Source organism: Amycolatopsis thermophila, from assembly GCF_030814215.1.
In the GTDB taxonomy this organism is placed as follows: domain Bacteria; phylum Actinomycetota; class Actinomycetes; order Mycobacteriales; family Pseudonocardiaceae; genus Amycolatopsis_E; species Amycolatopsis_E thermophila.
The window spans coordinates 1,125,944-1,183,614 of the sequence record NZ_JAUSUT010000001.1; the positions used below are offsets into that span (position 1 = coordinate 1,125,944).

45 protein-coding genes and 3 rRNA genes (2 of these 48 running past the window's edge) are annotated in these 57,671 nt (G+C 69.9%); 15 read left to right on the top strand and 33 right to left on the bottom strand.

Features of this window, described 5'->3' with window-relative positions; genetic code table 11:
- On the top strand, nucleotides 1-664 hold the end of the coding sequence (locus FB470_RS05595) for an ABC1 kinase family protein (RefSeq protein WP_306989283.1). The gene continues 683 nt to the left of window position 1, outside the view; 664 of the gene's 1,347 nt are visible here — the last part of the coding sequence; the start codon falls outside the window, past its left edge; its stop codon occupies nucleotides 662-664.
- 659 nt (nucleotides 665-1,323) lie between these two features.
- Complete coding sequence (locus FB470_RS05600; protein ID WP_306989285.1) at nucleotides 1,324-2,265, top strand: hypothetical protein; 942 nt, start codon at nucleotides 1,324-1,326, stop codon at nucleotides 2,263-2,265.
- A gap of 182 nt (nucleotides 2,266-2,447) precedes the next feature.
- On the opposite strand, the gene FB470_RS05610 is transcribed toward FB470_RS05600, so the two are convergent.
- The 4 genes from FB470_RS05610 to FB470_RS05625 form a co-directional block, all read right to left on the bottom strand.
- On the bottom strand, nucleotides 2,448-3,509 hold the full coding sequence (locus tag FB470_RS05610) for a class I SAM-dependent methyltransferase (RefSeq protein WP_306989287.1): 1,062 nt from the start codon (nucleotides 3,507-3,509) through the stop codon (nucleotides 2,448-2,450).
- A gap of 576 nt (nucleotides 3,510-4,085) precedes the next feature.
- Nucleotides 4,086-4,487 carry a WhiB family transcriptional regulator gene (locus FB470_RS05615; protein WP_306989288.1) on the bottom strand — a complete coding sequence of 134 codons (402 nt, stop codon included), beginning with the start codon at nucleotides 4,485-4,487 and terminating at the stop codon, nucleotides 4,086-4,088.
- Nucleotides 4,488-4,606: 119 nt separating this feature from the next.
- Nucleotides 4,607-4,843 (bottom strand): hypothetical protein, encoded by a 237-nt coding sequence (locus FB470_RS05620; protein WP_306989289.1) that lies wholly within the window; start codon nucleotides 4,841-4,843, stop codon nucleotides 4,607-4,609.
- Nucleotides 4,844-5,890: 1,047 nt separating this feature from the next.
- Nucleotides 5,891-7,960: an ATP-dependent DNA helicase UvrD2 gene (locus FB470_RS05625; RefSeq protein ID WP_306999067.1), complete on the bottom strand. Its 2,070-nt coding sequence runs from the start codon at nucleotides 7,958-7,960 to the stop codon at nucleotides 5,891-5,893.
- 80 nt (nucleotides 7,961-8,040) lie between these two features.
- Here FB470_RS05625 and FB470_RS05630 point away from each other — a divergent pair, with 80 nt between their 5' ends.
- Complete coding sequence (locus tag FB470_RS05630) at nucleotides 8,041-8,772, top strand: DUF4191 domain-containing protein (protein ID WP_306989291.1); 732 nt, start codon at nucleotides 8,041-8,043, stop codon at nucleotides 8,770-8,772.
- 50 nt (nucleotides 8,773-8,822) lie between these two features.
- Here the strand turns inward: FB470_RS05630 and FB470_RS05635 are convergent, their stop codons facing one another.
- Nucleotides 8,823-9,299 (bottom strand): RDD family protein, encoded by a 477-nt coding sequence (locus FB470_RS05635; protein ID WP_306989292.1) that lies wholly within the window; start codon nucleotides 9,297-9,299, stop codon nucleotides 8,823-8,825.
- A 173-nt stretch (nucleotides 9,300-9,472) separates the two neighbouring features.
- On the opposite strand from FB470_RS05635, the gene glnA (FB470_RS05640) reads away from it, so the two are divergent.
- Nucleotides 9,473-10,897, top strand: a complete 1,425-nt coding sequence (glnA, locus tag FB470_RS05640) for a type I glutamate--ammonia ligase (RefSeq protein WP_306989293.1) — start codon at nucleotides 9,473-9,475, stop codon at nucleotides 10,895-10,897.
- A gap of 259 nt (nucleotides 10,898-11,156) precedes the next feature.
- On the opposite strand, the gene FB470_RS05645 is transcribed toward glnA (FB470_RS05640), so the two are convergent.
- From FB470_RS05645 to FB470_RS05680, 8 genes are all read right to left on the bottom strand, one after another.
- Nucleotides 11,157-11,582 (bottom strand): acyl-CoA thioesterase, encoded by a 426-nt coding sequence (locus FB470_RS05645; protein ID WP_306989295.1) that lies wholly within the window; start codon nucleotides 11,580-11,582, stop codon nucleotides 11,157-11,159.
- Between the two features lie 65 nt (nucleotides 11,583-11,647).
- On the bottom strand, nucleotides 11,648-14,626 hold the full coding sequence (locus tag FB470_RS05650) for a bifunctional [glutamine synthetase] adenylyltransferase/[glutamine synthetase]-adenylyl-L-tyrosine phosphorylase (RefSeq protein ID WP_306989297.1): 2,979 nt from the start codon (nucleotides 14,624-14,626) through the stop codon (nucleotides 11,648-11,650).
- Between the two features lie 39 nt (nucleotides 14,627-14,665).
- Nucleotides 14,666-15,412 (bottom strand): type 1 glutamine amidotransferase, encoded by a 747-nt coding sequence (locus FB470_RS05655; protein WP_306989298.1) that lies wholly within the window; start codon nucleotides 15,410-15,412, stop codon nucleotides 14,666-14,668.
- Nucleotides 15,413-15,499: 87 nt separating this feature from the next.
- Nucleotides 15,500-15,616: ribosomal RNA gene (gene rrf, locus FB470_RS05660) — 5S ribosomal RNA — on the bottom strand.
- 76 nt (nucleotides 15,617-15,692) lie between these two features.
- Nucleotides 15,693-18,813: ribosomal RNA gene (locus FB470_RS05665) — 23S ribosomal RNA — on the bottom strand.
- A 288-nt stretch (nucleotides 18,814-19,101) separates the two neighbouring features.
- Nucleotides 19,102-20,624 (bottom strand): 16S ribosomal RNA (locus tag FB470_RS05670).
- Together the 16S, 23S and 5S rRNA genes form the textbook arrangement of a ribosomal RNA operon.
- Before the next feature lie 376 nt (nucleotides 20,625-21,000).
- Nucleotides 21,001-22,344, bottom strand: coding sequence for a type I glutamate--ammonia ligase (glnA, locus tag FB470_RS05675; RefSeq protein ID WP_306989299.1), 1,344 nt, complete (start codon nucleotides 22,342-22,344; stop codon nucleotides 21,001-21,003).
- 9 nt (nucleotides 22,345-22,353) lie between these two features.
- Entirely contained in the window at nucleotides 22,354-23,706 is a 1,353-nt protein-coding gene (locus tag FB470_RS05680; protein WP_306989300.1) for an MFS transporter, read from the bottom strand.
- Here FB470_RS05680 and FB470_RS05685 point away from each other — a divergent pair.
- Nucleotides 23,705-24,655, top strand: a complete 951-nt coding sequence (locus FB470_RS05685) for a GlxA family transcriptional regulator (RefSeq protein ID WP_306989301.1) — start codon at nucleotides 23,705-23,707, stop codon at nucleotides 24,653-24,655. The genes FB470_RS05680 and FB470_RS05685 overlap by 2 nt on opposite strands.
- Nucleotides 24,656-24,672: 17 nt before the next feature.
- Nucleotides 24,673-25,365, top strand: a complete 693-nt coding sequence (locus FB470_RS05690; protein ID WP_306989302.1) for an LppX_LprAFG lipoprotein — start codon at nucleotides 24,673-24,675, stop codon at nucleotides 25,363-25,365.
- Between the two features lie 122 nt (nucleotides 25,366-25,487).
- On the opposite strand, the gene FB470_RS05695 is transcribed toward FB470_RS05690, so the two are convergent.
- Together FB470_RS05695 and FB470_RS05700 are read right to left on the bottom strand one after the other, a co-directional pair.
- The gene (locus FB470_RS05695) at nucleotides 25,488-27,044 is read right to left on the bottom strand and encodes an alpha/beta hydrolase (RefSeq protein ID WP_306989304.1); all 1,557 of its coding nucleotides are present in this window, start codon (nucleotides 27,042-27,044) and stop codon (nucleotides 25,488-25,490) included.
- A 22-nt stretch (nucleotides 27,045-27,066) separates the two neighbouring features.
- Complete coding sequence (locus tag FB470_RS05700; RefSeq protein ID WP_306999069.1) at nucleotides 27,067-28,617, bottom strand: alpha/beta hydrolase; 1,551 nt, start codon at nucleotides 28,615-28,617, stop codon at nucleotides 27,067-27,069.
- Nucleotides 28,618-28,773: 156 nt separating this feature from the next.
- Here FB470_RS05700 and secA2 point away from each other — a divergent pair, with 156 nt between their 5' ends.
- From secA2 to FB470_RS05715, 3 genes are all read left to right on the top strand, one after another.
- The gene (gene secA2 / locus FB470_RS05705; RefSeq protein WP_306989306.1) at nucleotides 28,774-31,095 is read left to right on the top strand and encodes an accessory Sec system translocase SecA2; all 2,322 of its coding nucleotides are present in this window, start codon (nucleotides 28,774-28,776) and stop codon (nucleotides 31,093-31,095) included.
- A gap of 33 nt (nucleotides 31,096-31,128) precedes the next feature.
- Nucleotides 31,129-32,853 carry an NAD+ synthase gene (locus tag FB470_RS05710; RefSeq protein ID WP_306989307.1) on the top strand — a complete coding sequence of 575 codons (1,725 nt, stop codon included), beginning with the start codon at nucleotides 31,129-31,131 and terminating at the stop codon, nucleotides 32,851-32,853.
- Nucleotides 32,854-32,937: 84 nt separating this feature from the next.
- On the top strand, nucleotides 32,938-33,513 hold the full coding sequence (locus tag FB470_RS05715) for a DinB family protein (RefSeq protein ID WP_306989309.1): 576 nt from the start codon (nucleotides 32,938-32,940) through the stop codon (nucleotides 33,511-33,513).
- 14 nt (nucleotides 33,514-33,527) lie between these two features.
- Here FB470_RS05715 and FB470_RS05720 read toward each other — a convergent pair whose 3' ends face one another.
- Both FB470_RS05720 and FB470_RS05725 read right to left on the bottom strand, forming a co-directional pair.
- The gene (locus tag FB470_RS05720) at nucleotides 33,528-34,061 is read right to left on the bottom strand and encodes a methylated-DNA--[protein]-cysteine S-methyltransferase (RefSeq protein WP_306989310.1); all 534 of its coding nucleotides are present in this window, start codon (nucleotides 34,059-34,061) and stop codon (nucleotides 33,528-33,530) included.
- 9 nt (nucleotides 34,062-34,070) lie between these two features.
- The gene (locus tag FB470_RS05725) at nucleotides 34,071-34,478 is read right to left on the bottom strand and encodes an SRPBCC family protein (protein WP_306989312.1); all 408 of its coding nucleotides are present in this window, start codon (nucleotides 34,476-34,478) and stop codon (nucleotides 34,071-34,073) included.
- Between the two features lie 1,160 nt (nucleotides 34,479-35,638).
- On the opposite strand from FB470_RS05725, the gene FB470_RS05730 reads away from it, so the two are divergent.
- Together FB470_RS05730 and panB are read left to right on the top strand one after the other, a co-directional pair.
- Nucleotides 35,639-36,790: a helix-turn-helix domain-containing protein gene (locus FB470_RS05730; RefSeq protein ID WP_306989314.1), complete on the top strand. Its 1,152-nt coding sequence runs from the start codon at nucleotides 35,639-35,641 to the stop codon at nucleotides 36,788-36,790.
- Between the two features lie 237 nt (nucleotides 36,791-37,027).
- Nucleotides 37,028-37,933, top strand: a complete 906-nt coding sequence (panB, locus tag FB470_RS05735; RefSeq protein WP_306989316.1) for a 3-methyl-2-oxobutanoate hydroxymethyltransferase — start codon at nucleotides 37,028-37,030, stop codon at nucleotides 37,931-37,933.
- Between the two features lie 47 nt (nucleotides 37,934-37,980).
- Here panB and FB470_RS05740 read toward each other — a convergent pair whose 3' ends face one another.
- The 7 genes from FB470_RS05740 to FB470_RS05770 are packed head-to-tail and all read right to left on the bottom strand — an operon-like array spanning nucleotide 37,981 to nucleotide 45,246.
- Nucleotides 37,981-38,847 (bottom strand): cytochrome c oxidase assembly protein, encoded by an 867-nt coding sequence (locus tag FB470_RS05740; protein ID WP_442320531.1) that lies wholly within the window; start codon nucleotides 38,845-38,847, stop codon nucleotides 37,981-37,983.
- A 5-nt stretch (nucleotides 38,848-38,852) separates the two neighbouring features.
- Nucleotides 38,853-39,806, bottom strand: a complete 954-nt coding sequence (locus FB470_RS05745; RefSeq protein WP_306989320.1) for an undecaprenyl-diphosphate phosphatase — start codon at nucleotides 39,804-39,806, stop codon at nucleotides 38,853-38,855.
- A gap of 51 nt (nucleotides 39,807-39,857) precedes the next feature.
- The gene (locus FB470_RS05750) at nucleotides 39,858-40,664 is read right to left on the bottom strand and encodes an ABC transporter permease (protein WP_306989321.1); all 807 of its coding nucleotides are present in this window, start codon (nucleotides 40,662-40,664) and stop codon (nucleotides 39,858-39,860) included.
- Nucleotides 40,665-40,675: 11 nt separating this feature from the next.
- Nucleotides 40,676-41,533, bottom strand: a complete 858-nt coding sequence (locus tag FB470_RS05755) for an ABC transporter permease (protein WP_306989323.1) — start codon at nucleotides 41,531-41,533, stop codon at nucleotides 40,676-40,678.
- 1 nt (nucleotide 41,534) lies between these two features.
- Nucleotides 41,535-42,740 carry an ABC transporter substrate-binding protein gene (locus tag FB470_RS05760; RefSeq protein ID WP_306989324.1) on the bottom strand — a complete coding sequence of 402 codons (1,206 nt, stop codon included), beginning with the start codon at nucleotides 42,738-42,740 and terminating at the stop codon, nucleotides 41,535-41,537.
- Between the two features lie 11 nt (nucleotides 42,741-42,751).
- A complete protein-coding gene (locus FB470_RS05765) occupies nucleotides 42,752-43,819 on the bottom strand; it encodes an ABC transporter ATP-binding protein (RefSeq protein WP_306999071.1) in 1,068 nt (355 codons plus the stop codon).
- Nucleotides 43,820-43,824: 5 nt separating this feature from the next.
- A complete protein-coding gene (locus FB470_RS05770) occupies nucleotides 43,825-45,246 on the bottom strand; it encodes a gamma-aminobutyraldehyde dehydrogenase (RefSeq protein WP_306989325.1) in 1,422 nt (473 codons plus the stop codon).
- 135 nt (nucleotides 45,247-45,381) lie between these two features.
- On the opposite strand from FB470_RS05770, the gene FB470_RS05775 reads away from it, so the two are divergent.
- A complete protein-coding gene (locus FB470_RS05775) occupies nucleotides 45,382-46,125 on the top strand; it encodes a FadR/GntR family transcriptional regulator (protein ID WP_306989326.1) in 744 nt (247 codons plus the stop codon).
- A gap of 31 nt (nucleotides 46,126-46,156) precedes the next feature.
- The gene (locus FB470_RS05780) at nucleotides 46,157-46,888 is read left to right on the top strand and encodes a cache domain-containing protein (RefSeq protein ID WP_306989328.1); all 732 of its coding nucleotides are present in this window, start codon (nucleotides 46,157-46,159) and stop codon (nucleotides 46,886-46,888) included.
- Here FB470_RS05780 and FB470_RS05785 read toward each other — a convergent pair.
- Genes FB470_RS05785 through FB470_RS05795 form a run of 3 tightly spaced genes read right to left on the bottom strand, consistent with a single transcriptional unit; the run spans nucleotide 46,875 to nucleotide 49,422 of the window.
- Entirely contained in the window at nucleotides 46,875-47,648 is a 774-nt protein-coding gene (locus FB470_RS05785; protein ID WP_306989329.1) for a helical backbone metal receptor, read from the bottom strand. The genes FB470_RS05780 and FB470_RS05785 overlap by 14 nt on opposite strands.
- Nucleotides 47,645-48,022, bottom strand: a complete 378-nt coding sequence (locus FB470_RS05790) for a DUF4326 domain-containing protein (RefSeq protein ID WP_306989331.1) — start codon at nucleotides 48,020-48,022, stop codon at nucleotides 47,645-47,647. The genes FB470_RS05785 and FB470_RS05790 overlap by 4 nt, the downstream gene beginning before the upstream one ends.
- Nucleotides 48,019-49,422 (bottom strand): RNB domain-containing ribonuclease, encoded by a 1,404-nt coding sequence (locus FB470_RS05795; protein WP_306989332.1) that lies wholly within the window; start codon nucleotides 49,420-49,422, stop codon nucleotides 48,019-48,021. Before FB470_RS05795 ends, FB470_RS05790 begins: the two co-directional genes overlap by 4 nt.
- Before the next feature lie 123 nt (nucleotides 49,423-49,545).
- On the opposite strand from FB470_RS05795, the gene FB470_RS05800 reads away from it, so the two are divergent.
- Together FB470_RS05800 and FB470_RS05805 are read left to right on the top strand one after the other, a co-directional pair.
- Nucleotides 49,546-50,508, top strand: a complete 963-nt coding sequence (locus FB470_RS05800) for an ATP-binding protein (RefSeq protein ID WP_306989334.1) — start codon at nucleotides 49,546-49,548, stop codon at nucleotides 50,506-50,508.
- Nucleotides 50,509-50,530: 22 nt separating this feature from the next.
- Nucleotides 50,531-50,923, top strand: coding sequence for an SCO5389 family protein (locus FB470_RS05805; protein ID WP_306989335.1), 393 nt, complete (start codon nucleotides 50,531-50,533; stop codon nucleotides 50,921-50,923).
- A 45-nt stretch (nucleotides 50,924-50,968) separates the two neighbouring features.
- Here the strand turns inward: FB470_RS05805 and FB470_RS05810 are convergent, their stop codons facing one another.
- From FB470_RS05810 to FB470_RS05835, 6 genes are all read right to left on the bottom strand, one after another.
- Nucleotides 50,969-51,166: a hypothetical protein gene (locus tag FB470_RS05810; RefSeq protein ID WP_306989336.1), complete on the bottom strand. Its 198-nt coding sequence runs from the start codon at nucleotides 51,164-51,166 to the stop codon at nucleotides 50,969-50,971.
- A 111-nt stretch (nucleotides 51,167-51,277) separates the two neighbouring features.
- Nucleotides 51,278-52,405, bottom strand: coding sequence for a hypothetical protein (locus FB470_RS05815; RefSeq protein WP_306989337.1), 1,128 nt, complete (start codon nucleotides 52,403-52,405; stop codon nucleotides 51,278-51,280).
- Nucleotides 52,406-52,418: 13 nt separating this feature from the next.
- On the bottom strand, nucleotides 52,419-53,417 hold the full coding sequence (locus FB470_RS05820) for a C40 family peptidase (protein ID WP_306989338.1): 999 nt from the start codon (nucleotides 53,415-53,417) through the stop codon (nucleotides 52,419-52,421).
- 3 nt (nucleotides 53,418-53,420) lie between these two features.
- Nucleotides 53,421-54,020, bottom strand: a complete 600-nt coding sequence (locus tag FB470_RS05825; protein WP_306989340.1) for a hypothetical protein — start codon at nucleotides 54,018-54,020, stop codon at nucleotides 53,421-53,423.
- A 5-nt stretch (nucleotides 54,021-54,025) separates the two neighbouring features.
- Nucleotides 54,026-56,086 (bottom strand): magnesium transporter, encoded by a 2,061-nt coding sequence (locus FB470_RS05830; RefSeq protein ID WP_306989341.1) that lies wholly within the window; start codon nucleotides 56,084-56,086, stop codon nucleotides 54,026-54,028.
- A protein-coding gene (locus FB470_RS05835) for an ATP-binding protein (protein WP_306989342.1) crosses the window boundary here: on the bottom strand, nucleotides 56,083-57,671 show its 3' portion. It continues 1,324 nt past the right edge of the window; the window shows 1,589 of its 2,913 coding nt (coding positions 1,325-2,913); its start codon lies off the right edge, out of view; it ends in the stop codon at nucleotides 56,083-56,085. Before FB470_RS05835 ends, FB470_RS05830 begins: the two co-directional genes overlap by 4 nt.

Here is a 57,671-nt window from a genome sequence, read left to right on the forward strand (position 1 = left end):
CGACGGCGACGAACAGGTCCTGGTGCCGAAGGTGGTGGCGAGCGCGCCCAAGGTGCTCGTCACGGAGTGGGTGACCGGCACGCCCCTGGCGAAGATCATCGCCGGTGCGGACGCGGAGACCCGCAACCACGTCGGGACGCGCCTCGCCGAGTTCCACTTCTCGTCGCCCGCCCGCGTGAAGTTGCTCCACTCCGACCCGCACCCGGGCAACTTCATGCTCCTCGACGACGGCCGCCTGGCCGTGATCGACTTCGGCGCCGTGGCCCGTCTGCCGCACGGCATCCCGCGGCAGCTGGGCGAAATGACCCGCCTCGCACTCGACCGCCGCTCCGACGACCTCATGCGACTCCTGCGTTCGTCGGGCTTCATCCGTCCCGGAACCGAACTCAGCGCCGACGACGTCCTCGCCTACCTGGCGCCGTTCACGGAGCCGCTGGCCACTGACCACTTCCACTTCACGCGCCGCTGGATGCAACGCCAGGCGATGCGGGTCGGCGACACGCGCGGCCGGGACTTCCGCACGGGCCGATCGCTGAACCTGCCGCCGGAATACCTGCTGATCCACCGCGTCACCGCGGGGTCAACCGGAATCCTGTGCCAGCTCGACGCGGATATCCCGGTCCGCGCGATCGTGGAACGGTGGCAGCCCGGCTTCGCGGACTGACCCTCACCTCCTCCCAGTCCGGCACGCCTTCCCCCGTGGCGGGTGCGCGGTCCGCCGTTTACCTGGTGGTCGGCCCGCGGCCCGCCGTTTACCCGGTGGTCGGCACGCGGTCCGCCGTTTACCCAGTGGTCGGCCCGCGGCCCGCCGTTCGCCCGGTGGTCGATCCGCGGCCCGCCCGCTCCCGATTGCCGCGTTCGCGGCCTGCCCCATCCCGATAGGTCCATCGCCCTTCTTCCCGGTAGGCCCCTCGCCCATCCCTTGCCGGTGGCGGGTTCGCGGCCCTGCCCGTGGGTTCGCGGCCCGTCGCGAGCCCACCTGCTGCCGTGCGCAATTCTTATGCCCGCTGTTCGCGTAGCGCGCGGCGGCAGCGCTCCACGAGTGCGCCCACCACTCGCGATCGACCTGCCAGCCCGTCCGCGTTCGCCGTCTGATCACCTCCTCTTCCCGGTGCCCGCGCGCATTCCTTGTCTTCCAGCCGACCTCGCCCGACGACCACTCTGCCCCATGTCTGCGACTCCGCCGGCCAACAAGCGCATCGAACGCCCCAGTTATCCACAATTTCGGCTCGATCGGCACCAAATGTCCAATCACACCACCGAGTTGTCCACAGTTTCCGGCTCCGCCTTCCCCGGTCGCCCCTCCGGCCGCACCCTGGACCCATGACCGAAACGATGCATGCCCCCAGGGCAACGGAATCGACCTCGAACGACGGCGTGACCACCAGCATTCACCTGCGGCGGGCCGGGATGAGCCAGCACGCGATCTCATCGCGGTGCCGCCCGGGCGGCCCCTGGCGGAGACTTCTCCCGGGTGTGATCCTCTTGAGCAACCGGGAACCCAGCCGAGACCAGCAACTGCGCGCAGCGGTGTACCACGCCGGCGACGGCGCGGTCGTCACTGGCACGGATGCCCTGCAGGCACAAGGAATTCCGCTGTCGCCCGCGCGCCGCGTGCACGTGCTGATCCCTGTCGAACGTCGCATGGCCTCCCACGAGTTCACCTGGCTCGAACGCACGTCGCGGGTCCCGGATCCGGTCGAGGTGGACGGAATCCCGTTCGCCCCACCGGCTCGCGCCACCATCGACATCGCCCGTCATGAACGAGATCCGGACCGGCTACGCCGGTTGCTCACACTGCCGGTGTACTACGGACTCTGCTCGGCAGAACAGTTGCGCGCCGAGCTCGACGCCGGCAACCAACGGGGTACTTCGGCTGTCCGGCAGACCCTGCGAAGTCTCGGCTCCCTCCGGGAGACCTATCAGCAAGGCGTGGCGCGGGAACTGCTCGGTGGCGTCCCCTTGCCGCCACCGGTGTGGAATGTGACCATCTGCGACTCACAGGGGACACGGCTCGGCGTGGTCGACGCGTGGTGGGACGAGGTCGCCCTCGCGTGGATCCTCGACCCCTGGGCCGGACGTTCGGACCAGCCCGTCGTGAACCACCTGCCCCTCACCGGCGCCGGGGTGACGGTCGTACGGACGATGCCGAACCGCCTGCGGGGTGATGCGCACGCCGTCTCGCGGGAACTGACCAGTGCGTTCGCAACAGCCGCCCGTCGGCGGCGGCCGAAAGTGCAGGCGCTGGCCGAGGTGGCCGCATAGAACGGTTCACCAGTATTCGGCCGGCAACTTGCCCTCGATGTCGCGGACGTGCTCACGAGCGCAGCGTGGACACAACCATCGGAGCAAACCGCCCTCCCGCTCGCTGACCCACGCCAGAGCCGCGACTGGGTCCTCGTCGGGTTTGCGCTGCGTTCCGCACCGAGAGCAAACAACCGGCTCGCTCATGGTTTCGATCCGAAGTGGACGGTCTGCACACCGAGCACGTAGAGGTCGTCCCGACGGGCAAGACAAGCCGGATCCGCCGGATCGAGCAGCCTGTGCAGGACTTCCCGGTCCTCCTGCGTGATGAGTTCCTCCCCGGCCGAGCCCAGCCAGGCGATGTGCTCCATGACGTAGTTGCGGACGGTGTCGTCCGGCGGAGCGGGAAAGTCGACAAGGCGACTGAAGGATCCGACACGCTCCAGACCCGCCTTGGCGAGCGCGACGTTCCAGCCGTACGGCATCCGGACCGAGCCAGGCATCCCCGCACGCATCTGCCCGAACCAGCGTTCCCGAGCCGCGAGCAATCGGCGTTCGAGCCCGGGTTCGCCGATACCCAGGTCCCAGGGCAGGCAGTAGGTGGGAGGGCTTCCCTCGACCAGGGCGAGCGTCCCGCGTGGTTTGAGTCCCGAGACGAGACCGGCGATGCCGGCTTGCTGATCAGGGAGGTGGTGGACCATCGAAGCAGCCCAGACGAGATCTGCCGCCGGCACGATCTGACCGAGTTCCACGGACGCGACGTCGGCGAGCACGGTGTCGATCACGACCTGCGCTCCGGACGCTGCCGCCGAGACAGCTCCTGGCCCGGGGTGCGCACGACCGACGGTCGCTGCGGCAACGCCTCCGTCGATGTCTGCTCGTGCTTGCTCTACCTCGAGCGGATGTCCGCCGCTTGAGATGTGGGACGCGGCCGCTGCCGTGTTCGAGGCCGGCTGATCGGCCACTGCGGCCGCATGCGCTTGGTCGACCGCGGCGCGCGCTACGCCCTGAGCGACTTCGACGAGTTCCGGGACGGCGTCGACCAGAACGAGCGTCCCACCGCCATGGCGGGCGAGGGCGGCGGCGAAGGCAGAGCTCATCCCACCGGCGCCACTGCCGGCGTCGACGACGACAGGCCCGGGACCGAGCTGGTCGACCAGGCGGGCGGCGATCTCTGCGTGAACCGGCGCGTGCAATTCGTCGGCCCTGCGGAGGGCCGGGATCCGCTCGGCCCAGTCGATGTCGTCATGGGTGTGTGGAGCCATGACGGCTATTCAACACCGGCCGGGATGGGCGTGCTGGATGTTGTGCTGGGACCTGAGTCGGATGAGCCAGGAGGGCTGGGCCTCCGCCGAACATGGCCGAGGCCCAGCGAACGGCGGGCGCTGTAGCGCCTCGCCGTCGCTGGGCCTGGCGGTCACGCATGCCCTGGTGCCGGCCACGCGTGCACCGGCCGTGCGGCTCGTGTCCGCGGGCTGGGCGCCGTGCGCGTCGGCGTTGGCGGCTTGGTCATGGCCGCGCGGGCGATGATCAGAGCCCGGTGCCGCTATCAACGCTGTGATGCGGACACCGAATCCCGAAGGCCCGGGCTCATCCGCGGTGACGTCCGGCGCGTTGGGTAGCCCAGCGCGCGATCCAGTCCCACCGGCGGGCGGCGCGTGGGTTGGGGCGCACCTGCCGTGGGCGGACGTCTTCGTGGAGGGATTGTATTCGGGCTCTTGCCAGTTCTTCGTTGAGCAACATGCGGGTGATCTCCTTGGTCATGGGTGCGACCCCGGCTCGGGGGCGCGGTGTGCTCGGATGCTTCGTCCAGCCGAGGGCGGCGAAGGGGGCTTCAGTACTCATGCGGCTGCACTCTGCTGATCGGTGCGGTTGCGGCGCTCGAGGCGCTTCTCCGCGACGGGCGTTTCCACCGGGTTCTTGCGCGGGCGTCCCCGCGGCCGCTTGCGCGCGACCACGACACCGCGTTCGAAGATCTCGCCTCCCCAAACCCCCCAGGGCTCCCGCCGGGCGAGCGCGCCGGACAGGCACGCATTCCGGATCGGGCAGTCGGCGCACCGGCTCTTGGCCAGTTCCAGATCCGCCGGTGACTCCGCGAACCACAGATCCGCATCGCCCGACCTGCAGGGCAGGTCCGCTTCAGGCGAGGCCACGGCATCGAAAAGCTCGCCAATCCCGGATCCCAGGCCGGCGAGTTCGTCGGGTAACGCCTTCTCTGACGCGAAGGCGATTGCCGATGACATTCCCGTTCTCCTTTGTGTAGTAACGGTTTTTCGGTTGTGAGGTGGTACAAAAACACGAGGGCCGCGGATCCGATACTCGGTTCCGCGGCCCTCGTGAGCCTGTCTCCCTGACGGGGGGGTCAGAGTCTGAGCTCCGGCGGAGCCAGCGGAACGTGGAGTCGGGTCTGCTTGTCGGTCGGGACGTACGCCGGCTTGGCGGCGGACACAGTGATCCCGTCGAAGCGGTCACGCAGCCGGGCGAGAATCGGCAGATCGGTGCCGATCAGCGCGGCACCCCAGCCATTCGCGCACGCCATCGCCGTGCGGGCGAAGGGCAGAGCGGTGCCAGGGTTGGTGACCGTAGTCGAAATCTTCACGTCCCAGCACCTCCTCTCTCGTCCTTCGCTCCTCGCCGGCGGGCGACGGGCGGTTCGCTTCGCGGGCACTTCTCACCCGCTCAAGCAGGTTATTGCCCCAGCCCTGGAGGGGGCAACTCATTTTCCCCAGAACTTTCGCCAGCGACGAAGATCGTCCCTGAGCAGCGGTTCCGCCGCGCGAACCCGCCTTCCGACGCGGTCAAGCGGCCGCGCGCGGCCAAACACTGGCCCGCGGTGACAGTCGCTGTTGCGGTGACTGTGCGGGCCGCGGTGAGGGCGCCGGGCCGTGATGTCACGCAGCGCTGTGGTGAGGACGCCGGGCGCGATGACACGCCGAATGGGGTGAGGTGCCAAGCGCGGCAACCAGCCGAGGCGGGCGAGGGTGCCGAGCGCGGCAACAGGCCGAGCCGTGGCGATGAGGGTGCCGGGAGGGCGACAGCCGAGACGGGCCGAGGCGGCCGCACCAGGGCACGGCAGCCGCGTGGGAGTCATGCGTCTGATGCACCGCAGCCGAAACTGACCGCGGTCACGCGCAAGACCTGGGTCGGGCACCAGGTCGCAGTCATCCACAGAGCTGCAGCAAGGCAGTCGCACCGCGGGCATGCGCCTGAGTCGCCGAAGGGCAGGAGGGTGCGCCACAGGTCAACCTGAACCGCAGTAAGGGCGGCCCGCGCCTCAGTCCACCTGCGGCCCGCGCCGGCACCGGCATCACACGCACGCACACCGCCTCACGGGCGAACCCCGAACCGTCGTAAGCGCAGGCCCTTACGCCTCAGTCCACCTGCGGCGCGCGCCGACACCGCCGTCACGCACACACACCGCCTCGCGGGCGATCCGCCTGAACCGCCGTAAGCGCAGGCGCTTGCGCCGAGGTCAACCGGAGGGGTGGGGAGGCACCTGCTCGAACCTCCGGCGGCGTCAGCGTCGGCGTGTAGGTGCCGCCCTCCCGGACCACGGTCGGCGGCGGCATTTACGTGCCGGCTTCCGGACCACGGTCAGCGGCGGCATTTACGTGCCGGCTTCCCCGACCACGGTCAGCCGCGGCGTTCAGGCGCCGCCTTCCCGGACCACGGTCAGCACCTCGTCGCCGAAGCGTTGGACCTTGGTGGGGCCGATGCCGGAGATCGCGACCAGTCCGCGTGCGTCGTCGGGGCGCTGTTCGGCTATCGCGATCAGCGTGGCGTCCGTGAAGACGACGAACGGGGGCACCTTCAGCTCCCGCGCCCGCTCCGCCCGCCACTCCTTCAACCGGTCGAGCAGGCCCTCGTCCAGGTCCGACGGGCACCTCGCGCACCGCCCGAGCTTGATCTCCAGCGTGTTCGCCAGCTGCTCGCCGCAGATCCGGCAACACGGCTTCGCCCGGGAGTCGCGCGTCGGCTGGCGTCGGGGGACTCGGGCGGCCGGGTGCTCGTCCGGGATCAACCCGTACAGGAACCTGCTCCGCCGCCGGTGCCGTCGCCCGCCCGGATGCCGCGACAACGACCACGACAACCACAGGTGCTCCCGCGCCCGCGTCACCCCCACGTAGAACAGCCGCCGCTCCTCCTCCACCGCGGCCTCGTCCCCGTCCGCGTGCTGGATCGGCATCGTCCCCTCGGCCAGCCCCACCAGGAACACCGCGTCCCACTCCAGGCCCTTCGCCGCGTGCAGCGACGCGAGCGTGACGCCCTCCACCGTCGGCGGGTGCTGCGCCGCCGCCCGCTGCTCCAGCTCCGCGACGTACCGGCCCATCGACGCGCCCTCGACCGTCGACGCCAGCTCCTCCGCCAACTCGACCAGCGCCAGCAGCGCGTCCCACCGCTCCTTCGCCGCCCCGCCCGCCGGCGGCTGCTCGGTCAGCCCGACCCGCGCCAGCACCGCCCGGACCGCGGGCACCAGCTCCGCGGACGGGGGATCCGCCGACGCGGTCCGCAGCGCCGCCATCGCCTGCCGGATCTCGCGCCGCTCGAAGAACCGCTCGCCACCACGGACCAGGTACGGGATCTGCAGGTCGGTGAGCGCCTGCTCGTAGACCTCCGACTGGGCGTTGACCCGGTAGAGGATCGCGATCTCACTCGCCGGCACCCCGCCGTCGAGGAGCTGCCGGACCCGCCCGGCGACCGCGCCCGCCTCGGTCGGCTCGTCCTCGAACTCCGCGAACCGCGGCTCCGGCCCGGGCGGGCGCTGCCCGACCAGTTTCAGCCGCGACCCCGCGGGGCGGCCGCGCGCCGCACCGATGACCTTGTTCGCCAGCTCCACGACCTGCGGCGTGGACCGGTAGTCGCGCTCCAGGCGGACCACCGTGGCCTCCGGGAACCGGCGGGTGAAGTCCAGCAGCGGCCGCGGCGACGCCCCGCCGAACGAGTAGATGGTCTGGTTCGCGTCCCCGACCACCGTGATGTCGTCGCGCCCGCCGAGCCACGCGTCGAGCAGCCGCTGCTGCAACGGAGTGACGTCCTGGTACTCGTCGACCACGAAGCACCGGTACCGGTCGCGGAACTCGCGGGCGACGTCGGCGTGCTCCTCCAGCGCTGCCGTCGTGTGCAGCAGGAGGTCGTCGAAGTCGAGCATCCGCGCGGTGTTCTTGACCTCCTCGTACTGGCGGTAGACCTCGGCCACCTGCGCGGCCTGCATCGGGGTGTCGCGCTGCAGCCGCGCGACCTGAGCGGGGTAGTCGTCCGGACTGATCAGCGACGCCTTCGCCCATTCGATCTCGCCGGCCAGATCCCGCAGGATCTCGGCGTCGCTGCTGATCCGCGACCGCTGGGCGGCCTGGGCGACCAGCCGCAGCTTGCCGTCGAGCAGGTCCCACATCCGGTCGCCCACCACGCGCGGCCAGAAGTACCGCAGCTGGCGGCGGGCGGCCGCGTGGAACGTCAGGGCCTGGGCGCCCTCGACCCCCAGCGCGCGCAACCGCGTCCGCATCTCACCCGCCGCGCGCGCGGTGAACGTGACCGCGAGCACCTGACCTGCGGAAACGTGCCCGGACGCGATCAGGTGGGCGATGCGGTGGGTGATGGTGCGCGTCTTGCCGGTGCCCGCGCCGGCGAGGACGCAGACCGGCCCGCGCGGGGCTGCGGCGGCGGCACGCTGCTCAGGGTCCAGCCCGTCCAACAGGCCCGTCGGGGACTTGGTCACAGGTGCGCTAGCCACCCCGGCATCCTCGCAGAGGGGACCGACAGGACCGCGCCGCCCTGCCCGGCCGTATCCTGGTTCATATGGCGGGAAAGCAGGACAAAGAGGCTGCCAAGCAGGCCAAGGCGGAACGGCGCGCCGCGAGCAAGGCCCGGCGCGGCCAGATCTGGGAAGCGTTCAAGATGCAGCGCCGCGACGACAAGGCGCTGCTGCCCTGGATGATCGGCGCGTTCCTGGTCGTGGCCGCGATCTTCGTCGTGGCCGGGCTGCTGCTGAACATGCTGGTGGTCCTGCTGCCGCTGGGCATCGTCCTGGGCGCGCTGGCGGCGGTGATCATCTTCGGCCGCCGGGTGCAGCGCAACGTGTTCGCGAAGGCCGACGGTCAGCCCGGGGCCGCGGGGTGGGCGCTGGACAACCTGCGCGGTCGCTGGAAGGTGACCCAGACGGTGGCCGCGACCACGCAGCTGGACGCCGTGCACCGCGTGCTCGGCGGGCCTGGCGTGGTGCTCGTCGGCGAGGGCGCCCCGCACCGGGTGCGGAACCTGCTCTCGCAGGAGAAGAAGCGGGTGGCCCGCCTGGTCGGCGACACCCCGATCTACGAGGTCGTGGTCGGCAACGAGGAGGGCCAGGTCCCGCTGCGCCGCCTGTCGAGCCACATGATGAAGCTGCCGCGCAACCTGCGCCCGGCCCAGGTCGACGCGCTGGAGGCCAAGCTCGCGGCCCTGGGCAACCGCGGTGGTGCGGCGCTGCCGAAGGGCCCGATGCCGCAGGGCGCGAAGATGCGCAGCGTGCAGCGCGTCATGAAGCGCCGCTGACAGACCGGAAAAAAACGGCCCCGACCGCTCGGTCGGGGCCGTTTTTCGGTTCAGCGCATTCGGATGACCACGGTTCCGGTGACCCGGTCGAGCCAGCTTCGGCCGTCCGCGTTGCGGATGGCCGCGGGAATGATCACGAAAGTGAGCGCGGCGCGCACGATCGCGCGGGGCACACCGACCATCTGGGCGCCGTCCAGCCGGGCGACCCGGATTCCGGTCACCGCCATTCCCGCGGTGAATCCGAAGAACGAGACCGGGATCACCGTGACGATCGCCCACACCGCGACCGACCACAGGTTGTAGGACTGCATCGCGGCCGTGTTCTGCAGGTCTGGCCGGATGAACAGTGAGGTCAGCAGGGACGCGACGACCAGGTCGACGAGCAGCCCGACCAGACGCGCGCCGCCGCCTGCCACCGAGCCGACACCCTGCTCGGGAAGCCCCAGTCGTTCCCCTCGCCAGCCCGGGGGCTCCTCGGCCCCGGCGGGCCGAGGGCCGGACAGCCACTCACCGGTCCATCTCGCCACCCGTCCAGGGTATGCCGGTGGCGAACACCACTCCTGCCCTGGTGTGCTGGGACGTATCGCCCCACCCGTTAACATCCGCGAAACATACGGGTGACGGTCGGGCAACACCGCACTCTTAGCGTGAGCCGAAGAGAGTACTGCCACCGGCAATGCGTATGAAGGAGTTACAGAGGGTGTCCACTACTCCAGACGATATCCAGCGTCTCATCACAGATGAGAACGTGCAGTTCGTTGACGTTCGGTTCTGTGATCTGCCGGGTGTGATGCAGCACTTCACCGTCCCCGCCAAGGCCTTCGACGCCGACGCGTTCGAAGAGGGCCTGGCTTTCGACGGCTCCTCGGTGCGCGGCTTCCAGTCGATCCACGAGTCGGACATGCTGCTGCTCCCCGACCCCGAGACGGCGCGGATCGACCCGTTCCGCAAGGAGAAGACCCTCTCCATCAACTTCTTCGTGCACGACCCGTTCACCCGTGAGGCGTACAGCCGCGACCCGCGCAACATCGCGCGCAAGGCCGAGCAGTACATCGCCGAGTCGGGCGTGGCCGACACCGTGTTCTTCGGCCCCGAGGCCGAGTTCTACGTGTTCGACTCGGTCCGCTTCAACTCCGCCGAGAACGGCTCCTTCCACGAGATCGACTCGGTCGAGGGCTGGTGGAACACCGGCCGCGAAGAAGAGGGCGGCAACCGCGGTTACAAGACCCGTTTCAAGGGCGGCTACTTCCCCGTCCCGCCGGTCGACCACTTCGCCGACCTGCGTGACGAGATCAGCCAGAAGCTGACCAACTCCGGTTTCGAGCTCGAGCGCGCGCACCACGAGGTCGGCACCGCCGGCCAGGCCGAGATCAACTACAAGTTCAACACGCTGCTGCACGCCGCGGACGACCTGCAGCTGTTCAAGTACATCGTGAAGAACACGGCGTGGAACGCGGGCAAGACCGCGACCTTCATGCCGAAGCCGCTGTTCGGTGACAACGGTTCCGGGATGCACTGCCACCAGTCGCTGTGGAAGGACGGCCAGCCGCTGTTCTACGACGAGTCCGGTTACGCCGGCCTGTCGGACATGGCCCGCCACTACATCGGCGGCATCCTGGCCCACGCGCCGTCGCTGCTGGCCTTCACCAACCCGACGGTGAACTCCTACCACCGGCTGGTGCCGGGCTTCGAGGCGCCGGTCAGCCTGGTGTACTCGCAGCGCAACCGCTCGGCCTGCGTCCGCATCCCGATCACCGGCAGCAACGCCAAGGCCAAGCGCATCGAGTTCCGCTGCCCGGACTCGTCCGGCAACCCGTACCTGGCGTTCGCCGCGATGATGATGGCCGGCCTGGACGGCATCAAGAACAAGATCGAGCCGCCGGAGCCGATCGACAAGGACCTCTACGAGCTTCCGCCCGAGGAGGCCAAGGACGTCAAGCAGGTCCCGGCCACGCTGGACGAGGTGCTGAACAACCTCGAGGCCGACCACGACTTCCTCACCGAGGGCGGCGTGTTCACCCCCGACGTCATCGAGACCTGGATCTCGCTGAAGCGCGAGACCGAGATCGACCCGCTGCGGCTGCGTCCGCACCCGTACGAGTTCGCGCTGTACTACGACGTGTGATCCGGACCGGATAGGAACACCCTGAGCGCGCCGGCGGCGAGGAGCGGAAAACGCCCTCGCCGCCGGCGTTCTTGTTCCTCCTGCCGGTAGCCCCGCTTGTCCAGAACGCCCCGTGGGCCAGCTCGCCGCCGGGCGCGCGACGTCCCGGCCGCGGTGGAAGGAGAAGCCACCGCGGCAGGGGCGCCGAGGGCTGTCATCGCCGCCACCCCGGCTCGTGGTGTCTCATCACGGGCGCAGCATGATTGCCAGTGGCCGCGGGTTATTCGGCCCCGAAGACCGACAGGTCGACACCGGCGCGCTCGAACCGGCCGCGCGGGTCCTCCACCAGCTTGCGGCGCTCCAGGTCCATCAGGCCCAGCGTGCTGGTGATCTCGGCGGACAGGGTGCCGTCGGCCTTGTAGACGTTGTTGACCATGTGGAAGGTCTTGCCCGTGCCGAACTTCGCCTCGCAGATCACGTGGACGGTCTCGCCGGCGCGGATCTCCCGGCGGAACACGATGTGCGACTCCAGCAGCACCGGCGCCACGTTCTCCTCACGCAGCTTGCCGCCACCGGCCCGCTCCATCGCCTCGATGCGCGCGACCTCACCGTAGGAGTGGTAGACGGCGTGGTTGAGGTGGCCGAGCGTGTCCAGCTCGTAGTGCCTGACCTTGATCTCCACCCGGAACGGCTCGCGCTGAGTCACCGATTCACTGTAAAACGCCGTTCCACGCCAGACGGCGCCTCGGGCGTGGGAGATTCGCCACGTCGTCAGGCCTCGTAGAAGAGCCGTTCGACCACGGCGTGCGCCCGCCGGGTGGTGCGGCGGTAGGAGTCGAGGAACTCGCCGGGGTCGTCGTCGGCGCTCTGGCCCAGGATCCGGGCCACCGCCGCCAGAGCCCGGCCGGACCCGGGCACCTGGTCCACCGCCTTGCCGCGGACCAGCATCGCGGCGTTGCGGACCCGGGTCGCGAGCAGCCACGCCTCGGTGAGCGACGCGGTGTCGTCCGGTTCGGCCAGACCCGCCTCCGCCATCGCGGCCAGCGCCCCCGGCGTCGACGTGGTCCGCAAGTCCGGGACCTCGAAGGCGTGCCGGAGCTGGAAGAGCTGCACGGTCCACTCGACGTCCGCCAGCCCGCCGCGGCCCAGCTTCGTGTGCAGGGTCGGGTCGGCGCCCCGCGGCATCCGCTCGGTGTCCACCCGCGCCTTCATGCGCCGCACCTCCCGCGCCCGGCCGGCGTCGAGGCCGCCGTCGGGGTAGCGGATCGGGTCGATCATCTCGATGAACCGCTCGCCCAGCTCCTCGTCGCCGGCGACGAACCGGGCGCGGAGCAGGGCCTGCGTCTCCCACACCTCGCCCCAGCGGGCGTAGTACGCGCGGTAGGAGTCGAGCGTGCGCACCAGGGGCCCACCGCGCCCCTCCGGGCGCAGGTCGGCGTCCACCTGCAACGGCGGGTCGGCGCTCGGCGCGCCGAGCATCTTCCGCACCATCTCGGCGACCGACGACGCGTACCGCACCGCGTCCCCGTCCGCGACGCCCTCGGCCGGCTCGCAGACGAACAGCACGTCGGCGTCCGACCCGTACCCCAGCTCAGCGCCACCGAGGCGGCCCATGCCGATGACGGCCAGCTTCGCCGCCTCGCCGCCCAGTTCGGCGGTGCGCTTGCGGATCGCCGCGGACAGCGCGCTCTGCAACACCGCCACCCACACCGACGACAGCGCCTCACACACGTCGCGCACGTCCAGCAGGCCCAACAGGTCCGCCGCCGCGACCCGGAGGATCTCGTGACGCCGCAACGACCGGGCCGCCGCCACCGCGGCGTTGAGACCCGGCTGCCTGCGGACGGTCGCGCGCAGGGATTTCGCGACCTCGGCGGGCGCGCGACCGGTGAGCCGCGCGGGATCGCCGAGAAGCTGCAGCACCTCGGGTGCACGCACGAGCAGGTCCGGCACCAGCTTCGAGGTGCCGAGCAGGAACGCGAGCCGCTCGACGACCGCGCCCTCGTCCCGCAGCACCCGCAGGTACCAGGGGGTGTCCTCCAGCGCCTCGGACACCTTGCGGTAGGCCAGCAGGCCGCCGTCCGGGTCCGGGGTGTCGGCGAGCAGGTCGAGCAGCACGGGCAGCAGCGCCTTCTGGATGGAGGCACGGCGGGACACCCCGGCGGTGAGGGCGCGGATGTGCTGCAGCGCGCCGTCCGGCGCCGCGTAGCCGAGGGCCGCCAGCCGTTGCGCGGCCTGCTTCGTGGTCAGCCGGAGGTCCTCTGTGGACACATTCGCCACCGACTGCAGCAGCGGGCGGTAGAACAGCTTCTCGTGCAGCCGCCGGATGCGCTGGATGTGGCGACGGAACTCGACGAGGAGGATGTCCCCCTCACCGCGGCCCATCTCCGGGCGGATCCCGATCGCGCGGCCGAGCACCCGCAGTTCCGCCGCGTCGCCGGCGTCGGGGAACAGGTGCGTGCGGCGGAGGCGCCGCAGCTGGAGCCGGTGCTCGACGGTGCGCAGGAACTCGTAGGAGGTCGTCAGCTCGGTGGCGTCGCTGCGGCCGACGTACCCACCCGCACCGAGCGCCGCCAGCGCCTCGACGGTCGAGGGTGAGCGGAGGCTGGGGTCCGCGCGGCCGTGGACGAGTTGCAGCAACTGGACCGCGAACTCGACATCCCGCAGGCCGCCACGGCCCAGCTTCAGCTCGCGCTCGGCCAGTTCGGACGGAACGTGTCCCTCCACGCGTCGGCGCATCTGCTGGACGTCGGCGACGAAGTTCTCCCGCTCGGCGGCCGCCCACACCATCGACGCGACCATCTCGGCGTACTGGCTGCCCAGTTCCGCGTCGCCGGCCACCGGGCGCGCCTTGAGCAGGGCCTGGAACTCCCAGGTCCGCGCCCACTTCTCGTAGTAGGCGGTGTGGCCCTCGAGGGTACGGACAAGGGCGCCGGCCTTGCCCTCCGGACGCAGGGCGGCGTCGACCTCGAAGCAGGCCTTGCCGACGACCCGCATCATCGTGCTGGCCAGGCGGGTGGCGAGCTGCAGGTCGCCCTCGCCGACGAAGATGACGTCCACGTCGCTGACGTAGTTGAGTTCGTGCCCGCCGCACTTGCCCATCGCGATCACGGCCAGGCGGGTGTCGCCGAGTCCCTTGGGCGCCTGCTCGGCCCGGGCGATCTCGAGGCCGGTGATGAGCGCGGCTTCGGCGAGGACGGTGAGCTGCTGGGCCACCGCGGCGTAGCGGGGAGCGTCGAGACTGCCCTCGACGAGGTGGCCCAGGTCCGTGCCCGCGATCTCCAGGAGGAGACCGCGGTAGGCGGCGCGCAGGGCGGTCTCGGCAGCCGGCCCGGTGCGGACGGTGTCGCCGTCGCGGACGGCGTCGAGCATGATCCGCGCGTAGCAATCGGCCTCGGTGCACTCGTCGGTCGCGAGGCGTTTCCACTCGCCCGGGTGACCGACGAGGAAGTCGCCGAGCGCGCTGGACGTACCGAGGACGGCGACGAGCCGGCCGCGGAGGATCTTGTTGTCCCGCAGCGCGCCGGCGAGTTCCGGCCAGCCCGGTTCGTCGGTCTCGCGGATGCGGTCGAGGCTGCGCAGCGCCAGGTCGGGATCGGCGCTCCGGGACAGGGCGACGAGGATGTCGAGGGCAGCCCGTTCGGGCCCGGTGTCGGTCCACCACCCCGCGGCTCGGAGTTGCTCCTCGGCCCGGTCGTCGGTGAAGCCGTATCGCGCCGGGGACGCGGCTCCTCGTGACTGCTCTGCCATCAGCGTCCACCGTAGCCGGGTTGGGCGGGGAGTTGTCGATCAAGTGAGGGGAAGGGACGGCGGCGGGGCGCTCTCCAGGGCGCCGTCGGCCAGCCGGACGAACCTGGTGACGAAGGGCCGCCAGGTCTCCTCGATGTCGGCGTGGTTGCGGTCGAGGGTTTCGGTGTCGAAGACCCTGGGCGGCCGGGTGGCGGCGATGTCGGGGGCCTCGTCCGCCCAGGCCTGGACGACCTGGGTGGTGGTTTCGATGTGGAACTGGATGCCGTAGGCGCTGCGGTGCAGGCGGAAGGCCTGGTTGGCGTACTTGGGGTTGGATGCGAGCAGGACGGCGCCGTTCGGAAGTCTTGTGATGACGTCGGTGTGGAAGTGCATGACGTCCTGCATGAGCGGCAGGTCGGCGAACAGGGGATCGCTCCAGGCCGCGTCCTTCTTCGCGACGAGCGCGGCCCCGACTTCGGGCCCGTCCGCGCCGCGCTCGACCCGGCCGCCGGTCGCGTCGGCGAGGAGCTGAGCGCCGAGGCAGATGGCGAGGGTGGGGACGTTGGTGCGTGCCGCGGTGGCGAGGACCGCGCGGACGTCCGCGAGCCAGGGGTGGATGGCGTCGTCGGCGGCGCTCATGCCGCCGCCCAGGCAGACGAGGCCCTGGTAGCCGTCGAGGGTGGCGGGGATCGGGTCGTCCGGGAGGCGCCGGAGGTCGAGTTCGGCGCCGGCGCCGGTGAGCCAGTCGCCGAGGGGCCCGACCGGGTCGGTGGGGTCGGGTTGCAGGACCAGGAGGCGCGTCGTCATGACGCCAGGATAAGGGCATGAAAAAGGCCCAGGGGCTTGGGAGAACAAGTGTTCTCGACCAAGCCCCTGGGTTTTCTGTGAAGTTGTGTTCGGCGGTGTCCTACTCTCCCACACCCGCGAGGGTGCAGTACCATCGGCGCTGGCAGGCTTAGCTTCCGGGTTCGGAATGGGACCGGGCGTTTCCCTACCGCCATGACCACCGAAACTCTCCGAAACAACACCAGAGTGTTCCAGACTGGTGTGGTGTCTCAGAGTTGCAGAGCGGATGCGTAGCAGCTTTGTGGGCAAGTCCTCGGCCTATTAGTACCAGTCCACTCAAAAACACATTACTGTGCGTCCATGTCTGGCCTATCAACCCAATCGTCTCTTGGGGGCCTTAACCCACAAAGGGGTGGGAGACCTCATCTAGGAACAGGCTTCCCGCTTAGATGCCTTCAGCGGTTATCCCTTCCGAACGTAGCTAACCAGCCATGCCACTGGCGTGACAACTGGCATACCAGAGGTTCGTCCGTCCCGGTCCTCTCGTACTAGGGACAGCCTTCCTCAAGTCTCCTACGCGCGCGGCGGATAGGGACCGAACTGTCTCACGACGTTCTAAACCCAGCTCGCGTGCCGCTTTAATGGGCGAACAGCCCAACCCTTGGGACCTACTCCGGCCCCAGGATGCGACGAGCCGACATCGAGGTGCCAAACCATGCCGTCGATATGGACTCTTGGGCAAGATCAGCCTGTTATCCCCGGGGTACCTTTTATCCGTTGAGCGACATCCCTTCCACCAGGAGATGCCGGATCACTAGTCCCTGCTTTCGCACCTGCTCGACCCGTCAGTCTCACAGTCAAGCTCCCTTGTGCACTTACACTCAACACCTGATTGCCAACCAGGCTGAGGGAACCTTTGGGCGCCTCCGTTACCTTTTAGGAGGCAACCGCCCCAGTTAAACTACCCACCAGGCACTGTCCCTGAACCCGATCAGGGCCCTAGGTTAGATTCCCAATCCGACCAGAGTGGTATTTCAACAACGACTCCACCCGAACTAGCGTCCAAGCTTCACAGTCTCCCACCTATCCTACACAAGCCGAACCGAAAACCAATACCAAGCTATAGTAAAGGTCCCGGGGTCTTTCCGTCCTGCCGCGCGTAACGAGCATCTTTACTCGTAGTGCAATTTCACCGGGCCTGTGGTTGAGACAGCCGGAAAGTCGTTACGCCATTCGTGCAGGTCGGAACTTACCCGACAAGGAATTTCGCTACCTTAGGATGGTTATAGTTACCACCGCCGTTTACTGGCGCTTAAATTCTCAGCTTCGCCCCCCGAAGAGAGCTAACCGGTCCTCTTAACGTTCCAGCACCGGGCAGGCGTCAGTCCATATACATCGTCTTACGACTTCGCATGGACCTGTGTTTTTAGTAAACAGTCGCTTTCCGCTGGTCTCTGCGGCCAACTCACCCTAGCCCGCACGGGGCTTCAAGTGCTTTGGCCCCCCTTCTCCCGAAGTTACGGGGGCATTTTGCCGAGTTCCTTAACCACAGTTCACCCGACCGCCTTAGTATTCTCTACCTGACCACCTGTGTCGGTTTGGGGTACGGGCCGCACATGTTCTCGCTAGAGGCTTTTCTCGGCAGCAGAGGATCACCCTACTTCGCCTCAACGGCTACGCATCACGTCTCAGACTCTATGAGCAGCGGATTTACCTACCACTCGTCCTACACGCTTACACCAGTACAACCACTCACTGGCGGAGCTACCTTCCTGCGTCACCCCATCGCTTGACTACTACACACTCAGGCCCCACGCTCACCACCATTGGCCCGAAGGCCGCCGGCAGCTCGGGTGGTTAGTATCATGCGCCTCGTCATGGGCGAACATACGCGGGTACGGGAATATCAACCCGTTGTCCATCGACTACGCCTGTCGGCCTCGCCTTAGGTCCCGACTTACCCTGGGCAGATTAACTTGACCCAGGAACCCTTGGTCATCCGGCGGCAGAGTTTCCCACTCTGCATTCGCTACTCATGCCTGCATTCTCACTCCCACACCCTCCACGACTCGCTTCCGCGGCCGCTTCTCTGGATGCAGGACGCTCCCCTACCCAACAACACCACTGCACACAACACTCAAAGCATTGCGCGGATGTATATGTGTCATTGACACGGCTTCGGCGGTGTACTTCAGCCCCGCTACATTATCGGCGCAGGACCACTTGACCAGTGAGCTATTACGCACTCTTTCAAGGATGGCTGCTTCTAAGCCAACCTCCTGGTTGTCTCGGCGACCCCACATCCTTTCCCACTAAGCACACACTTAGGGGCCTTAGCCGGTGTTCTGGGCTGTTTCCCTCTCGACGACGAAGCTTATCCCCCGCCGTCTCACTGCCGCACTCTCACGTGATGGTATTCGGAGTTTGGTTGACTTCGGTAACCCGGTAAGGCCCCTAGGCCATCCAGTAGCTCTACCCCCACCACGAAACATGCGACGCTGCACCTAAATGCATTTCGGGGAGAACCAGCTATCACGGAGTTTGATTGGCCTTTCACCCCTACCCACAACTCATCCCCCAGGTTTTCAACCCTGGTGGGTTCGGCCCTCCACGAGGTCTTACCCTCGCTTCAGCCTGGCCATGGGTAGATCACTCCGCTTCGGGTCTAGACCACGCGACTCACACGCCCTATTCAGACTCGCTTTCGCTACGGCTACCCCACACGGGTTAACCTCGCCACGCAGCACTAACTCGCAGGCTCATTCTTCAAAAGGCACGCCATCACAAAACCAAAGCTTCGCTCTGACGGCTTGTAGGCACACGGTTTCAGGTACTCTTTCACTCCCCTCCCGGGGTACTTTTCATCTTTCCCTCACGGTACTCGTCCGCTATCGGTCACCAGGAAGTATTTAGGCTTACCGAGTGGTCCCGGCAGATTCACAGCAAATTCCACGAGCTCGCTGCTACTCGGGAACACCACCACACAACACCAACACAGCTTTCGCGTACGGGACTCTCACCCACTCCGGTCCACCATCCCAGGCGGTTCCACTAACTGCGCGGCATCATGCCAGGAGTGTCAGCTCCTGGAAGGCAGGTCCCACAACCCCGCACACACAACCCCTGACAGGTATCACATGCGCACGGTTTAGCCTCCTCCGCTTTCGCTCGCCACTACTCACGGAATCACTAGTGTTTTCTCTTCCTACGGGTACTGAGATGTTTCACTTCCCCGCGTTCCCTCCACGCACCCTATATATTCAGATGCGGGTAACACCTCATAACAGGTGCTGGGTTTCCCCATTCGGACACCCTCGGATCACAGCTCGGTTGACAGCTCCCCGAGGCTTATCGCAGCCTCCCACGTCCTTCATCGGCTCCTGATGCCAAGACATCCACCATGTGCCCTTAACAACTTGACCACAAAGATGCTCGCATCCACTCTGCAATTCTCAAACACCACACCCAGAAACAACACACGTGTTGCCTCAGGACCCAACAGCGTATCAACAAGCACCCACCACCCACACCGTGGACCCTCGTTCCACACCAACCGAAGCCGGCAGTACTAAACGAACCCTTGGTACAAGCGATGAGCATCAGCCAGCCGTCCACAATTCCTCGAGCAACCAGACAACACCACACACGGGCGTTCAGCCTGGCCACTCCACGTCCCACCACAGTGAGCGTGGATGTGTTGTGCTCCTTAGAAAGGAGGTGATCCAGCCGCACCTTCCGGTACGGCTACCTTGTTACGACTTCGTCCCAATCGCCAGTCCCACCTTCGACCACTCCCTCCCCGCAAGCGGGGTTGGGCCATGGGCTTCGGGTGTTACCGACTTTCATGACGTGACGGGCGGTGTGTACAAGGCCCGGGAACGTATTCACCGCAGCGTTGCTGATCTGCGATTACTAGCGACTCCGACTTCACGCAGTCGAGTTGCAGACTGCGATCCGAACTGAGACCGGCTTTAAGGGATTCGCTCCACCTCACGGTATCGCAGCCCTCTGTACCAGCCATTGTAGCATGTGTGAAGCCCTGGACATAAGGGGCATGATGACTTGACGTCATCCCCACCTTCCTCCGAGTTGACCCCGGCAGTCTCCCGCGAGTCCCCGCCATTACGCGCTGGCAACACAGGACAAGGGTTGCGCTCGTTGCGGGACTTAACCCAACATCTCACGACACGAGCTGACGACAGCCATGCACCACCTGCACACCGGCCACAAGGGGGCCGACATCTCTGCCGGTTTCCAGTGCATGTCAAGCCCAGGTAAGGTTCTTCGCGTTGCATCGAATTAATCCACATGCTCCGCCGCTTGTGCGGGCCCCCGTCAATTCCTTTGAGTTTTAGCCTTGCGGCCGTACTCCCCAGGCGGGGCGCTTAATGCGTTAGCTACGGCACGGACAACGTGGAAGTCACCCACACCTAGCGCCCAACGTTTACAGCGTGGACTACCAGGGTATCTAATCCTGTTCGCTCCCCACGCTTTCGCTCCTCAGCGTCAGTATCGGCCCAGAGACCCGCCTTCGCCACCGGTGTTCCTCCTGATATCTGCGCATTTCACCGCTACACCAGGAATTCCAGTCTCCCCTACCGAACTCAAGCCTGCCCGTATCCACTGCAGGTCCGGAGTTAAGCCCCGGATTTTCACAGCAGACGCGACAAGCCGCCTACGAGCTCTTTACGCCCAATAATTCCGGACAACGCTTGCACCCTACGTATTACCGCGGCTGCTGGCACGTAGTTAGCCGGTGCTTCTTCTCCAGGTACCGTCACTTACGCTTCGTCCCTGGCGAAAGAGGTTTACAACCCGAAGGCCGTCATCCCTCACGCGGCGTCGCTGCATCAGGCTTCCGCCCATTGTGCAATATTCCCCACTGCTGCCTCCCGTAGGAGTCTGGGCCGTGTCTCAGTCCCAGTGTGGCCGGACACCCTCTCAGGCCGGCTACCCGTCGTCGCCTTGGTAGGCCATCACCCCACCAACAAGCTGATAGGCCGCGGGCCCATCCCGTACCGCCGAAACTTTCCACCCCACACCATGCGGCGCAAGGTCATATTCGGTATTAGACCCCGTTTCCAGGGCTTATCCCAAAGTACAGGGCAGGTTACCCACGTGTTACTCACCCGTTCGCCACTCATCCCCGGCCGAAACCGGTTCAGCGTTCGACTTGCATGTGTTAAGCACGCCGCCAGCGTTCGTCCTGAGCCAGGATCAAACTCTCCAACAATGTCAGAAAATCAAACCCGGCTATGATTCATAGCCTCAAAGGAACCCACAAAGGGTTCTAGCTAATCAAACTGGCTTTAGCTCATCAATACACTGTTGAGTTCTCAAACAACACGAAGCTGCTGCTTCTGCCAAGCTTTGTTTGTCTGCGGAGGGCGTCAGCAACCCTACTGGTTTAGTAGTAGTGGTTGGCGACCCACCCGCGGGCCGACCAAGAACTTTACCCGGTGCGGTTCGCGGTGTCAACACCGCCCGCCCCTGGCCCGTCCGCCGGGGCTTTCGGCCCCGTCGTCCCGGTCTCCCTGGCGACGAAGAGAAGATTACATGCCCCGGAACCCCCCTCGAACAGGGGGGTCCCTAAACGGCATTTCCCCTGGTCAGAGCACGGGTAGCAGGGTCCTCAGCTCGTACGGCGTCACCGAGCGGCGGTAGGCGTCCCACTCCGCGCGCTTGTTCCGGAGGAAGAAGTCGTAGACGTGCTCGCCCAGTGCGTCGGGCAGCAGTTCGGACTTCTCCATCTCGGCGAGCGCCTCGCCGAGGTTCTGCGGCAGCTGGTCGTAGCCGGCGGCCCGGCGTTCGGCATCGCTCATCGACCAGATGTTGTCCTCGGCCGCCGGCGGCAGCTCGTACCCCTTCTCGATGCCCTTCAACCCGGCGGCGATCACGACCGAGTAGGCGAGGTAGGGGTTGCAGGCCGAGTCGATCGTGCGGATCTCGACCCGCCGCGACGACGCCTTGCCCGGCGAGTAGTTCGGCACCCGCACCAGCGCGGACCGGTTCGCCCGGCCCCAGGACACCGTGGTCGGCGCCTCTCCCCCGCTGATCAGCCGCTTGTACGAGTTCACCCATTGGTTGGTCACCGCGGAGATCTCGCGGGCGTGGTAGAGCAGGCCGGCCACGAACGCCTTGCCCGTCTCGGACAACTCGTACGGGTCCTCGGGGTTGTGGAACGCGTTGCGGTCGCCCTCGAACAACGACACGTGCGTGTGCATCCCCGAACCGGGTTGCTCGGTGAACGGCTTGGGCATGAACGTCGCCCGCACCCCCTGGGTGAGCGCGACCTCCTTCACCACGTACCGGAAGGTCATGACGTTGTCGGCCATGGTCAGTGCGTCGGCGTAGCGCAGGTCGATCTCCTGCTGCCCGGGCGCGCCCTCGTGGTGGCTGAACTCGACCGAGATGCCCATCGCCTCCAGCGCCTCGATGGCGTGGCGACGGAAGTGCGTCGCGGTGGCGTGGCTGGCCTGGTCGAAGTACCCGCCGTTGTCCGCGGGCTCGGGCTCGCTGCCGTCCGAGGGCAACGACGAGAGCAGGAAGAATTCGATCTCCGGGTGCACGTAGCAGGTGAACCCGGCCTCGCCGGCCTTCGACAGCTGCCGCCTCAGCACGTGCCGCGGGTCGGCCCAGGACGGTGACCCGTCGGGCATGGCGATGTCGCAGAACATGCGCGCGGAGTAGTGCCCGCCCTCCGGTGTCTCCCAGGGCAGCACCTGGAACGTGGACGGGTCGGGCTTGGCGATCATGTCCGACTCGTAGACGCGCGCGAACCCCTCGATGGCGGAGCCGTCGAACCCGATCCCGTCACTGAACGCGCCCTCGAGCTCGGCCGGGGCGACGGCCACCGACTTGAGGAACCCCAAGACGTCGGTGAACCACAGTCGGACGAACCGGATGTCACGTTCTTCCAGCGTGCGCAGCACGAACTCCTGCTGGCGATCCATGGCCGCACCCTACGCAGGGCGTGTTAACGGCATGTTTCGTGGTTCGCGCGCTGCCACCACCGAGGGAATGAGCAGGGACATCACCGCCGCCAGAGCGCACAACCCGCCCGAGATGTACCACGCGAGGTCGTAACTCCCGGCGTGGTCGTGGATCAGGCCGGCGCCCACCGCGGCGATCGAGGCGCCGACCTGGTGGGAGGCGAAGACCCAGCCGAACACGATGGGACCGCTCAGGCCGAAGTGCTCGCGGGCCAGCGCCACCGTCGGCGGCACCGTGGCCACCCAGTCCAGGCCGTAGAAGACGATGAACGCCCACATCGGCGGCTGGGTGGTCGGCGCGAAGAGGTGCGGCAGCAGGAGCAGCGACCCGCCGCGCAGGAAGTAGTAGACGCCGAGCAGGATCCGCGGGTTGACCCGGTCGGTGAACCAGCCGGAAGCGATCGTGCCGGCCACGTCGAAGACCCCCACCAGCGCCAGCAGCGAGGCCGCGGTGGTGGGCGGCATGCCGTGCTCGTGCGCCGCGGGGACGAAATGGGTCTGGATCAGGCCGTTGGTGGACGCCCCGCAGATCGCGAACCCGCCCGCGAGCAGCCAGAACGCGCGCGTCTTCGCGGCCTGTCCCAGCACCTGCAGCGCGCGCCGGCCCGCTCCGGACGACGGCGGCACCTCCTCGGCTTCGGTCGCGCCGTACGCGGTCAGGCCGATCTCGCTCGGGTGGTCGCGCAGGAAGATCAGCGTGATCGGGACGACCGCGAGCGCGGCGAAGGCGACCACCAACGACGCGGTGCGCCACCCCTCGTGCGTGGCCAGTGCCGCCAGGACCGGCAGGAACACCAGCTGCCCGGCGGCGCCCGCGGCGGTCAGGACGCCGCTGACCAGGCCGCGGTGGCGGACGAACCAGCGGGCGGTCACGGTCGCCACGAACGCGAGCGCCATCGAGCCGGTGCCCAGGCCGACGAGCACGCCCCAGCACAGCAGCAGCTGCCAGCTCGCGGTCATGAAGACCGTCAGCCCGCTGCCCGCCGCGACCAGGACGAGCGCGCCGACGACCACGCGGCGCATGCCCAGCCGCTCCATCAGGGCCGCGGCGAACGGCGCGGTCAGGCCGTACAGCAGGAGGTTGATCGACACCGCGGCCGAAATCGTGGTCGTCGACCAGCCGAACTCCTGGTGCAGCGGGTCGATCAGCACACTGGGCGTTGCGCGGAAACCGGCGGCGCCGACCAGCGCGACAAAAGCCGCGAAGGCGACGAACCAGGCCGGGTGGATGCGCGACTTCGTTCTCGTCACCGGAACAGCGTCGTCGATCGACAGCACTTCGACGAGTGGCCGGAGCGCCAATATGTGCAAGAATCCGGCCATGCACCGCGTTGTGGTCCTCGCGATCCCGGAGGTCGTCGGGTACGACCTGAACATCGCTCCGCTCGTCTTCGGTGCCGCGGGTCAGGACGGCGAGAAGCTCTACGACGTGCGGGTTTGCGGTGTCGACCACCAGCCGGTGCGCGTCAGCTACGGCTACGACGCGCACCTCGGCCACGGGCCGGAAGCGCTGGACGACGCCGACACCGTCGTGATTCCCGGCACCCGCGTCCACGGTCCCCGGCAGGAGGGTGTGCTCTCGCCCGAACTGGCCGCGGCGCTGGCCCGGATCCCCCCGTCGGCCCGGCTCGTGTCGATCTGCACCGGCGCCTTCGTGCTGGGCGCCGCCGGAGTCCTCGACGGGCGCCGCGCGACGACACACTGGGCGTACGCGGCCTCCTTCCGGCAGCTCTACCCGAAGGTCGACCTGGACGAGAACGTGCTGTTCGTGGACGACGGCGACGTCCTCACCTCGGCCGGCCTCGCCGCCGGGGTGGACCTGTGCCTGCACATCGTGCGCTCCGACCACGGCAGCGCGGTCGCCAACCAGGTCGCCCGGCACTGCGTGGTGCCGCCGTGGCGCGACGGCGGGCAATCGCAGTTCATCGACCAGCCCCTCCCCGACGGGGACGGCAGCACCGCGGCGACACGCGCCTGGGTGCTGGAACGGCTCGGCGAACCGCTCGACCTGGCCGCGCTGGCCCGGCACGCCGGCATGAGCGTGCGCACCTTCAGCCGCCGCTTCCGCGCGGAGACCGGCCAGTCGCCGCGGGCGTGGCTGAACCAGCAGCGCGTGCTGCACGCCCGGCACCTGCTGGAGACCACGGACCTGCCCGTCGAGCGGGTCGCCGCCGAGGCCGGCCTGGGGACCGCGGCATCCCTGCGGCAGCACCTCAACGCGGCCATCGGCGTCGCCCCGCTGGCCTACCGCCGCACCTTCGCCCGCCGCTGATCGCTACCGTTGGGCGCATGCTCCGCCGACGCACCGCCGGTGTCCTCGCCCTCGTCCTGGCGCTGTCCGCAGCGTGCTCGTCGGCCCCCGAGCAGCCGCTGCCCGAGGGGCGCGCGCTCGTGGACGCCGCCGAGGCGAGCCTGAACGGGGTGCGCAGCGTGCGGTTCGACTTCAGTGTCAGCTCGACCATCCCCGGCCTGGACATCCGCGAGGTCAAAGGGCAGGCCAGCAAGGACGGCGGGCCGCACGGCACCGCGATCGGGCAGGCCGACGTGCAGGCATCCGCGGACCGCTTCGAGCTGGACTACGTGCTGGCCGGCGAGACGCTGTTCCTCACCGACAAGAAGGGACGGCAGACGCAGGCCCCGGTGCCCGCGGACTACAACCCGGTGACGATGCTCGGGCCCGACCGCGGCCTGCCCAAGCTGCTGGCGGACGCGACCGCGTTGAAGACCGAGACCAAGGAAGACGTCCTCGGCGTGGAGGCCTACCGCGTCACCGGGAAGCTGGCGAAGGACGTCATCTCGAGCGTCGTCCCCGGCATCCAGGCCGACGTGGACGTCAAGTTCTGGGTCACGCAGGCCGAGCCGCGCAACCTGGTGCGCGTGTGGATCCAGGTGCCGCCGCGCCAGCCGAACGAGGGCGCGATCCAGCTGGAGCTGGCGCTGTCCGACCAGAACGTCCCGGTCGGGACGACGACCCGCGGCTAGGCGGCCGAGCCGGCACCCGGCCAGCGATCCAGGGACAACTGCGCGCCCCCGGCATCACCGCGGTGATCCCCGAGCCAGCTGGCCAGGCCAGGCACCGCGGCCGCAACGTCGGTCAGACACCGCTAGACCCGGCAGCGGGTACCCGGCTCGGGCTGGGAGCCGTCCACCAGGTAGTCCAGGCCGGCGACGTCCACGCACGTGTTGCCGTGCAGGAAAGCGGTGTGCTGGGTGCCGTCCACGGTCAGCAGGCCGCCGTGGAAGAGGTTCGCCAGGGTGACGCCCGCCTGGTACGGGGTGACCGGGTCGTCGGTGGTCGAGATGACCAGCGGTGGCGCCGCCGGGGTCGCCGTCGGGCGGTGCGGCTGGGACGTGCTCGGCACCGGCCAGGACGCGCACACGTCGAGCTCGCCCTGGTCCGGCCGGCCCCAGCCGAGAAACGGCGCAGCGTCGATCATCCGCTGCCGGACCGCCGCCGGATCCGTGACACGCGGGTTGTCCACGCAGCGCACGGCGTAGTACGCGTCCTGCAGTGACGAGTACCGTCCGTCGGCCGCGCGCTCGTAGTAGCTGTCGGCGAGCCGGAGCAGGACCGAGCCGTCGCCCTGGCGCAACAGGCCGAGTCCGGTGTTCAGGAACGGCCACGACTGGCTCGAGTACATCGCCTCGACCACGCCGGTGATCGCGTCGCGGTAGGACAGCACGCGCCCGTCGCCCGTCCTCATCGGCGCGGCGATCAGCGGCTGGACCAGGTTCTCGAACTCGGTCTGCGCCTTCGCCGGATCACTGCCCAGCGCGCAGCCGGCGTGCCGCGCGCACTCCGCGGCGAACTGGCCGAACGCGTGCGAGAACCCGGTGGCCTGCGCGACGAGCGAGTCCGGGTCGTCGGCGGCCGGGTCGATCGCCCCGTCGAGGAGCAGGGCGCGCACCCGCTGCGGGAACGCTTCCGCGTAGCTGTAGCCGACCTGGGTGCCGTAGGAGTAACCGAGGTAGCTCAGCTTGTCGTCGCCCAGCGCGGCGCGCAGCACGTCGAGGTCCTTGACCACGTCGCGGGTGCCCATGTTCGCCAGCATCGCCGCGCCGTGTTCGGTCCGCTGCGCGCACTTCGCCGCGTAGTCGCGGGCCTGGTAGGTCCAGGTGGCGTCGATGAGCCCCGGGTTGCTCGCCCGGTCCGCGTCGCGTTCGGCGTCGGTGAGGCACTGCACGCGCGGCCGGCTCGCGCCGACGCCGCGCGGGTCGAACCCGACGAAGTCGAACCGCAGCCCGATCGCGTTGTTGACCACGGTCGGGACCAGCCGCGCGGCCGCCTCCATCCCGGACCCGCCCGGGCCGCCCGGGTTCATCACGAGGGACCCGATCCGGTGTGCCGGGTCGAGCGCCTTGTGCCGCAGCACGCCGACCGTGATCGTCTCGCCACGCGGGTTCGCGTAGTCCAGCGGCACGGTCAGCCGGGCGCATTCCACGCCGGGCGCGCGGAACGCGTCCTGGCTCTGCTGCCCGGTCGCGTAGGTGGCGCAGTCGCCCCAGTCGAGCTTCTGGTCGTAGAAGCGGTCGAGGGCGTGCGTGTCCGCCACCGGTGAGGGAGGCGGCGGTGGTGGTGGCGTGGCCTGCGTGGTGCACGCGGTCAGCGCGCCGGCCAGCAGGCCCGCGGTGATCAGCGTCCGTCGGCGGGAGAAACGCATCTCCCACATCGTGCCAGTCCGGTCACTGAGCGGTACAGCGCGTGCCCTCCGCCGGCAGATCGCCCTTGATCAGGTAGGCGCTGCCGATGTCGTCCACGCACGAGTTGCCCTGCAGGAAAACGGTGTGCTGGGTGCCCTCGAACGTCAGCAGTGCCCCCTTCATCGCCTTCGCGAGGTTCACCCCCGCCTGGTACGGGGTGGCCGGATCGTTGGTGGTCGAGATCACCAGGACCGGCGGGAGGCCGTCGACGTGCGGCTCGTGCGGCTGCGAGGTGTTGGGCACCGGCCAGAACGCGCACGGGTCGAGTGCCGCGCCGTTGGGCCGGCCGTCGTCGAGGAAGGGCGCCACCTGGTCGTAGCGGTTCGACGCCGCCAGCACCTCGGCGCGGTCGGTGACCGGCGGGTCGTCGACGCAGCGGACGGCGGTGAAGGCGTCCTGCGTGTTGGTGTAGTGGCCACTGCGGTCGCGCTCGTTGTACTGGTCGGCCAGGGCCATCAGGGTGGCGCCCTGACCGGTCTTCAGCTCGTTGAGGCCCGAGTTCAGCGTCGTCCACAGCTGCTGCGAGTACAGCGCCTGGATCGCGCCGATCGTGGCGTCGCCGTAGCTCAGCTCGCGCCCGTCGCCGAGCCGGACCGGCTTGTCGATCAACGGGCGCACGAGGCTCTGGAAGACCTGCGTCGCGGCCGCCGGATTCGGACCGAGGGCGCAGTCGCGGCGGGCGGCGCACCACTTGGCGAACTCGTTGAACGCGACACCGAAGCCCTGGCCCTGCTCGACCAGCGACTCGACCTCGTCCTGGTTCGGGTCCAGCGCGCCGTCGAGCACCATCGCGCGCACGTTGCGCGGGAAGGCCTCGGCGTAGGTGGAGCCGAGTCGCGTGCCGTAGGAGTAGCCGAGGTAGGTCAGCTTCTCCTCGCCCAGCGCGGACCGCAGCACGTCCATGTCCTTGACGACGTCCCGCGTGCCCAGGTTTTCCAGCATCTCGGTACCGAACTTGGTCCGCTCCGCGCACTTGGCGGCGAACTCCTTGGAGTCGGCGTCCTGGCGGGCCACGCCCGCGGGCGAGCCGTCGGCCTCCAAGTCCTCGGTGCGCTCGTGGTCGCGTTCGGCGTCCGTCAGGCAGGTCACCTCGGGCTGGCTGGCGCCGATCCCGCGCGGGTCGAAGCCGACCAGGTCGAACCGCTTGCCGAGCTCGGTGTTGCCGACCTGGGACGCGAGCCCGGCCGCGGCGTACATGCCGGAGGCGCCGGGGCCACCGGGGTTGATCACCAGTGAACCGATGCGGTTCCCCGTCGCCTTGTGCCGCAGCACGCCGATCGTGATCGTGTCGCCCTGGGGTTTGGCGTAGTCCAGCGGCACCGTCAGCCGGGCGCACTGCAGATCCTTCCGGCCGAAGGCGGATCTGATGTCGTCGGAAGTCGCGTAAGGTGCACAGTCGCCCCAGGTCAACGGCTGTGCGTAGAACTTGTCCAGTCCCGCGGGCACCGGCCCGGCCGGTCCGGCCGACTCGGTCGTCACCGTCGGCGCCGGAGTCGGCGCCGGCTCCGGTGACGTGCAGGCGGCGACCGGCACCAGCAGGCAGGTGCCGAGGACGACGGCTCGGACGGTCCGGGACCTGGCTCGCTGAAGGAAGGGCACGTCGTGATCGTGCCATCCTGAGTGGGAACACAGGTGCACCGCCACCTCGTTGGCAGGTGGATCGCGCGCTAGAAGGACAGGAGACCACGGGTGCCAGCACTGATCAGCCGAATGGGCAAGCGGCTTCGCCGGCTCATCGAGCGTCCGGGCAGCGTCGAGCTGTCGCGCTACGAGGCCCTGCTTCCGGACATCGAGGCACTCGAACCCGAACTCGAGAAGCTCGGCGACGCCGAGCTGACCGAACGCGCCGGCAAGCTCCGGCCGGAGGCCGAGCTCGGCGACCGGCAGCTGGTCGAGCTGTGCGCGCTCGGCCGCGAGGCCGCGCGGCGGGCGCTCGGTGAGCGCGCGTTCGACGTCCAGCTGCTCGGCACGATGGGCCTGCTGTCCGGGCACGTCGTGCAGATGCAGACCGGTGAGGGCAAGACGCTCGCCGGTGCGCTGGCCGCGGCCGGTTACGCGCTGCAGGGCAAGCGGGTGCACGTCATCTCCGTCAACGACTACCTGGCCCGCCGCGACGGCGAGTGGATGAAGCCGGTCTACGACCTGCTCGGCGTCAGCGTCGGCTGGGTCGACGGCAGCCTGACCCGCGAGGAGCGGCGCGCGGCCTACGAAGCCGAGGTCACCTACGGCGCGGTCAGCGAGATCGGGTTCGACATGCTGCGCGACCGCCTGGTCACCCGCGCCGACGACGCCGTCCAGCCCGAGCCCGAGGTCGCGATCATCGACGAGGCCGACTCGGTGCTCGTCGACGAGGCGCGGGTGCCGCTGGTCATGGCCGGGTCGGTGGACCAGGCCGTCGCGGACACCGAGGTCGCCAACGTCGTCCGGCGGCTGCGCCTGGGCCTGCACTACGAGACCGACACCGACGGCCGCAACGCCTGGCTGACCACGGCCGGCGCGTCGGTCGTGGAGAAGGCACTCGGCGGCGTCGACCTCTACAGCGAGTCCGGCTCCGACCGGCTGGCCGCGGTGAACGTCGCGCTGCACGCGCACGCGCTGCTCACCCGCGACGTCGACTACCTCGTGCGCGACGGCAAGGTCGAGCTGATCAACGCCTCCCGCGGGCGCGTCGCCGAGCTGCAGCGGTGGCCGGACGGCCTGCAGGCCGCGGTCGAGGCGAAGGAGCAGGTCGCGCCCACCGACCGCGGGGAGATCCTGGACTCGATCACCGTGCAGGGCCTCATCGCGCGGTACCCCCAGGTCGCGGGCATGACCGGTACCGCGGTCGCGGTGGCCGAGCAGCTGCGCGAGTTCTACTCGCTCGAGGTGGCGGTCATCCCGCCGAACAAGCCGAACATCCGCGAGGACCTCGACGACCGCGTCTTCGCGTCGCCGTCGCACAAGCTGCGCGCGATCGTCGCGGAGATCCGCGACGTGCACGAGACGGGGCGGCCGATCCTGGTCGGCACGCAGGACGTCGCCGAGTCCGAGGAGCTCGCCGAGAAGCTGGCGAAGGCCGAGCTGCCGTGCGTCGTGCTGAACGCGCGCAACGACGCCGAGGAAGCGGCGATCATCGCCGAGGCCGGCAAGCACGGCGCGATCACCGTGTCCACCCAGATGGCCGGGCGCGGCACGGACATCCGGCTCGGCGGAGCCGACGGCGAGGACCGCGAGCGCGTCGCCGAGCTGGGCGGTCTGCACGTCATCGGCACCGCGCGGTACCCGTCGAGCCGTCTGGACGGGCAGCTGCGCGGCCGATCGGGGCGGCAGGGCGACCCGGGCAGCGCGGTGTTCTTCGCCAGCCTCAACGACGAACTCGTCACCTCCAACGCGCCGGACGTGCCGGACGGCATCGACGCCGACGACGAGACGGGCGAGATCACCGACCCGGCGGCGAAGCGGCACATCGACCACGCCCAGCGCGTCGCCGAGGGCGTCGACCTGGAGATCCACCGCAACACCTGGCGCTACACGCGGCTGATCGAGCACCAGCGGCGCGAGCTGCTGGAGTACCGCGACAAGCTGCTGCGCACCGACGAGGCCGCGGAGGTGCTCGAGGGCTCGAAGCGCTACGACGAGCTGGTCGAGAAGGTCGGCGAGGACAGGGCGAAGCAGACCTGCCGCGAGATCATGCTGTACCACCTGGACCAGCTGTGGTCGGACCACCTGGCGTTCCTGACCGACGTGCGGGAGAGCATCCACCTGCGGGCGCTCGCGCGGGAGACCCCGCTCGACGAGTTCCACCGCATCGCGATCCCCGAGTTCCGCAAGATCGTGCCGGCGATCAAGGAGCGGTCGCTCGAGACGCTCACGGACGCGGAGATCGGCGACGACGGGATCGACCTGGTCGCCTCCGGCGTACGGCGGGCCAGCTCGACGTGGACCTACCTGGTGCACGACGCGCCGTTCGACGCCGGCTTCGAGGAGACCCTGCGGCAGGTGCGCAGCCTGTTGCGGCACAAGAAGAACTGAGCCGGCGCGCGGGGTGTGGCCGACAATGGGGTGATGCCGCAACTCCGCATCGCGCTGGCCCAGGTGAACCCCACCGTCGGCGACCTCGCGGCCAACGCCACCCAGACCGTGGCGTGGACCCGCAAGGCCGCCGAGGCGGGGGCGCACGTCGTCGTCTTCCCCGAGATGTCGCTGACCGGGTATCCGGTCGAGGACCTCGCGCTGCGGGCGACGTTCGCGGAGGCGTCCCGGCGGATGGTGGACGAGGCGGCGGTTTCGCTGGCCGACGCCGGCTGCGGCGAGCTGCTGGTCTACGTGGGGTACCTCGACGCCGACCCGGCTGGCCCCCGGGACGCGGCGGCAGCCCTGTGGCAGGGTGAGGTCGTCGCGCGCCAGTTCAAGCACCACCTGCCCAACTACGGGGTGTTCGACGAACAGCGGTGGTTCAAGGCCGGGCGGACGCTGGACGTGGTGCGGTTCCACGGCGTCGACATCGGCATGGTGATCTGCGAGGACCTCTGGCAGGACGGCGGCCCGGTGTCCGCGCTGGGCGCGGCCGGCGTGGACGTCGTGGTGTCGCCGAACGCGTCGCCGTACGAGCGGTCCAAGGACGACATCCGGTTGCCGCTCGTCGCGCGCCGGGCGGCGGAGGCGGGCGCTCCCCTGGTCTACGCGAACCAGGTAGGCGGGCAGGACGACCTCGTGTTCGACGGCGACTCGTTCGTGGTCGGGGCGGACGGGGAACTGCTCGCGCGAGCGCCGCAGTTCGTCGAGCACCTGCTGGTGGCGGACCTGTCGGTGGGCGGCGGCTCCGGTGCGGAGGGGACGTTCGGCGGGCTTGCGGTGCGGCGGCGGGTGTTGTCGGCGGAACCGGTGCCGGGCTACGAGAGGGCGGTTCCGCCGGTGAGCGAGCCGTTGTCCGACGAGGCGGAGGTGTGGTCGGCGCTCGTCGTCGGACTGCGCGACTACGTGCACAAGAACGGGTTCCGCTCGGTGATCTTCGGGTTCTCCGGTGGGATCGACTCGGCGGTGACGGCGGCGCTCGCGGTCGACGCGCTGGGGCCGGACTCGGTGCACGGGGTGTCGATGCCGTCGCGGTACTCGTCCGCGCACTCCCGCGACGACGCGGCGGAACTGGCGCGGCGGCTGGGATGCCACTTCCGGGTGGAACCGGTCGAGGACATGGTGCGGGTGTACGTCGACGGGCTGGGGTTGAGCGGGCTCGCCGAGCAGAACATCCAGGCCAGGGTGCGCGGGATGCTCCTGATGTCACTATCCAATCAGGAGGGACATCTGGTGCTCGCGACCGGCAACAAGACCGAGCTGGCCGTCGGGTACTCGACGATGTACGGGGACGCGGTCGGTGGGTTCGCGCCGATCAAGGACGTGTTCAAGACGCACGTGTGGACGCTGGCGCGGTGGCGGAACGCCTCGGCGGAGAAAAGGGGCGAAGTGCCGCCGATCCCGGAGAACTCGATTGCGAAACCGCCGTCGGCGGAGCTGCGGCCGGGGCAGCTGGACACCGATTCCTTGCCGGACTACGCGGTGCTGGACGACATCCTCGACGACTACGTGGAGGGCGACCGGGGGTACGCAGAACTCGTCGCCGCGGGATTCGCGCCGGAAACGATCGATCGGGTGATCCGAATGGTCGACCGGGCGGAGTACAAACGGCGCCAATACCCGATCGGTACGAAGATTACTTTTAAGGCTTTCGGACGAGACCGGCGCCTGCCGATCACGAATCGCTGGCGGGAAGGGGAACAGCGCTCGCTCTGAGGCGCCGAAATTGTCGGACCCGGGTGCGATCATCCTTTCGTCGCCGGAGCCCGTACCGGCTCTGTATCGAAAGGAATAGTTGCCATGCCTGGAAACGTGCGTCCCGTCGTCGACGAGCGTGACGGTCTGCTCGCCTTCCTCGCTCAACAGCGCGATGTTCTGCGTCTCGCCGCGTACGGCTTGAGCGATGAGCAGGCGCGGCTGACGCCCACGCGCAGCGCGCTCAGCGTCGGCGGGTTGATCAAACACGTGACGAACACCGAGCGGCACTGGATGGACGTGGTGGCGCAACGTGGGTCGCCCGGCCACGGAAGCCGCGACTACGTCGAGGATTTCCGGCTCGCCGAGGGCGAGACGCTGGCCGACATGCTGGCCGCTTACGCCGCGGCGGCGGAGGAGACGGAGGAGATCGTGGCGGGCATCGCGGATCTCGGGCAGCCGGTGCCGGTGCCACGCGGGGCGCCGTGGTTCCCGGACGACGCCGACGCGTGGCCGGTGCGCTGGGTGCTGCTCCACCTGATCGAGGAGACGGCGCGGCACGCCGGGCACGCGGACATCATCCGGGAGCACATCGACGGGGCGACCACCTATCCGCTGATCGCCGCGGCCGAGGGGTGGCCGTCGACACCGTGGATGCAACCGTGGAAGCCGGGTGGCTGATCGCGAACGGGCCGTCAGAAGAGCGTCGGCTGGACGTTGGCTCCTTCGATGATGAGCATCTGCCGTTTGGTCTCGACGCCGCCTCGAGCGGAGAAACCGCCCATCTTGCGCCCGGCGGCGAGCACCCGGTGGCACGGCACCACGATCGGGAAGGGGTTGTGTCCCAATGCCTGGCCGACGGCCTGCGCCGAGCCCGGCATGCCGAGCCGGTGGGCGATGTCGCCGTAGGTGAGGGTCCGTCCAGGCGGGATGGACCGGGCGATCTCGTACACCCTGCGGTTGAACTCCGGCACGCCCTGGTAGTCGAGGACGATCCCGAGGAGGTCGCGGCGCTCACCGCGGAGCAGGGCGACGATCTCGTCGATCGCGGCCTGGACGTCCGCGGGTGGCGTCGACTCGGTGGCGTCCGGGAAGGCCGCGCGCAGGCGTGCCCGGGTGGTGGCGGGCGCGCCGTCGGGGAGGCTGACGCCGGACACGCCGTACTCACCCCAGGCGATGCCGCAGTGGCCGATCGCAGTGTCGAAGAGCGTGTAACCCAGTGCTGACATGGTGTCCCCTCAAGCCGGCAGGGCCCGTGCCTCCAGCGTCTTCTTGATGGTGGCGGTGCCCTGTTCCATGAAAGCACCGGTGCGCGCCGCGAGGGCGTCGGGGAGGAGGTCGGCAACCCAGACGAAGCGGGTCCGGGTGGGGCCGTCGGCGAAGACCTGGGCGACGCCGTTGTGGTGGGTGTAGGGGCCGCCGACGACGGTCCAGGCGAGCCGGTGCGCGTCGTCATCGAGGTCCACGAGCGCTTCGCGGACCACCGTGCCGTCGAAGAAGGTGACGATCCGGTCGGTGCCGTCGAGGTGGGTGTCGACGACGAAGCCGGGTGCCAGGCGCTGGTGGAGTGCGCCCCAGTCGCGCAGCGCCGCCCAAGCGAGGTCGAGAGGAGTGTCGATCAGGGTTTCCGTACGTATCGAAGCCATGCGGTTCAGCGTGCCGTGGTGCGCGGCCGGGGTCTTGAAGATTCTTGCGGTTCCGGCGCCGGACCCGGAGGCGGCAATCTGACGAGGGTGTCCGCAGTGGCCGATCCGGCGTACCTCGCCGATCTGGTCCGCGCTGCGCGCTGATGGTGCGGCGGCGGTCGCCTATGCCTGCACGCCGTGCAGCTTCGTCGGCGGCAGGCGGGGCGAGCGCACCCTGCGCCGCCGGAAAGCAACCGGCCCCGGGCAAGGCCTGATGTCGAACTGACATGGCGCAGCATGTCCAGCGGCAAGCCGCCGAGTGCCACAGACCTCACGGACGCGGGATGCCCACTTCCCCGGCCCTCAGGGGCGCCGGGCCACTTCCGCGGCCATCCATCGACACCGGCGCCGGCAGCGGCGCAGTCAGCCCCGGCAGTTGCCGTGCGGCTGGCAGCGGCGCAGTCAGCCCGGCAGTTGCCGTGCGGCTGCCCGCCGCCCACCTCCGCGGCTACCAGCCGCCCCCCACCTGCCGCCACCACCGTCCCCGCCGTCGCTGTCCACCCGCACTCGCGGCAGCGGCCTCCTGCCGCCCACCTCGCCGGCTACCGGCCACCCCACCTGCCGCCACCACCGTCGCTGTCCACCCCGCAGTCGCGGCAGTGACCTCCTGCCGCCCACCTCCGCGGCTACCAGTCGCCACCCCACCTGCCGTCACCGCCGTCGCTGTCCACCCCGCAGTCGGGGCAGCGGCCTCCTGCCGCCCACCTCCGCGGCTACCGGCCACCTGACTGCGCGGCCAGCCAGCGCACCGCTGCCGCACCACCGGCACCCACCGGCCGCGTGCCTCCGCCTGCCACCGCCGGTTTCACCCCACCGCCGGCGACGCGCGGGCGCACGGAACTGTCGTACCCCGGAGGTAGCGTCGGCGCATGGTGGGCGTCTTTCCGATCGCGTCGCAGGCCGGGTTCGCCGTGCGGGTGGTCGACTGCGCCGGCGGGCATCGTGGCTGGTCGGATCCCGAGGGGCGCACCTCGCCGGAACTGGTGCTCGTCCGGCGGGGGCGGTTCCGGCGCCGCACGCGAGCGGGTGTCGTCGACGCGGATCCGACCGTCGGCTACCTCAGCCTGCCCGGCGACGAGGAGACCTTCGCCCACCCGGCGGGCGGCGACGTCTGCACCGCCGTGCGATTCGCGCCCGCGCTGTGGGACCAGCTGTTCGGTGACCGGGCGATGACGTCAGCCGTCTACGTCGACGCGACCCTCGAGCTCGCCCACCGGCGCTTCGTGGCAGCGAGCCGCCGGCCCGACGCCGACTACGCCCTGCCCGAGAGCCTGCTCGACCTCGCCCGCGCCGCCATCGCACCCGCACTCGCCCCGAGCCCGGCCACGACCATCACCACTGCAAGCCGAACCGCCTCGGCCACTCGCAGCGCCCAGTACGCAACGCACACCGCGCTCGCCGACGAGCGTGGCACCGCACCACGCCCGGCCGGCACCCCGCAAGGGTTCCCGGGCTCGAAACAGCATCCCGCTGCACGCGACCGCCCTGCGATCACCGGCCGGCGAACCGGCGCTCACACCACGTCGAACGCCGAAGGAGCCACAGCGCGGCCGGGACCCGCCGACGCAGCACAACATCCGACCGCCGAGGGCGGCGGCCACACGACCAACCCCGGCCGACCAGGTAGCGCACCGCCGACGACGCAGACCAACAGCGACACCCCGGCACCAGGCACACACCCCAACCACCCACGACCAACCGAGACAAACCACACCACCAACCCCAGCCAGCAAAACCACCCCGAACCAACGGCGAACACCACCAGCCCGAACCACACCCCGACAAGACCGACGCAGACCAACAGCGACACCACGGCACCCGCCACACACCCCAACCACCAACGACCAACCGAGACAAACCACACCACCGACCCCAACCAGCAGAACCACCCCCGACCAACGGCCAACGCCACCAGCCCGAGCCACACCCCGGCAAGACCGAGGCGGACCGACAGCGACATCGTGGCGGGGGCGAGGCTTGCCGTTGTCGAGCAGCATCCCGCGGCCGGGGCGTTGTTCACGCTCGCGGAGTTGCTGGACGTGTCGCCGTTCCGGCTCAGCCGGGCGTTCACGCGCGAGGTGGGCGTGCCCCTCACCCGCTACCGCAACCGGGTGCGCGTCGGCCGGGTGATGGAGCGCCTCGAGGGTGGGGAGGCGGACCTCGGGTACCTCGCGGCCGATCTGGGGTTCGCGGACCAGGCCCACCTCACCCGCACCGTGAAGGAGCACGTCGGTCACACGCCTGCAGCCCTGCGGCGGTTGCTGGGGCCCTGACGCCACCGCGGCGCCCCCGGGCAGCGGCCGGCCTCGATCCGCACCGCACCCGCCGAGCCGTTCCCGGAGGGCATGCGGCGGGCAGGTGCCAAGCCGGCGCGGCACACCCGGAATCACCGTCGTGTGAAGCTCGTCGCAGGGGCTTGGGTGCGTTCCTCGCGTGGTGACACGCTGGGTTTTCCAGATCCACGACCCGGGGACCCGATGAGGGCCTCGAGGGAAGGACGGTCGACGAAGATGTCCACCACCAGCGGCGAGCCCGCGACGCCGAGCGGGCCCGGTCCGGCGACCACCGGCGAAACCACCGCGCCCTACGGCTCCGGCCCGGCGGCCGGCACCCCGCCGGTCAAGAAGGTCCGCATCCCCCACCTGCAGGAACTCAAGCGCCGTGGCGAGCCGTGGCCCATGCTCACCACCTACGACATGTACACGGCAGAACTGTTCGACGAGGCGGGCATCCCGGTGCTGCTCGTCGGCGACTCGGCCGCCAACAACGTCTTCGGCTACGAGACCTCGCTGCCCGTCACCGTCGACGAGCTCCTCCCCCTCGTCCGCGCCGTTACCCGCGCCACGAAACGCGCACTCGTCGTCGCGGACCTGCCGTTCGGCTCCTACCAGCTCTCCCCCGAGCAGGCGCTGGCCACGGCCGTCCGGTTCATGAAGGAAGGCCGCGCGCACGCGGTCAAACTCGAAGGTGGCCGCCGCTTCGCGCCGCACGTCGAGGCCCTCACCGGCGCCGGCGTGCCCGTCATGGGCCACATCGGCTTCACCCCGCAGAGCGAGCACAACCTCGGCGGCTACCGGGTGCAGGGCCGCGGCGAGGCCGGTGCCGAACTGGTCGCCGACGCCCTCGCGCTCCAGGAAGCCGGCGCGTTCGCCGTCGTGATGGAAATGGTGCCGGCCGAGGTCGCCAAACAGGTCACGCACGAACTCAGGATCCCGACGGTCGGCATCGGCGCCGGACCGGACTGTGACGCCCAGGTGCTCGTCTGGCAGGACATGGCCGGCCTGCGCCGCGGCAAGGCGCCGCGCTTCGTCAAGCGCTACGCCGACGTCGCGGGCGCGCTGACCCAGGCGGCGACGGCCTTCGCCGACGAGGTCCGACGCGGCGAGTTCCCCGCGCCCGAGCACTCCTTCCACTGATCGGCCTCCCCGGGGCGCGGCGGACCAGGCCGCGCCCCGGAGCGCCGTCACCGGTCACGCTTGAAGCGTTCGGCCAGCGCCGGGTCGTTCTCCCACCAGAGGCCCTGCGGTGCGGGCTCTTCGTCGGCGATCTTCGCCTGCCGTTCGTCGGCGCGAAGCCAGCGCAGCGCCAGCGCCCCGACGAACGGCAGCCCCGCCAGGTCACCGCCGATCCACAGGATCCCCGCGCCGATGATCTGGTCGGTCCGCAGGTCCGGGCCCCACGTGCGCCCCAGCGCCTCGTAGTACCCGGCCGCCCGCAACGGCCCCAGCCACAGCACCAGCCCCAGCGCCGCGTCGACGATGACCTCGGTGAAACTGATGGCGAAGGACACCAGGTGGTGGTCCTCCCGCGGCGTCGGATCGACCCGCAGCCGGGTCCAGAAGTACGCGAACCCGCACCCGAGGAGCACCAGCCGCACCAGCTCGTCGACCGCCGCGTGGCGCAGCGTGAGCTCGTACAGCGGCGTCAGGTAGATCACCAGCGGCGGCACGATCAGCAGCACCGAAATCACCAACGGGAAGGTCAGCGCCCGCGCCAGCGGCCCGCGCCCCCACCGCCGGAGCCGCTCGCCCGGCACGACCGCGAGCAGCAGCGTGATCGGCGCCCCCAGCGCGAGCAGCAACGGCGTGATCATCAGCAGCACCACGACCTGCACCGCACGCGGCCAGAACAGCACGTCGTCGTAGACGCCGAGGAACGAGCACGTCACCAGCAGCACGGTGGCCAGCCCGGCCAGGAACGCCACCGTCCGCGACGGGGGCCACGGCCGTGTCCGCCGCGCCGCCCACAGGTAGCCCGCGCCGAGCAGCACCACGAACACCAGCGCGGGGACGTCGGCCGTCCAGGCGCTGAAGATCCGGTCCGCGGACAACGGACTCACGCCACGAAATATACGAGGCTGCCGATTCCGGCGACAACACAGTAAATCGCGAACGGCGTCAGCGTGCGCGTTTCGAAATAGCGCGTCAGGAACCGCAGCGCCAGGTACGCCGCCACCCCGGCCACCAGGCTGCCCACCAGCGCGGGGCCGAGCGACGCCGAGTTCTCCGAGGCGAACAGCGACGGCATCTTCAGCACACCAGCGGCCAGGATCACCGGCGTGGCCAGCAGGAACGCGAACCGCGCCGCGTCCTCGTGGGACAGTCCACGCCGCAACCCGGCGACCATGGTGATGCCGGACCGGCTGATGCCCGGGAACAACGCGAGGATCTGCGCCGCGCCGATCAGCACCGCCTCACCCACCCCGAGCCGGGCCAGGCGCCGGTCGGCGGCCTCCTCGGAGGTCACGATCCGCATCGGCATCGTGACCTCCGCCGAGAAGTCCCGCGTGACCTCCGACGGCCCGGGCACCGGCGTGACCGGCACCGGCTTCCGCTCGGCCCGGGCGAACCGCTCCACCGCCAGCAGCACGACGCCGTTGAGCGCCAGGAAGATCGCGGTGGGCACCGGTTTGCCGAGGAAGTCCCGCAGCGCGCTCTCCAGCAGCAGACCGGCGAGCCCGACCGGGATCGTGGCGAGCACGAGCAACCAGGCCAGCCGCTGGTCGGGGTTCACCACCTCCCGGTCGCGCACGGACGTCCACAACCCGCGCACGATGCGCACCCAGTCCCGCCGGTAGAACACCACCAGGGCGAGCGCGGTCGCCACGTGCATCGCGACGAGCACCGCCAGGTACGGCGAGTCCTTGCCCATGCTCAGGTCACGCGCCCACGAACCGCCCACCCAGGCCGGAATGAGGATGCTGTGCCCGAGGCTGGACACCGGAAACAATTCCGACACACCTTGCAAAGCACCGACGACAATCGCCTCGAAATAGCTGACAGCGGACATCTACGGACCTCTTTTCACCGCCCGGACGGCCCGCCGAAAATACCTGAGGCGCTACAGCCGCCCGCCGCTGGCCGTGTCCCCGGACAGCCGCTGCGCGAGGTACACCGGAACCGTCGACACGACGATCAGCACCGCGGCGACCACGTTGACCACCGGCGCCTGGTTCGGCCGGAACAGGTTGTCCAGGATCCAGATGGGCAGCGTCTGCAACCCGGCACCGAGGGTGAACGTGGTCACGATGATCTCGTCGAACGACAGCGCGAACGCCAGCAGCCCACCGGCCAGCAGCGCGGACCGCAGCATCGGGAACGTGACGAGCCGGAACGTGGTGATGCCGTCGGCGCCGAGGTCCATCGACGCCTCCTCGAGGTTGCCGCCGAGCCGCCGCAGCCGGGCGACGACGTTGTTGAACACCACCACGACGCAGAACGTGGCGTGCGCGATGATCGCCGTGAACAGTCCGAGGTCGATGCCCAGGATGGTGCGGAACGCGTTGTTCAGCGCGATCCCGGTCACGATGCCGGGCAGCGCGATCGGCAGGATGATCAGCAGCGACACCGTGTCCTTGCCGAAGAACCGGTACCGCTGCAGCGCGAACGCCGCCATCATCCCGAGCACCAGCGCGATCGCCGTGGCCGCGAGGCCCGCTTCCAGGCTGGTCACCAGCGCCCGCAGCACGCCCTCGTTCTCCGCCGCGCGGCGCCACCACTCCAGCGTGAAGCCGGACGGCGGCCAGCCGAACGTCGTGTCGGCGTTGACCGAGTTCAGCAGCACCACCAGCAGCGGCACGTAGATCACGGCGAGGCCGAGCACCAGCGCGGCGAGCAGGACGTACTTGGTCTTCTTGGACAGCATCATCGGGAGACCGCCTAGAGGTTGTCCAGCGCACCGGTGCGGCGCACCGCGGCGAGGTAGACGAGCATGATGACCACCGGCACCGTCGCCACGGTCGCCGCGAACGGGAGGTTGTTCGCGGCGCCGATGTTGTCGTACACGACGTTGCCGAGCATCTGGTTGGCGCCGCCGACGATCTTGACCGTGATGTAGTCGCCCAGGGTCAGCGAGAACGTGAAGATCGACCCGGCGACGATCGCGGGGAACGTCAGCGGCAACACGACCGACCGGAACGTCCGCCACGACCGCGCACCGAGGTCACCGGAGGCTTCGACCAGCGAGTCCGGCAGCCGGTCGAGACCCGCGTAGATCGGCAGGATCATGTAGGGCAGCCACAGGTAGGACAGCGTGATGACGGTGGCGGCCAGGCCGTAGCCGGGGGTGGCGCCGAAGAGCCACCCGACCAGCCCGTTCCCGGAAAGCATGATCCGCCACGAGTACGCCTTCACCAGGTAGCTCGCCCACAACGGGGTCATCACCGCGATCACCAGTACCCGCTGCGCCCGCGGCGAGGCGAACTTGGCCATGTAGAAGGCCATCGGGAACGCGATCACGGCGTCGACCACCGTGACCGCCACCGCGATCCCCAGTGTGCGCAGGGTGATCGTGCGGTAGACGCCGTCGGTGAACAGGGTCGTGAAGTTGTCCAGCGACCACTCGGTGACGACCTGGCCGGTGAAGGTGTCGGTGTGCCAGAAGGCGGTGACGAACAACGCCGCCAGTGCGCCGAGGTAGGCCAGCCCGAGCCAGAGCAGTGGCGCGCTGAGCAGCATGCCCAGCCGCAGCCTGGGTTTGCGGTACAGGAATCCCGACACACTGGCGGCGATGCTCATGTCAGCCCTTGATCTCCGTCCACGCGCGAGTCCACTCGCCGTAGTCCTTGCACTTGACGTCGGTGCGGCCGTCGACACACTGGGCGATCGGCGTGGTCCAGTACCAGATCTGGCCGGCGTAGGCGGCGTCACCGGCGTGGTAGGTCTCGCAGTGCTTGGCGTCGGCGGTCAGCGAGCAGGCCTTCGGGTTGGCCGGTGCCTCGCCGAAGTACTCGGCGACCTTCGCGTTGGCCGCGGGCGAGATGATGTGGTCGAGCCACTTGTAGGCGCAGGTCTTGTGCGCCGACTTCGCCGAGACCATCCAGGTGTCGGACCAGCCGGTCGCACCCTCGGTGGGCAGCGTGGACTCCAGCGGCGCGCCCTCGGACTGGGTCAGGTTGACCGTGACCTGCCACGCCGTGCCGACGACGGCGTCGCCGTTCTTGAGCGCCTGGCTCTCCTTGAGGTAGTCCGACCAGTACTCCGACACCAGCGGGCGCTGCTGCTTGAGCAGGTCCACCGCCGCCTGGAACTGCTTGTCGTCCAGCGCGTAGGGGTTCTTGATGCCCAGTTCCGGCTTGGTCTTCATCAGGTACAGCGCGGCGTCGGCGATGTAGATCGGCGAGTCGTAGGCGATGACCTTGCCCCGGTAGGGCGAGTTCGCGTCGAACACGACCGACCACGACGTGGGCGCGGGACTGACCTTGTCGGTGCGGTAGGTCAGGACGTTGGCGCCCCAGCCGTGCGGCACGCCGTAGGAGACGTTGTTGACGCTGTTCCACGGCTTGTTCTTGAGGAAGTCGTAGACGTCGGCGTAGTTCGGGACCAGGCCGGTGTTCACCGGTTCGACGTCGCCGCCCGCGATGAGACGCAGCGAGGCGTCACCGGAGGCGGAGATGACGTCGTACTGGCCGGTCTTCATGAGGCTGACGGCCTCGTCCGAGGTGCCGAAGGTCTTGACGTTGACCTTGCACCCGGTGGCCTGCTCGAACGGGGTGACCCAGTCGACCTTCGGGTCGTTGGACCCGTTCTCCGCGTAACCGGGCCAGGCCAGGATGTTCAGCGCGCCCTCGGGCTGCCCGAGCTGGGACAGCGCTTCGAGCTTCGGTGGGGTGAACGCCTGCCCGCCCCCGCTGGACGAGCTGGTGCTCGACGTGCCGCAGGCCGCCACGGCGGTGCCCGCACACATCAGCCCCGCGATCAGGCGCAGGGTCCGGCTGTTGCGCATGGATTGGCTCCTCACTCGGTGATGCGGAAGTTGTGTTCTTGCCGCCAGGACAGGCGAACGCGGTTGTCGGCAAGTTCGAGGGGTGCGCCGACGTTCTGCCGGACGACCGAGAGCCGCCCGCCGACGTCGAGTGCCACCACGTAGCGGACCGTGGCACCCGCGTAGGAGGTGCTGGTGACCGTCCCCGTGGCGCTGACCTCGCCGACCGCGGCGGGCTGGGACAGGTCGGCGTCGAGGCGGATCTTCTCCGGGCGGATGCTGAACACGCCGCGCGTGCCGAGCACCGCCTCGGCGCTGTCGCCGGACAGCAGGTTCGACGTGCCGACGAACCCGGCGACGAACGCGGTGGCCGGTTTCTCGTACACCTCGCTCGGCGTGCCGATCTGTTCGATGCCGCCGGCGTCGAACACCGCGATCCGGTCGCTCATCGTGAGCGCCTCGTCCTGGTCGTGCGTCACGAAGATGAACGTGATGCCGACCTCGCGCTGGATCTGCTTGAGCTCGGTCTGCATGGCGTGCCGCAGCTTGAGGTCCAGGGCGCCGAGCGGTTCGTCGAGCAGCAGCACCTTGGGCCGGTTCACCAGCGCCCGCGCCAGCGCGACCCGCTGACGCTGACCGCCGGAGAGCTGCGTGGGTTTGCGGTCGGCGAACCCTTCCAAGTGGACGGTCCGCAGTGCGTCGCGGGCGCGCTCGCGGCGTTGCGCGCGGGGCACCTTCTTGACCCGCAACCCGTACTCGACGTTCTGCTGCACGGTCATGTGCGGGAAGAGCGCGTAGTCCTGGAACACGGTGTTGACGTCCCGCTCGAACGGGGCGAGCCGGGTGACGTCGCGGCCGGCCAGCTCGACCGTGCCGGACGTGGGCAGTTCGAACCCGGCGATCATGCGCAGCACGGTCGTCTTGCCCGAGCCCGACGGGCCGAGCATCGAGAAGAACTCGCCCTGCGCGATGTCCAGGTCGACGCCGTCGACGGCGACCACGGAGCCGAACTCCTTGCGCAGACCGCGCAGCCGGATCGCGCTCGTGGTGGCCGCCGGGGCTGCCTTCTCGGCGAGGGTGGGGGCTTGGTTCGGCGACACGTCGATCACCAGGCCGTCATGACGTGCTTGACACGGGTGTAGTCCTCCAGGCCGTACAGCGAGAGGTCCTTGCCGTAGCCGGACTTCTTGAACCCGCCGTGCGGCATCTCCGCGACCAGCGGGATGTGCGTGTTGATCCACACGCAACCGAAGTCGAGCTTCGCGGACAGGCGCATCGCGCGGCTGTGGTCGGCGGTCCAGATCGAGGACGCCAGGCCGTACTCGACGCCGTTGGCGGCGGCCAGTGCCTCGTCCTCGCCGCTGACCCGCTGCACCGTGATGACCGGGCCGAACACCTCGTTCTGCGAGATCTCGTCGTCCTGCCGGACACCGGAGATCACCGTGGGCTCGAAGAAGTAGCCCTCGTCGCGGGCCCGCTTGCCTCCGGTGTGGACGGTCGCGTGCGCGGGCAGCCGCTCGACGAACCCGGACACCTTCGCGAGGTGACCGGCGCTGTTGAGCGGCCCGTACAGGACGTCGGGGTCGTCGGGCAGGCCGGTCTTCGTGGCCTCCGCGTGCCGGGTCAGCGCGGCGACGAACTCGTCGTGGACGTCGTCGTGCACCAGGACGCGGGTGGCCGCGGTGCAGTCCTGACCGGCGTTGAAGAACCCCGCCATCGCGATGGTCCCGGCCGCGTTCTCCAGGTCGGCGTCGGGGAAGACGATCACCGGCGCCTTGCCGCCGAGTTCGAGGTGGACGCGCTTGAGGTCGGCGGCCGCGGACCCGGCGACCTCGGTGCCCGCACGGACGGAGCCGGTGATCGACACCATCGCCGGGATGTCGTGCTCCACCAGCGCCCGTCCGGTGTCGCGGTCGCCGCACACCACGTTGAGCACGCCCGGCGGCACGAACTCCGCGGCGATTTCGGCGAGCAGCAGCGTCGAGGCCGGGGTGGTGTCGGACGGCTTGAGCACCACCGTGTTCCCGGCCGCCAGCGCGGGCGCGATCTTCCAGATCGCCATCAGCAGCGGGTAGTTCCACGGCGTGACCTGGGCGCACACGCCGATGGGCTCGCGCCGCACGTAGGAGGTGTGCCCGGTCAGGTACTCCCCCGCGGCGCGACCCTCCAGTGCGCGGGCGACACCGGCGAAGAACCGCAGCTGGTCGGTGATCATCGGGATCTCTTCGGCCGTGGTCACCGCCAGCGGCTTGCCGGTGTTCGCAGACTCGACGCGGACGATCTCGTCGGCCCGCCGCTCGACCGCGTCGGCGATCTTCAGCAGCGCGACCTGGCGGGTGCCGGGCGTGGTCTCGCGCCAGTCCTCGAAAGCGGTCGCGGCGGCGCGCAGCGCGCGGTCCACGTCGTGCGCACTGCCGACGGAAGCGGTGCAGTACGGCCGCCCGGTGACCGGGTCGATGATCTCGGCGACGGCTCCGTCGGCGGACTCGACGTGGTCGCCGGCGATGAAGTGTCTGAGCTGATGCACGGGCTGGCTCCTGGCTCGGGCGGGGACGGTGCGGGTCTCGGTACCCCGATGGCCGGAAAACATATAAGACCATATTTCATAGGACAAGGTCTTGAGGCAGGATTGGTCGCGGCAGCACCCGAAAGAAGGAGCCCGATGCACAGGCCGTCGACGTCCCCCAGTGCGCGATCAGTGCTGTTCGCGCCCCTGGAGCAGACCGGGCGGGCGGAACTCGTCGCCCGGCGGCTGGTGGACGCGATCACGCTCGGTGTTCTCGCCGACGGCGAGCAGCTGCCGAGCGAGGCCGAGCTCGCCGAGCAGTTCGGGGTGTCGACCGTGACCGTCCGGGAAGCGCTGGTAGCCCTGCGGCAACAGGGCCTCGTGCAGACCAAGCGCGGCCGCGGCGGCGGCAGCTTCGTGTGCGGGCCGCGGGAGGAGGACGACGAGTCCTGGCGAGCGCGGCTGCGCGAGGTGTCGCTGAGCGAGCTGCGGGACATCGGCGACCACTACGTCGCGGTCGCCGGCGCCGCGGCGAGGCTGGCCGCCGAACGCAGTTCGACCGAGGACATCGCCCGCCTGCAGCTCGCCGCCGAGGACCTCGACGGCGCGGCGGGCACCGCCGCGACCCGTGCCGAGCGCCAGTTCCACCTCGAGGTCGCCGCCGCGTCCCAGTCGCCCCGGCTGACCCACCAGGAGATCCAGCTGCAGAGCGAGCGGGGCGCGCTGCTGTGGCTGCCGCTCGGGCACCACGATCCGGTGACGGCGTGCACCGAGCACCGGGCCATCGCCGCGGCGATCGCCCAGGCCGACGGCGAACTCGCGCGGAAGTTGACCGAGCAGCACATCCTCGACACCATCGACCGATTGGGTGAGGTGCATCTTGACCTACTCGGGTCCTAAGCTTCGACACCTCGACTACGCGAGGGGCGGCATGGTTCACGACGCGGTGACCGGTGAGGACATCGTCGAGGAGGTGTCCGGGATCGTCGAAGGCGTGTTCGGACGACTGGCACCGGTCGTCACCGCGGCCACCGACGTCCTCGGCAGGCCGGGCCCGGTCCGCGCGACCGAACTGGACGCGCTCCGGCCGCACGTGCTCGCCGCGCTCGGCGGCCGGGTGGTCGGGGCCGGGTTCATCGCCGCTCCGGACGCCCTCGCCGACCAGCGGTTCGGCTTCGAGTGGTGGACGTGCACCGCGGGGGGACCGCCCGCGCAGCTGTTCATCAGCCTCGACCCGGCCAGCGATCATTTCCTCGACTACACGCGGCAGTCCTGGTTCACCGTGCCGCGCGACTCCGGCCGCCGCCACATCACCGGCCCCTACGTCGACTACCTGTGCACCGACGAGTACACGCTCACCTTCACCGTCCCGGTCCGGCGCGCCGGCGTGTTCGCCGGGGTAGTCGGCGCGGACGTGTTCGTGCAGGAGGTCGAGCGGGCGCTGCTGCCGAAGCTGCGCCACCTCGACGGGCGGGCAGCCCTGATCAACGCCCAGGGCCGGGTGATCGCGGCGAACACCGCGCGCCAGGCGACCGGCTCGCTGGTGCGCGATCCGGACATCGCGTCCTGGTGGAACTCCGGCGCCCCGCCGGTGCGCGACGACACCACGGTGCTGCTCCGCTGCGGTGACGCGCCGATCGCCCTGCTCGTCAGGAAGCGCTGAACGCGGCCGACAACTCCCGGTGGGCGTCCACGAGGGACGGTCCGTACCAGGTCAGGTAGCGGCCGGAGACCAGCACGAACGGCACGTCCGGGAACGCCTCGGGCCCGTCGACGTCGGTGAACAGGTACGGCTCGTCCGGCAGCACCAGCAGGTCGGCCTCGCCCCTGGCGAACCGCTCCCGCAGCTCGTCGATCTTCGGCCGGGGGTACCGGTCTTCGTGTCCGCTGTAGACGTTGGCGATACCCAGCCGGTGCAGCACGTCACCGCCGAACGTGTCGCGTCCCAGGACGATCCACGGCTTGCGCCACACCGGCACGACCGCGCGCGCCCGCTCGGGCTTCGCCTCGCGCCACAGCTCCTCGGCGGTGACCAGCCAGTCCGGCTCGGGCAGTTCGAGCGCCTGGGTCAGCAGGCGCCGCAGCGACGCGAGGGCGTGCGGCACGGTGGCGGGGGCCTCCATCACCCACACCGGGACCCCGTTGGCGCGCAGCCGTTCGACGTCCTCGGGCCGGTTCTCCTCGGAGTTGGCCAGCACGAGGTCCGGGTTAAGCGCGAGCACGTCGTCGACCTTCGGGTACTTCGACCCGCCCACCCGCGGCACCTCGAGGCCCTCCGGGTGCGTGCAGTAATCGGTGGCGCCCGCGATCCGGCCCGGCGCGCTCACCTCGACCGCCTCGGTCAGGGCCGGCACCAGGGAGACCACGCGCCGGGGCACGCCCCGCCGCGGCACGTCCTCGCCGAGATCGTCGAACAGGGTCATCGGCCGCCCTCCAGGTGTTCCAGCAGGACGTGGCCGTGGCAGGGCAGCGGCGCGCACCAGCAGCCCAGCGCCCGCCCCGCCAGCTCCGGGAGCCGGTCCAGCAGGTCGGGCCGCCCCGCCAGGTACTCGCGGTAGTGCCGCACCATCGCCTCCCGGTCCTGCTTGGCCTCCTTGACGAACGGGTTCGCGAACGGCGACTCGGGCCACGAGTGCCGGTTGCCCTTGTGCCCGATGTAGGTGATCAGGTCGTGCTCGACGAGCCACGGCACGAGGTGCTTGTGCGGCCCGGACTTGCGCACGTTGACCAGCACCGCGTGCCCGTCCCGCAGGCGCCCGGCCAGCTCGCGTTCTTCGTCGGTCCAGTCGTCGGTCATGCCCGTTCGAACGACACCTTCCGCTTGTCGACGTCCACCGCCGTGAGCCGGACCGTGATGCGCCGGCCCTCCGGCAGGTTCTCCCCCGCGCAGCGCGCCATCACCGGCGGGTCGGCCAGCATGATCTCCGCCCGGTTCTCCTCCGCGCGCAGCACGACGGCCTCGAAGGTGTCCCCGGTGCGGTCGGCCAGCGTCCACGCCTCGACCTGGTCGAGGCAGGCCTTCTCGACGCGGGCGGCGAGCTGGTCCGAGGCGTTCATCAGGCCGGGCAGCACGGCGAGCGCTTCGCGCGTCCACACCGGTACCGGCTCGCCCGCGCTGATCGCGAGGCAGATCTCGGCGGCGAACCGGTCGGCCAGGCGGCGGATCGGCGCGGTGACGTGGGTGTACGGCGCGCCGATGCCGGCGTGCGTCACCGTCCCGGGCAGCTCGCCGTCGAAGCTCGTGTACCCGGCGCCGCGCAGCAGGCGGGTGGTGTCGGTGTAGAAGGCCATCGACTCCGGTTGCGCGGGATCGAGGCCGGCCAGCAGCTCGGCGACGCCGGTGTGCGCGGGCCAGTCGATGCCGAGCGCGCGGGCGGCGCCGCGCAGCCAGTCCAGGGTTTCCGCGTCCGGCTCGGGCAGGGTGCGCAGCAGGCCGATCTTCGCGTCGATCATCATGCGGGCCGCGGCCATGCCGGTGAGCAGCGAGATCTCCGCGTTCCAGGCCTCCAGTACCGTGCGCGGCCGCATGCCCAGCACCCAGTCGCCACCGTTGGCGCCGATGATCCGGTCCGGCAGCTGCGGTTCGACGGCGCCGCGGCGCACGGCCAGCTCGCGGCGCAGGGTGCCCAGTTCGGGCAGGGCGGCGATCGACGGGTGCGGCGCCGCCGGGTCGGCGCTGGCGTAGTCGAGCTGCTCGGTCGAGCGGACCAGTGCGCGGTGCACGGTGGCGCCGGCGAGTTCGCCGTCGCGGTCGAGGTCGAGGGTCCACAGCGCGGCCGGGCGGATCTCGCCCGGCAGCAGGCTGGCGGCACCCTCGGACAGCACCGGCGGGTGCAGCGGGACGGTGCCGTCCGGCAGGTACAGGGTCTGCCCGCGGCGGCGCGCCTCGCGGTCGATCGGGCCGCCCGGCGCGACGAACGCGGCCAGGTCGGCGATCGCGTAGTGGACCCGGAAGCCGCCCGCGCGCCGCTCGATCAGGATGGCCTGGTCCAGGTCCTTCGCGCCCGCCGGATCGAGCGTGACCAGGGGCAGGTCGGTGGCGTCCGCGCGGTCGGCGGCGAACTCGGACGGGTCGAGCACGACGGTCTCGGCCTCGGCGAGCACGGCCGGGTCGAAGTCCTCCGGCAGCTCGAACTCGGCGCGCAGCCGGGCGAAGCCGCCGTCCGCCGAGTTCGTGCTGGTCACCACACGGGGCACACCTAGACCCTAACCCGGTCCGCGCTCTCCGGTCGCCCGATCGGGGTTCGGCCACCCGGGTGTATCTTGCTCGGACCTCATCGAAAAAGGATATCGTTTTCATCTGGCTGAAGGGTGTACATCGTGAAAGTCGCCTTCGTCGGCAAGGGCGGGAGCGGGAAGACGACGCTGACCTCGCTGTTCGCCGCCTACCTCACCGGGTCCGGCTGCCCCGTGCTGGCCATCGACGCCGACATCAACCAGCACCTCGCCGTCGCCCTGGGCGCGTCCGCGGAAGAGGCGGCGGCGCTGCCCACGCTCGGCGAGCACCTGCCCCTGATCAAGGACTGGCTGCGCGGCGACAACCCGCGGATCACCAGCGCCGACGCGATGATCAAGACGACCCCGCCGGGTCGCGGGTCGCGGCTGGTGCGGCCGTTCGAGGACAACCCGGTGATGGCGGCGTGCTTCCGCGACGTCGCCGGCGTGCGGCTGGGCGTGACCGGCCGGTTCACCGAGGACGACCTGGGCGTCGCCTGCTACCACTCGAAGGTCGGCGCGGCGGAGCTGCTGCTGAACCACCTGGTCGACGACGCCGGCGAATACGTGGTGATGGACATGACCGCCGGCGCCGACGCGTTCGCCTCCGGTCTGTTCACGCGCTTCGACGTGACGTTCCTGGTGTGCGAGCCGACGCTGCGCAGCGTCGGCGTGTACCGGCAGTACGCCGAGTACGCCCGCGACTTCGGTGTGCGGCTCGCGGTCGTCGGGAACAAGGTCACCGACGACGAGGACGTGGAGTTCCTGCGCGAGCAGCTGGGTTCCGACCTCGTGTGCTGGCTGAGCGGATCCGGGCACGTGCGCGCCGCCGAGCGCGGCCGCGCCCGGCCGATCACCGCGCTGGAGCCGCACAACCTGGAGGCACTCGCCACCGCCCGGTCCACTGTGGATTCCGCTCCGCGGGACTGGGCGAAGTTCCACCGGCAGGCCGTCGAGTTCCACCTGCGCAACGCCCGGTCGTGGGGCAACGAGCGCACGGGTGCGGACCTGGCCGCGCAGGTGGATCCCGAGTTCGTGCCCGGCCCGCCCGCGCTGGCCGGGGCGTGAAGAAGAAATCGAAAGGAGCACGATGTCCCTCGATGTACCCGCCGACCTGCTCGCCCGCGCCGAATCCGGTGCGGTGACCGACGCCGAGTTCGTCGCCTGCGTGCGCGACTCGCTGCCCTACGCGTGGCAGGTGATCAGCACGGTGGCCGCGGACCTCGAGGGCGGCACCGGCGACTTCGCCGACCACGCGACCCCGCCGCCGAGCGAGAAGGAGCGCGGTCAGCTGCTGCGGGCCCTGGCCTCCGACGCGATCCGCGGTGGCCTGGAACGGCACTTCGGCATGAAGCTCGCCTTCCAGAACTGCCACCGCGTCGCGGCCTTCCGGCCGGTCGCCGTGGACAGCGACGCCTACCGGGAGTTCATCTCACCGGCCGGCCAGCTGCGCAACCAGAGCCCCGCCCTGCGCGACTGCTGAGGTGGTGCGGAAGAGCCCCGGACCGGGTTCGGTCCGGGGCTCCGGTCATGTCCACTTGGCGTCTTCCTCGTCGGCCTTGCGGGTGCGCTCGCGGGCGATCTCGAGCGCCCGGCGCGCGGTGGCCTCGTCGGGGTAGGGGCCGAGGAGATCGATGGACCGCGACCGCTCGAGGTGCTCGACCTCGCCGGTGCGCGTGTTGTAGTACCACCCCTGGTCCGGGTTGGGGTCCGTGGATTTCGCCATGCTACGAGCTTCGCACCCGGCGCCGGGCGGCGCCAGCGGTCAGGACGGTAGCGGCGCGACGGGCGACGGCGCCCGGGGACACCCGCTTCGGCGAACCGGCGGCGATCCCGCTCAGGGTCGGTAGCGGTAGGGCAGCTCCGTCGGCTGGCCGGTAGGGCCGAAGTCCTGCTGCGGCTGGTCCTCTTCGAACCAGTCGCGGTTCCCGGCCGGGGTGCCGCGCGGGGGCGTCGCGTCGGCGGGCTTGGCGAGGCCGCCCAGGGGGATGCCGGCGGCCGGCGTGGGCTGGGGCTGCGGGGGCAGCGGCTCGGTGAACCGGGGGCGCTCCTCCGGGGGCTCCATCGTGCGCCAGGCCTGCGGGTTCGTCACGGGCAGCGCGGGCGGCGGCGCCCCCTGGCCGGATGCGGGCTGGCCCGAGGCCGGCTGGGCAGCCGCTGCTTGGCCGGCCCCCGGCGGCACCGGCCCGGCCTCGACGCTCCCCTGCTGCGCAGGCTGGTCCGCAGCGGGAGCGGCATCGGACTGACCTGGCGCGCCAGCGGACTGCCCCGCAGCACCGGGCTGGCCAGGCGCACCTGACGCACCGGGCTGGGCAGGCGCGAACCCCGCCCCCGGCTCCGGCGGGGTGCGCGGAGCCGCCACCTTCCGCGGCGGCTCGGGTAGCGGCGGGACCTCCGGGGACGGCGCGGTGGGCGTCGTGCGCCACACCGGCGCCGGTGGGAGGTTGATCGGGGCCGCGCGCGGGGCGTCCGGGGCCGGGGCTGGCGAATCGCTCTGGTGCCGCGCCTGCCCGCGCGGCGGGATCGGGTCCAGGCAGGGCACCAGGACGGTCGTGTTCTCCGGTTCCTCCACCTTCCGCCCGCTGCGCTCGCGGTAGACCATGTCACCGTCGGCGTCGATCTCGACCAGGTAGCCGACCTCGGCGAGCTGCTCCTCGTCCAGGTCGGTCAGCTTCTCGTACCGCGAGGGCACCGTGCGGTAGATCGGCCACGACAGCGACCGGTGCTGCTGGTGGAACTGGGACAGCAGCCCGGCCATCTGCTGCTGCCACGGCAGCGACATCCCCTCGGCCAGGGAGCGCGGCAGCACCACGTACCCCTCGTCCACGCCGGGCAGGCCCTGGGACAGGTAGTCGGCCAACGGGGTGCTCGACGCGGGCGGCCCCGAGCGCGGCGGGGGCGGCGGCGCGCCGAACAGGTCGCCCAGCTGCGCCGGCTTCTTGCTCTTACCGAACTTCTTCGCCACGGGGCATCACCTTCTACACGCCGGGCCGGACTGCCTGCGGCACAAGCTCGTCTTCGTTCCAGGAGACCTTCCGGGTGTGCACCGGCACCCCGGTCTGCTGCGCCTCCACGATCTTCCCGTCGCCAAGGTACATCGCGACGTGGTGGATGGTCGCCGGGTTGGTTGGGTCGTACGCCCAGAAGAGCAGGTCACCCGGCTGGGCGTCACGCACCGGCAGCATCGCGCCGTTCTTGTACTGGTCCCGCGACACCCGGGACAGCGTGATGCCCGCGGCCTCGTAGGCGCGCAGCATCAGACCCGAGCAGTCGTAGGAGTTCGGGCCGGTCGCGCCCCACACGTACGGCTTGCCCTGCTCCCCCAACGCGAACTGGATCGCCGCGGCCGCCGCGTTGTTCGGCGGCAGCGCCAGGCCCGCGCTCTGACCGCAGCCGACCATGTCCGCGACCTGGCCGAGGTTCTCCACCAGGTGGGCCGCCATCTGCTCCCACTTGTGGTAGCGCTCGGGGAACGCCGACCGCTCCACGTCCTGCGCGGAGGCGCCCGGGCGCTGCTTGTCCCAGCCGGGCACGGTGAGCAGGACGTCGTAGAACTTGTTGATCTGGTAAGGAATGTCCTGCAGCTGGGCGACCGACCCCCAGCCCATCGACGGGCGCATCTGGAAGATCCCCAGCGAGTCGCGGTCGCCGAAGCTGAGGTTGCGCATGTTGGACTCGGTCATGCCGGCCTGGATCGCGATCTGCCAGGCCCGCGGGGCGAGCCCTCGCTGCTTCCCGATCTCGATGATCTGCTTGATGATGAACTGCTGCTGGTCGTCGAGCCTGCGGGCCTGGGCCGCGCCCTGGTCGGAACCCGGCTGGCTCGGACCGATCGCGGCGTCGCAGCTGACGTTGGTGTAGGCGGCCTGCATCTGGGCCTGCTGCTGGTCGGTGACGACCTTCGCGACCACGCCGACAGTCGCGACACCGGCGAACAACACGGCGACGAGAACGCCGACGAGGACACCGATCCGCATGGGTCAGCTCGCCTGGTCGTAGCCGGTGACGAGCCAGCCAGCCGGGGTCTTCGCCACGGTGATCGACAGTTTGGGCCCGTCCGTGGGGACGAGCACCTGGAGGGAACTGGTGTAGGACTGGGTGACGGTCGGTTCGCCGGTCACCCTGGTCGCGGGGATGTTCGCCGGGTCCACAGTGGACATCTCCGGCAGGTACTCCTCCGTCGTGAGTGGACGCAACTGGTCCAGCCACTGGGCGTTGGTGATGCCGTCCGGGTGGGTGGCCCACGCGGTGGCCCACTGCTTGGCGACGGTGAGCGCCGCCGGGTCGGGCGCGGCGGAGGTCGGTTGCACCAGCGGTGCGGTGAGGCGCGTCGACATCGGGGCCGGCGTGGTGCCCGCGCTGCGCGAGGTGCTGGTGCCGCCGCCCGGGTCCTGGATCCGCACCGGTTCCGGGCCGGAGCGGTTCGGGTTGCCCAGCAACTGCGGCACGACGATGCCGATCGCGACGATCAGCACGACCACCGCGATGGCGGTGCCGACGAGGTGGGCGGGTGAGCGCAGCGGGAAACCCCAGATGCGGCGGTAGACGGCGGCGCGGCCCCGGTTCGTTCGGATCGGCATTCAGATCACCGCACGATCCGGTCGGTGTCACGGGAGTCGTCGCGGACCTCGAGCCCGCGCGAGGGCCGGTACAGCACGTGGACCGGTTTGCCGCCGACGAGTTCCTGCCCCGCGCGGCGCGGCTCCGGGCGCTGCGCCGGTGTCGCGGCGACGCCCGGCCGGGAGATGCGCGACGGGATGACGACGGGGTCGGGTTCGTCCCAGCCCCGGTCGTACACGGGCGAGGTGTCCACCCGGCGGCTGGGCCGTTGCGCGACGGGCGGCATCCAGCCGTCCGACCGGCGCGTGGTGCCCGGCGGGGCGGAGTAGACGAACGCGTCGGGATCCGCGCCTTCCGGGGCGTACCCGGCGAAGGCCGGCTGGTTGCGGCCGCCCGCGGGCAGACCGGGCCTGGACCGTCCGGGCAGAGCGGCCCCGCCGCCGGGCCAGGGCGCGCCGGACCACGCGGCCGCGGGGCGGGCCGCCATCGCGCCGGCACCGTCGAGGCGCTGCGCGGTGGCGAACACCGTCGCCTCGGGACGCCCGCGGCCGGCCGACCCGGTCGGGCTCGCGACCTCGCTCTCCTCGCCCTCGCGGACGCTTTCCCAGAACTCGTCCTGCGGGGTCGGGCCCTGCTTCTTGCGGAAGCGGCTGAACAGGCCACCGCTGGGGGCCGGGATGGACGACCCCACCATGCCGACCGACATCTCGACCATCTGCCACAGGCGCCGCACCGGCCGCCCGACGAGGAACAGCAGAACCGTCACCAGACCCGCCATGACCATCTGGGTGAGAATCGAGAGCGAATTCCCCGCGGCGAAGATCGCCTGCAGGAGCAGCGCGTGCACGCCGGCGAGGACGGAGAGGACGAGCAGGTTGAAGCCGACGGCACCGAGCAGACGCGCGACGCGCCGGAGGATGTCGTGGTGGACGAGCGCCACCAGGCCGATCAGCGGCGCGGTGAGCACGAAGAGCCGGATGAGCACCTGCGCGAGCAGTACCGACGCCTTCGCCAGCAGCTGGAACAACGCGTAGACCAGGCTCTGGCCGAGCGCGAGGAACCCGGACCCCGTCCGGCTGCCGCCCTCACCCGTGAAGTACTGGGTGGCCGGGCCAAGCTGGGTGGAGATGTTCTTGTACGCGGCCTTCTTCGAGTCCACCACACCCTGGTTGGCGTCGTCACCGTTGCGGATCTGGTTCCAGGTGAAGGCCTGCGCGTCGAGCAGGGGCCGCCCGAACTGCTGGGCCTGCGGCGCGTCCGGCGCGCCGAACTCGCCGCGCAGCCAGTTGCTGTAGATGACCTGGTTGTACAGATCCGTGGGCAGAACTTCGCGCACGATCCGGTCGCCCGAGTTGTCGACGAACCCGGCTTGGATGTTGGTGCTGGTCTGCACGATGGCCCGGTCGATGGGGTCGAAGTACTGCAGCATCGCCATGGACGACGCCGCCAGCCACACAGCGCCCAGCGCGTAGAGCCCGCGTTTGCTCACCGCCGACAGGTCGCCCCGCCAGATGTTGCGGAACATCATGATGGCGAGGACGAGGGCGAACAGACCGAACAGCTGCGCGTAGACGTTGTTGTAGACCTTTTCCGCACCCGATTTGACGGCGTTGTAGATCGGGTTGAGGAGGCCACCCTCCATGACCGTGTAGTGCAGCGAGTTCGTCGCACCGACGATGTTCTTGCCGATGTTGAAGAGCTGGTTACCGGCCCAGGTGTCGATGGTCGTGTTCGGACTGGTGATCCCGGACAACGGGCCGCAGTCGGTCTGGTAGACGTACCAGACGGTTCCGGCGTAGCTGTAGTCCAGGTAGCCGCTGCCGTCCTCACCGTGCCGAGCGGGCGGATCGAGCGCACCCACCAGACCCGAACCCGGCCGCTCGGGGTTCGGCGCGTCGCCGCAGGCGGCGGCTGATGCGGCCGGCGACATGACGATCGTCTGCAGGCCGACGAGCAGTGCGACTCCCGCGACGGCGGCCCACCGGGAGGGTCTCTTGCGCCGGCCGCCGCGGTTCTTCAGGCCTCGTTTCAGCGCGTGCCAGCCGCCGGCCAGCGCGAGCACGCTCAGGACCGTCAGGAGCGTCATGCGGCGTCCCAGCCGCCGCGTTTGCCCGCTCCCGCGCGCTCACCGTCCCGCTCACCGTCCCGCTCGCCGTCGGCCGATCCGGGCACCTCCTCGGCCAGGATCTGCTCCTCCGTGAGCCCCACTTCGCGCTCCGCGGCGAGCTCCAGGTCCGGCTCCAGCTCGTCGTCGGGGGGCGGCACCGGGACGTGCCGTTCCCCGGCGGCCGGCTCGGAGTCCCGCGCGTGCGTGTCGGCGGGCAGGGCGTCCTTCGAGCCCGGCGTCGTGTCCAGGGCCGCGCGCAGGTGGGCCAGGTGCGGGCCCGAGAAGTCCACCCGGATCCGCTCCACGCCACCGGCACCGTCCCCGAAGATGAACTGCCTCGGCTCGCGGTCGCGCTCCAGACCGCGCTGCGCACCGGGCCGCCGGCCCAGCGACGCGACCACCTGCTCGTACCCGACCCCCACCGGCACCTTCAACAGCCGCAGCGCGTCGGCCTGCGCCTCGTCGTCGTCGAGGCGCCCGACGAACACCGAGTCCAGCAGCGCGACGAACCCCTGGATCTTCAGGAAGTCGGCCGGGATCTGCGACGACAGCAGGACGCGGACGTTCCACTTCCGCGAGTCACGCGCGAACCGGTTCATCAGCACGCGCCCGGTCGGCACCTCGGACAGGAAGAACGCCTCGTCGATCCACACGCCCTTGCGCAGGTCCTTGGGCTTCTCGTACACCGACCGCTGGGTCAGCCACGCGGCCAGGTTCAGCATCTCGACACCGAGCGCCTCGGCGTCGGTCCAGTGCTCGCGGCCGACGCCGTCCTTGGGCAATGTCAGGCCGGCCATGGTCAGCACCGTCAACCGGTCGTCACGCGTCTCCGAGTACGGGTCCGCGTCGTTCTCCGGGATCAGCAGCGACATGCGCTCACGCATCTCGTCGAGGAAGTCCGCGACGACGATCGCGTGCTCGTGGTGCTCGCTCGCGTCCCGCCGCAGCGCGTCGATCACCTGGCCCGGGTCCGCGTCGTAGCGGCCACCGACCGCACGCACCGCCCGCAGCAGCACGATCCGGCTCTGCGGCATGCGCGCCACCTCGTAGGGCAGCACGCCGGTGAGCACGTCGAGCACGAGGCGCCGCCGGGTCGCGCCCGCCAGCGCGCGCTCGCGCCGCCACGCCCGCTCCGGGTCGTCCTCGTCCAGGAAGTGCTCGAGCAGCGGCTCGGCCACCACGCGGTACGGGTTCAGGATGCCGGGCTGTGCATTCAGCAAGTTGATGGGCCGCGCGTACGGCCGGATCTCCGGCAGGTCGCACAAGCGGGACAGCGGGCCGGACGGGTCCAGCAGCGTCCAGTGCGCCCCCGCGCGCAGCGTCTTGTAGACGATGCCGCCGCCGAGGAACGACTTGCCGCCACCGAGGCCGGCGACCATCGCGGTCAGACCCGACCCGTCGCGGATCTCCTGCGCCATCCACGGGTCCCAGGCCACCGGACGCCGCGTCGCGGTGCACGTCTCGCCGAGCAGGATGCCCCGGCGGTCACCGACCTCCGCGGTCGCCGTCGGCACCGCGGCCGCGGCCCACACGACCGACCCGCGCCGCATGTAGGCGGCCGAGG

Excerpts from the sequence above, each read along its gene's own strand:
- FB470_RS05600 (WP_306989285.1), top strand. The coding sequence starts at position 1,324 with ATGACCGAAACGATGCATGCCCCCAGGGCAACGGAATCGACCTCGAAC.
- FB470_RS05610 (WP_306989287.1), bottom strand. The coding sequence starts at position 3,509 with ATGGCTCCACACACCCATGACGACATCGACTGGGCCGAGCGGATCCCG.
- FB470_RS05615 (WP_306989288.1), bottom strand. The coding sequence starts at position 4,487 with ATGTCATCGGCAATCGCCTTCGCGTCAGAGAAGGCGTTACCCGACGAA.
- FB470_RS05630 (WP_306989291.1), top strand. The coding sequence starts at position 8,041 with ATGGCGGGAAAGCAGGACAAAGAGGCTGCCAAGCAGGCCAAGGCGGAA.
- FB470_RS05650 (WP_306989297.1), bottom strand. The coding sequence starts at position 14,626 with ATGGCAGAGCAGTCACGAGGAGCCGCGTCCCCGGCGCGATACGGCTTC.
- FB470_RS05655 (WP_306989298.1), bottom strand. The coding sequence starts at position 15,412 with ATGACGACGCGCCTCCTGGTCCTGCAACCCGACCCCACCGACCCGGTC.
- glnA (WP_306989299.1), bottom strand. The coding sequence starts at position 22,344 with ATGGATCGCCAGCAGGAGTTCGTGCTGCGCACGCTGGAAGAACGTGAC.
- FB470_RS05685 (WP_306989301.1), top strand. The coding sequence starts at position 23,705 with ATGCACCGCGTTGTGGTCCTCGCGATCCCGGAGGTCGTCGGGTACGAC.
- FB470_RS05680 (WP_306989300.1), bottom strand. The coding sequence starts at position 23,706 with ATGGCCGGATTCTTGCACATATTGGCGCTCCGGCCACTCGTCGAAGTG.
- FB470_RS05690 (WP_306989302.1), top strand. The coding sequence starts at position 24,673 with ATGCTCCGCCGACGCACCGCCGGTGTCCTCGCCCTCGTCCTGGCGCTG.
- FB470_RS05695 (WP_306989304.1), bottom strand. The coding sequence starts at position 27,044 with ATGCGTTTCTCCCGCCGACGGACGCTGATCACCGCGGGCCTGCTGGCC.
- FB470_RS05710 (WP_306989307.1), top strand. The coding sequence starts at position 31,129 with ATGCCGCAACTCCGCATCGCGCTGGCCCAGGTGAACCCCACCGTCGGC.
- FB470_RS05715 (WP_306989309.1), top strand. The coding sequence starts at position 32,938 with ATGCCTGGAAACGTGCGTCCCGTCGTCGACGAGCGTGACGGTCTGCTC.
- FB470_RS05720 (WP_306989310.1), bottom strand. The coding sequence starts at position 34,061 with ATGTCAGCACTGGGTTACACGCTCTTCGACACTGCGATCGGCCACTGC.
- FB470_RS05725 (WP_306989312.1), bottom strand. The coding sequence starts at position 34,478 with ATGGCTTCGATACGTACGGAAACCCTGATCGACACTCCTCTCGACCTC.
- panB (WP_306989316.1), top strand. The coding sequence starts at position 37,028 with ATGTCCACCACCAGCGGCGAGCCCGCGACGCCGAGCGGGCCCGGTCCG.
- FB470_RS05745 (WP_306989320.1), bottom strand. The coding sequence starts at position 39,806 with ATGTCCGCTGTCAGCTATTTCGAGGCGATTGTCGTCGGTGCTTTGCAA.
- FB470_RS05750 (WP_306989321.1), bottom strand. The coding sequence starts at position 40,664 with ATGATGCTGTCCAAGAAGACCAAGTACGTCCTGCTCGCCGCGCTGGTG.
- FB470_RS05755 (WP_306989323.1), bottom strand. The coding sequence starts at position 41,533 with ATGAGCATCGCCGCCAGTGTGTCGGGATTCCTGTACCGCAAACCCAGG.
- FB470_RS05760 (WP_306989324.1), bottom strand. The coding sequence starts at position 42,740 with ATGCGCAACAGCCGGACCCTGCGCCTGATCGCGGGGCTGATGTGTGCG.
- FB470_RS05775 (WP_306989326.1), top strand. The coding sequence starts at position 45,382 with ATGCACAGGCCGTCGACGTCCCCCAGTGCGCGATCAGTGCTGTTCGCG.
- FB470_RS05780 (WP_306989328.1), top strand. The coding sequence starts at position 46,157 with ATGGTTCACGACGCGGTGACCGGTGAGGACATCGTCGAGGAGGTGTCC.
- FB470_RS05785 (WP_306989329.1), bottom strand. The coding sequence starts at position 47,648 with ATGACCCTGTTCGACGATCTCGGCGAGGACGTGCCGCGGCGGGGCGTG.
- FB470_RS05790 (WP_306989331.1), bottom strand. The coding sequence starts at position 48,022 with ATGACCGACGACTGGACCGACGAAGAACGCGAGCTGGCCGGGCGCCTG.
- FB470_RS05805 (WP_306989335.1), top strand. The coding sequence starts at position 50,531 with ATGTCCCTCGATGTACCCGCCGACCTGCTCGCCCGCGCCGAATCCGGT.
- FB470_RS05810 (WP_306989336.1), bottom strand. The coding sequence starts at position 51,166 with ATGGCGAAATCCACGGACCCCAACCCGGACCAGGGGTGGTACTACAAC.
- FB470_RS05820 (WP_306989338.1), bottom strand. The coding sequence starts at position 53,417 with ATGCGGATCGGTGTCCTCGTCGGCGTTCTCGTCGCCGTGTTGTTCGCC.
- FB470_RS05825 (WP_306989340.1), bottom strand. The coding sequence starts at position 54,020 with ATGCCGATCCGAACGAACCGGGGCCGCGCCGCCGTCTACCGCCGCATC.
- FB470_RS05830 (WP_306989341.1), bottom strand. The coding sequence starts at position 56,086 with ATGACGCTCCTGACGGTCCTGAGCGTGCTCGCGCTGGCCGGCGGCTGG.